This window comes from Simiduia curdlanivorans, from assembly GCF_030409605.1.
GTDB classification, from domain to species: Bacteria; Pseudomonadota; Gammaproteobacteria; order Pseudomonadales; family Cellvibrionaceae; genus Simiduia; species Simiduia curdlanivorans.
Map to the genome: position 1 here is coordinate 1,093,102 of NZ_JAUFQG010000004.1, position 57,671 is coordinate 1,150,772.

Below are 57,671 nucleotides of genomic sequence, written 5' to 3' on the forward strand. Positions count from 1 at the left end.
TTGGCACTTCCGCCAAGGCGCGGCATCAGTGGCGCTCGCTCACGCCGGCCCACGAGCTGAGCGCCTTACTGGCCGGCAAGCAGGGCTGTGTGCGCAAGGTGGGTTTGGTGTTTGGCTGCGAGGCATCGGGTTTGTCTAACGCCCAGTTGGCGCTGTGCGACCTGGTATCGAATATCGAGCTACCGGCGCCTTATCCTTCGCTAAATTTGGCGCAGGCGGTCATGCTCTACGCCTATGAGCTGCGAGGTTTGCACGGGCAGCGCAATTCGTTAGTATGCCCCGATGCCCAGCAATACGCGGCGTTACGGGCTAAGGTGAGGGCTGTCTTAGCCCAGCAGGATTACGACGAGAGTTCCAAGCTGGCGCGCTGGGCCCTGGAAGTGTTGCCCAATGCCGACGCTAAGGCGATTGGCTTTTTACATAGCTTATGCGACAAATTACTTAAACCCTGAATGCCTTTATTCATTTAATAAGGAGCCCTTGGTGCAAAATACCAATATCGAGCCACAAGACACAAAACTACAAAAAATACTTGATTGGATTGAGCGCACGGGCAATAAGTTACCTGACCCGGCGATGATATTTTTCTTTTCGCTGCTGATTATTTGGGCGCTGAGCTGGCTGCTGTCGAGTTTTGACTTTAGCGAAATCGACCCGCGCACTAATGCGCCCATTGTGGTGAATAACCAGCTTACCGGCGATGCATTGGCGACATTTTTAGCCAATATGGTGAAAACTTTTACCGGCTTTGCGCCTTTGGGTGTGGTGCTAGTGGCCATGTTGGGGGTTGGCGTGGCCGAGCACTCGGGCTTTATTAACACCGGTATTAAGCGCGTGTTAGATCGCACGCCGCAATTTTTGTTAACACCCATTGTGATTCTCGTGGCCATTGTTAGCCACACGGCTACCGATGCCGGCTATGTGTTGGTGATTCCATTGGCCGGTGTTATTTACTACGCTATGGGGCGCCATCCGCTTGCCGGTATTACCGCGGCTTTCGCCGGTGTGTCTGGCGGTTTTTCCGCTAATTTTGTGCCCTCAGCTATCGACCCATTGCTGCAGAGCTTTACCCAAAGCGCCGCCCACATTGTCGACCCAGCTATTCAAATTAACCCGCTCAATAATTATTTCTTTACCAGCGCTTCAAGTGTTTTAGTCATTTTAATCGGCTGGTATTTGAACGACAAAATTATCGAGCCGCGCTTGAAAAAAGTGCCCGTTGATGGCGACCCGGAAGACATTCCACAATTTGCCGAGGTTACCCATAAAGAGCGTAGCGCCTTGCGTTGGGCGCTTGCCGCCATGGCGCTGGGCGTGGGCTTGTTGGTGGCGTCTGTGTGGTCTGAGTCTTCCGCTTTGCGCGCGCCCAACGGCGAGCTGGCCTCTTTCTCTGCACCCTTAATGCATTCCATTGTGCCGCTTATTTTTCTGTTGTTCGTCATACCCGGTGTGGTCTATGGCTACTTAGCTGGCACCTTTAAAAACTCGCGCGATGTGATTAATGCCATGAGCAAGGCGATGGATGGCATGAGCTATTACATTGTTATGGCATTCTTTTGCTCATTGTTTATTAGTGCGTTTAACACGTCAAATATTGGTGCTTTACTCGCGGTAAAGGGCGCCGACACCTTGCGCGAACTGGCATTACCGGCCTCGGTGACTATTGTTGGCATAGTGCTACTCACCGCCTTTGTGAATTTATTTGTCGGCTCGGCTTCTGCAAAATGGGCTTTGATTGGACCTATCTTGGTGCCGATGTTAATGCAGTTGGGTATTTCGCCAGACCTTACACAGGCGGCATATCGCATTGGTGATTCTAGCTCTAATATCATTACCCCTTTAATGCCCTATTTCCCGTTGGTGGTTGTGTATGCGCAGCGCTATGTGAAGGGCACCGGTATTGGTACGTTAATTTCTTTGATGCTGCCTTACGCTATCACGCTGCTTATTTGCTGGACGGCGTTTTTGTTGCTCTATTGGTCCTTTGGGCTGCCATTGGGTATTCAATCGAGCTATATGTATGCGCCCTAATTAAAAAGGAATGACTGTGTCTTTTATTTGGAAAATGTCAGCCCGTGTGCTGGTTTTAACAACTTTGTTCTTGGTGGCCTGTACCGGTTTACCGAATGCGTTAACCAAGCCAGAGATTAAGGTTGTTAGCCTAACGCCCATTGCGGCGGAGGGCTTTCAGCAGCGATTTTCCGTGGGGCTAAGGGTGACCAACCCCAATAGCACAGACATTGTGTTGCGCGGCATGAGTTACGCCATCGATATTGGCGGCCATGATATTTTTTCCGGGGTTTCCGGCGCGGTGCCGGTGCTCAAAGCCTATACTGAAACGCCGGTAACGGTGGAAGTATCGGCCAATATCATGAGTGTCATCGCATTGATTTCCGACCTAACCAAAAAAGGCCCGGAAAATTTACAATATACACTCAATGCTAAGCTCGACGTGAATGCGCTATTGCCATCAATATCTGTCACCGAAACCGGCCCCGTGCCGTTTTTAAATGCGCGTAGTTTAGCGACAGGCAATCGTTGAAAGCCGTAAAAATTATCGCGCCATTGTTAATGGGTTAAATAAGGAAGGTGCTATGCCGACCAAAGAATCTCGATCAGCGGATTTTAATAAACTCTTTAACGACAGCTTTGAACGCATTATGGCGCGTGGCTCTGAGGCTTTTTATCAGCGTTTTTATGAGCACTTTATTGCTGCCTCGCCGGAGGTGGCTAAAGCCTTTGCCAATACGGATATGGAGCGGCAGTACGATATGCTGAGCTTATCGCTCATGCAGATTATGTCTTTCGCCTCCGATCGCCGTTCCAACCCCTATATCGAAAAAATTGCCAACATCCATGCGCGGCTCAGCATATCGAGTGATTTATTTGGTATGTGGGGGCGCTGTTTAATTGCCACCGTGCGGGAAATGGATGATCACTATGATGCCCATGTGGAATTGGCGTGGCGCGTGACCATTGCACCAGGCTTGGAGTTTATGCGCGCTTATTGCGAGCTTGCGGAATAGTGATAGCAAAAGCACTCGCTATGAAGCGAGTGCTTTTGCTGTTGCTAAACGGCGTTAACCGCTTGTTTCGCGGCATCGAACGTGTCGGTTAATTCTTTGCTGGGGGGCTGGGTTGCAAGGCTTACCAGTACCACGGCGATAGTCGCAAGAACAAAACCAGGGACTATTTCATACAGGTAGCTGCCCAAGCTTGCACCGTCGATGGTGATAGGTGCGTAGAGCCACAGCAGCACCGTCACCGCACCGGTTACCATGCCCGCAATGGCCCCAGCCCGCGTCATTCTGCGCCAGAATAAGCTCAAAATAATCAGCGGCCCGAAGGCGGCGCCAAAGCCGGCCCAGGCATTGCTAACCAAGCTTAAGATGGTGCTCGACCGGTCATAGGCCAGGGCGATGGCGACACCGGCAACCACTACTACGGAAATTCGGCCCACTAACAGTAATTCTGTTTGGCTGGCTTCTTTGCGTAAAAAGATTTTATAAAAATCTTCGGTCAGCGAGCTTGACGATACCAATAGCTGAGAAGAAATGGTGCTCATAATGGCCGCTAAAATAGCTGCCAATAAGAAACCGCTAATTAATGGATGAAATAATAGTTTGGCGAAAAAGATAAAGATGGTTTCTGGGTCGCCAAAATCAGATTGGGTTTTGGCCACGAAGCCGACGCCTATGTAACCGATGATCAACGCGCCGGTAATGGTGACCAGCATCCAGCTCATGCCAATGCGGCGGGCGGCGGGAATGTCTTTGAGTGAGCGAATGGCCATGAAGCGCACGATGATGTGGGGTTGACCGAAGTAGCCCAAGCCCCAGGCCATACTGGAAATAATGCCGAGTGCGGTTACACCGCTAAATAGCCCCAATAAATTTGCATCCACGCTGGCGACGGTGGCATTGAGCTCGGCGAGATTATCGAACTCACTAAAGGCGACAATAGGGACAAGAATAAGCGCCACAAACATGATACAGCCCTGCACGAAGTCGGTCATGCTGACCGCGAGAAAGCCGCCAAACAAGGTGTAGGTAACAACCACGCCGGCAGTGATGTAAAGACCGGCGTAGTAACTTAAACCAAAGGAACTCTCGAATAGTTTGCCGCCAGCTACAACGCCCGATGATGTGTAGAGGGTGAAGAAAATAATAATCACAATGGCAGATAGCACACGCAGTGTGTGCGAATTATCGCGGAAGCGTTTTTCAAAGTAGTCGGGAATGGTTATCGCATCTTGCGCAAGTTCGGTATAGGCGCGCAGGCGAGGAGCAACCACCAAATAATTTAGCCAAGCGCCAAGCACTAAACCAAAGGCGATCCAGCTGCTGGAAATGCCGGACACGTACATGGCGCCGGGTAAGCCCATGAGTATCCAGCCGCTCATGTCGGAAGCACCGGCCGAAAGCGCGGTAACACCAGGCCCTAGCTGGCGGCCGCCGAGCATGTAGCCGGCCACATCTTTATTGGTTTTGCGGTATGCGTAGAGGCCGATGCCAATCATGACAATAAAATAGAGACCGAGAGAAATTAATTCGCCAATTTGCATGGATTCACCTGAATTCAATTATTGAATTATCGTTGTTATCGAGAAATTGCTACTTGCTACATCGACATAATGTGATTGTGTAAACGTTACTGCGTTTAAAATAATGATGATCAATCGCGATGTTGGTAAATAAGACGGTTGAGTAGCGCGAAGGCACATTTAAACAAAAATGGCGACTGAGGTCGCCATTAGTGGCCAAAAAAAGCCAAATTCACCGGTATTTACCCGGTTTTGCCTAGATAGAGCAGGTTAATTCGCCCAAGCGTTGGGTGAGTAAGGCGTTTTCCCGGTAGTCGATGGGAATGACCAGTAGGCTGGGCCCAGGTTCGTTGAAGCATTGTTGTAGGGTGTTTTCTAACGCCTCGGCCTTATCCACTAAGTGACCGCGCCAGTCGAAGGCGCTCGCCAGTTGCATCCAGTCGGGGTTGCCGAAGGCGAGATCTGTATGCCGGCCGAATTCATTGTCTTGTTTCCACGCGATCAAGCCATAGGCGTTGTCGGCCCAAACCATGACGGTTAAATTTAAATTTAACCGCCGTGCGGTTTCCATTTCTTGCACGTTCATCATGAATCCGGCATCGCCGCAAATGGCCAGAATATTTCTATCCGGGTGCACGAGTGCCGCCGCCAGTGCGCCGGGTAGAGCAAAGCCCATAGAACAAAAGCCATTGGGAATTAAGCAGGTGTTGGGTTCATGGCATTGATAGTGGCGCGCGATCCACATTTTATGGGCGCCCACATCGCTCAATAAAATATCGTGCGGACCCATCACTTTACGCACATCCCACAACACTTTTTGCGGCCTGATGCTGCCTTCGGTTTTGTCGTCTTTGTGTTTAGCTAACTCAGTGCACATGTTTTCGCGCGTGGTTTTTTGTTGGCTTAAATCGAAGCTGAGCGGTGTTGATTCTTTTTTCAAACGCTCATTGAGCATCCACAGGGCGTGCGCCAAATCGCCCACCGCCTCGAGCTGCGGGTGATAGTTTTCGTCTATCTCGGCCGGTAGGAAATCGATGTGAATCACCGCTTTGGTGCGATCGTTGTTCCACAGCTTTGGGTGGTATTCCACCATGTCGTAGCCGAGGCAAATAACCATGTCGGCGGCGTCTACGGCGCAGGCGGGTATGTCTTTCGCACCCAAGCCAATGGTGTGCAGGCAATAGGGCGCATTCATATCCACACAGCCTTTGGCCATAAAGGTAGACACCACGCCAATGCCGGTTTGTTCGCAGAAAATGCGCAGCTGTTTGCTGGCGCGGCGGCGAATGCAGCCATTGCCTGCGATGATGATGGGGCGCTTGGCTTGTTTTAAGCGATCGTAAATGCGATCGATGGCTTTATCGTCGGGCACGGGGCGGCGAAATTTACGCACCGGTAAGGGGATTTTATCGATGCTTAATTTGGCGATGTCTTCTGGTAATTCAATGTGCACAGCGCCGGGTTTCTCGGTGCGGCAAACGCGCACCGCCTTGCGCACAATTTCTGGAATATTTTCCGGGTGCCAAATGGTTGTTGCCCATTTAGTTACCGGCTTAAACATTTGCACCACGTCCATCACCTGATGGGATTCTTTGTGCAGCCGAGTGGATGCACCCTGGCCGGTGAGCACCAGCATGGGCGCTCTGTCCATATTGGAGTCGGCAACGCCGGTAATTAAATTGGTGGCGCCTGGCCCCAAAGTGCCTAAACATCCAGCTGGGTTGCCAGTTAAGCGGCCGTATATTTCGGCCATGAAGGCGGCTCCCTGTTCGTGCCGGGTTAAGATGAACCTGATTTGCTCAGATTTTTCGAGCGACATCATAAAGTCGGCATTTTCTTCGCCGGGGACACCAAAAATATATTCGATACCTTCTTCTTCGAGACATTTGACCATCAGATCGGAAGCTTTCATGGGGTGTTATCAGCCTATAAAAATGGGGTTAGCCATGAGAATAGACCATCGAGGCGCGATCTTCTTGGCGTACAATGTGGCGCAACAAAGTTCAGAAAGGAATTTGACAGATGCAAACGGGATTATGGTTACTGGGTTTACTGGGCGACCTTTTAATATTGGGCTTGGGCTTAGGTCTCGCGTGGATCGTCTACGCCTATGTGGTGGATAGCCGCCAAACTCAACACACCATTCGGCGCAACTACCCAGTAATAGGGCGCTTTCGCTATTTGTTCGAGCACATGGGGGTGTTTTTCCGTCAGTATTTCTTTGCCCAGGATCGCGAGGAAATGCCGTTTAATCGCGCCGACCGCACCTGGGTTTACAAGGCCGCCAAGCGCAATAGTTTGAATATCGCCTTCGGTTCTACCCGCGATATTGATAAGCCGGGTACGCCTATTTTTCTCAACGCGTTTCTGCCGGTGAGTGCCGATAACCACGAAGAGCCGGCCCTGATCACTTTTGGCCCCGATTGCCCTAACCCCTACAGCACCCGCTCCATCTTCAACATTTCCGCCATGAGTTTTGGCGCCTTGTCGGCGCCGGCGGTTGAGGCGCTATCGCGCGGCGCCGCCATTGCCGGCTGCTGGTTGAATACGGGCGAAGGTGGTTTGTCACCTTACCATTTGGCGGGCGGCTGCGATTTGATTTACCAAATCGGCACGGCGAAATATGGTGTGCGCGATGCTCACGGTTGCTTGGACGAGGAAAAGCTCAAGCAAATGGCGGACAAGGCGCAGGTGAAAATGTTTGAGATCAAGCTCAGCCAAGGTGCTAAACCCGGCAAGGGCGGCATTTTACCGGCGGATAAGGTCACGCCGGAAATTGCGACCATTCGCCATATTCCCGTGGGCGAAGCCTCCATTAGCCCCAACAGCCATGCCGAGGTGCGCAGCGTGCCAGACCTACTCGATATGATTGGTCGCGTGCGCGCCGCGACCGGTAAGCCGACCGGGATTAAATTTGTCTTGGGCGAACATCAATGGTTAACGGAATTGTGTTTGCTGGTGGGCGAGCGGGGCCACGACGCTGCGCCAGACTTTATTACCTTAGATAGCGGCGACGGCGGCTCTGGCGCGGCGCCGCAACCGCTGATGGACAATACCGGTTTACCGATTAAAGAAAGCTTGCCCTATTTGATTGCGCTGCTTAAAAAACACGGTTTGCGCGAGCGCATTAAAGTGATCGTAGCGGGCAAGTTGATCACCCCCGCCGCCGTTGCCATGGCCTTTTGCGCCGGCGCGGATGCGGTCAACAGCGCCCGTGGCTTTATGTTTGCCCTGGGTTGTATTCAGGCTTTGCAGTGCAATAAAAACACCTGCCCAACGGGCATTACCACGCACAATAGGCGTTTACAGCGGGGCTTAGTGCCGGCCGATAAAGCCGTGCGGGTGGCGCAATATCAGGCACAAATGACCGAGAGCGTGGCGATGATTGCGCATTCCTGCGGCGTTACCGAGCCAAGGCAATTGCAACCCGCGCACGTGCGCTTGGTGACGTCACCGGGGCACTCGGCGCCGATGATCGAGTACGTGATGCTTCAGGAGTCGTTGTCTAAGTAGATTTCGATGCTGGCCTCGATCCCGGGGTCAGCTTGAAAGTCGAAGTCGCGCTTCCATTGCACGAAGGGTTCGAGCTCCCAGAACAGCCACTCGCGATAAAAGCGCTTGCGGTAGCGCACCCACACTTTGTGGGCTTCGCCGATGGCGGCTTCGTTGATGTTACCGGAGTTGCCGTAGCCCACGCCCCAGGCGCGATCGCGGTTCACTTGGCGCAAATACTCGACGCTGGTTTTCCAATCGACACCGGAAAACTCTTCGCTCAGATCGTACAGTTGGCGCCAGCGCACAACTTCCTGCTCGTTGTCGCGCGGCGAGTAATCCAAGTCGATTTGGGTGCGGGCGCCAAGACCTTCGTCGCTGCGGTAGAACACACTCTGACCGGCCGATAACAATAATCTTTCACTCAGTTCGGTGCGGCCGGTGGAGCTCGCTTGCACGAAGGCTCTAAGGGGCGAGCGCACCTGCAAACCAGAGGAGATACTGATGTTGTAGCTGTCGGTGGTTTTCAGCGCCCAGCTCAACGCCGCGGTGATTGGATTGTCGTCGGTTCTGGAACCGCTGGCGGTGGCGCGTCTATCTAAGGTGTCGTAGAGCGAATTTGGGTCTTCGTTGGTAAGCAGTAAGCGCATGCGCTTTTCGGTGTTGGGCAGGGTGACGCGGCTGCGCACTTTGAATTTGAATTGGCAGCCCTCTAGGTCACTACATTCTAATATCGGCGTTAGGCGCAAGTCGTGCGTCGCGGCATTGGGGCTGCGGTTGACGGCGAAGAAGTTATCGAACCAAACCACCGGCCCGGTGGCAGAGCTGTGTAAGTACTCCCGCGTGCTGTCCATCCAATTTTTCTGCTCCTCCGGAACCACGTAGGTGGGCCACATATCTTTGTCGGCCAAGAGTTCGCGCGTGCTGTCGAGGTTGTGCTCGAAAAAATTGGTCGGGCTACGGTAGGGCGTGAACTCTGCGGGAGCCGGGTGCGGCTGTATTAAGCCGGAATCTAGCTCGAGCGATGCCAGCGGCGTCTCGTCTGCAGCGGGCGCTTGGTAGGCGTAAATATCTGGCCAGACGTCGATGCTAAAAGCCGTGGGTGGTGCGGGTAATTGCGCTTGCTGTTCGAGTTCCTCTAACACATAGACGAGTTGTGCAGGAGTCTGCCAATCAGCTTCTGGAAGCTGTTCAGTGGCATGTGTTTGTGTGAGGCCGAGTTGCGTATAAAACATCCCTGCGACTAACCAGCCTGTCGATACTGCTTGGTGCATTCCCGCCCCTAATACGACTTTTGTTCGACCATTTTAGCTGGCTTGCCCAGCTTTGGGCAGTGGCAGTTATAGGCTGATTTTGGTATAAGCCTTGCACTTGCTCGGGTTTCCCGAGCTCAGCAACTCGAATTTCAGGAAGTAGCATGTCTGATCTGATCACCGCAATGCCCGCGGATGAACGTATATCCATTAAAGATTTCAGCGAAAAGGCGTATTTGGATTACTCCATGTACGTGATTCTGGATCGCGCGCTGCCCCATGTGGGCGATGGTTTAAAGCCGGTGCAGCGGCGCATCATCTATGCCATGAGCGAGCTAGGCCTAAAAGCCAGCGCTAAATTTAAGAAGTCGGCGCGCACCGTGGGCGACGTGATTGGTAAGTTTCACCCGCACGGCGACTCGGCCGCCTATGAAGCCATGGTGTTGATGGCGCAACCTTTTTCCTACCGCTACCCCTTGGTGGACGGCCAGGGCAACTGGGGCTCGCCGGACGATCCAAAATCCTTCGCGGCCATGCGTTATACGGAATCTCGGCTGACTAAATTCAGCGAAGTATTGCTCAGCGAGTTGGGCCAGGGCACGGTGGAGTGGCTGCCCAACTTCGATGGCACCCTGTATGAGCCGGCAGTGCTGCCGGCCCAGGTGCCCCATGTGCTCTTGAACGGCACCACGGGTATCGCCGTGGGTATGGCCACCGACATTCCGCCGCACAATGTGCGCGAAGTGGTGAATGCCTGTATTCATTTGATCGATAATCCCAAAGCGACGGTGGCCGAGCTGTGCGAGTTTGTGCTCGGCCCGGACATGCCCACCGAGGCCGAAATTATTACCCCGCGCGCGGATTTAATCAGCCTGTACGAAACCGGGCGCGGCAGCTTGCGCATGCGCGCCATTTGGAATGAAGAAGATGGCGACGTGGTGGTGACAGATCTGCCGCACCAAGTCAGCGGGGCAAAAATCCTCGAGCAAATTGCAGCGCAAATGCTGGCGAAGAAATTGCCCATGGTGGCCGATTTACGCGATGAATCCGACCACGAAAACCCCACCCGTCTGGTTATTATTCCGCGTTCAAACCGGGTCGATATCGAGCAGATGATGCAGCACTTGTTTGCTACCACCGACCTCGAGCGCAGCTACCGGGTCAACATGAACATGATTGGCATCGATGGCCGGCCGGCGGTTAAACCGCTGAACACGTTGTTGAGCGAGTGGCTCAGTTTTAGGATGGTGACCACGCGCAAGCGCCTGCAATACCGTTTAGAAAAGGTGAACGAGCGCTTAGATAGGCTGGCGGCGTTAATGATCGTGTTTCTCAATGTGGATGAAGTGATTCGTATCATCCGCACTGAAGACGAGCCGAAAGCGGTGCTGATGGCGCGCTTCAACCTGAACGAGACGCAAGCGGAATACATTTTAGAAACGAAGTTGCGCCAATTGGCGCGCTTAGAAGAAATGAAAATTCTGGAGGAGCAGGAAGCGCTGGAGAAAGAGCGCAAAGATCTAGAAAAAACCCTGGACTCGGCGGTGCGACTCAAAAATTTGGTTAAGAAGGAATTGTTGGCGGTGCTGGAAACCCATGGCGACGAGCGCCGCTCGCCCATTGTCGAGCGCGCCGAGGCCAAGGCCTTCAGCGAAACCGAACTGATGTCGGCCGAACCTATTACCGTGGTTATTTCCGAGAAGGGCTGGATTCGCTCGGCCAAGGGCCACGATATCGACCCAGCGGCGCTCAGTTATAAAGCCGGCGATAGTTTTAAAATCGCAGTGCGCGGCAAGAGCAATCAGCCGGTGTTGTTATTGGATTCCACCGGCCGCTCCTATGCCATGGTCAGCCATTCGCTGCCGTCCGCGCGCGGCCAGGGCGAGCCCATCACGGGCAGCTTGAATCCACCCAGCGGCGCGACTATTGAAGGCGCTCTGATGGGCGGCGACGACGAGAAGGTATTGCTCGCCAGCGATGCCGGCTACGGTTTCGTGGCGAAATTATCGGATTTGGCGACCAAGAATAAAGCCGGTAAGGCGCTGATCAGTTTGCCTAAGGCGGCAAAGGTCATGGCGCCCTTAAGCGTGACCGATCCAGCCAAAGAAATTCTCGCCGCGATTAGCAATGAAGGTCGCCTGCTAGTGTTTCCGCTCTCGGAGCTGCCTGAGTTGGCTCGCGGCAAGGGCAATAAAATCATGAATATTCCCTCGGCGCGGTTGCAGAGCCGGGAGGAGTTTCTGTTAGGTTTAGCGGTGCTGTCGGCGGGCGACGAATTAACGGTGTACTCTGGTAAGCGCCACCTGACTCTGAAAGTATCAGACTTGGAGCACTACCAAGGTGAGCGCGGTCGACGCGGTAACAAGCTGCCCCGTGGCTTCCAAAAGGTAGACAGCGTCTCAGTTGTGCGCAAGGGATGAGTGAGCTAGAACCAAAATGGTCTAGTATTGAGCCCCGTTGAAAATGGCCTTGTGCCGCAGTGATTGATGACAGCTGTCTGGACAGGATGACTAGAGGTGGGTATGGGTAAGAAACTTTTTAAATTGATTCTGCTGTTGGCGTTGGTCGCCGTTGCTGGCCGCTGGCTATTGCAGTGGGAAATTCGCAACAGCGTCGACGCTTCTATCGCCGACATGCGCGATACAGTTTCGATTCGCTATGATCGCCTAGACGTCGGCTTCGATGGCAAGGTGACGGTTAAGCGCGTGCAGCTTAGCTTGCCCGACAGCGATGCGTTTAGTGCGTCAATTCAGCGGATCGACGTGGATATGCAATCCCTGCCCGAGTTAGTGCAGCGCCGCTTTGGTGGCAGTGCACCGGAAGCGCTGAGCGTAAAGGTCACGGGCATAAATGCCAACCTGGAAAATTTTGCCGAATCCATCGAGTCGAGTGTGGATTGCCTAGACCCGCTAAAACAGCCGTCACCTTGGATGCTGGGTTTTCAAGCGGATAGCGATCTCAATTTTAGCTACCTTTACAACGCCGCAACCCGCGACCTCACCCTCGATGTGGACATGATCGCCCGCGGTGCCTACGAGTTAAAAACCCAAGTGCGCTTTGGTGGCGTAGCGCCTAATCTTAAGGCGGCCAGCTCCTTGGATCTGGTGCGGGTAAACTTCGATGATATCCGCATGATGCAGGCTTGGACTAGCTACTGTAGCGCGCGCCATGAAAAATCAGCCGAGCAGTTGGTTACCGGCTACATGGCAAATTTAGAGGCGCTGCTGAATAAACAAAGCTTGGGTTTAAGTGAGGCCAGTCAAGCGGCGCTGAAGAGTTACATGCAAGAGCCCGGTCGGATTGTGCTGCGCTGGGTGTTAAATATCGACCTGCAGGAGCCGCCGAGCGCAGACGCAATAAGTGACATGCTATTTAATCGTCTGGAAGTTGAAGTAGCGGGCGCGCCAGTTTCGCCTATATTTACTAGTGTGGAGTACAAGCCAGTTGCACCTAGGCCGCAACTGCAGCCAAAAATTGTCGCCAAGGCGCCAGCGCTGGTGGAGATCGACTTTGAACAGCTGCAAGATTATGTCGATAAAGAAGTGCAGCTAGTGACCGGTGATAAAATCACTACCGGTGTGGTGCGTAAAGTAGGCGGTGCCGAAATTGAATTAGAGGTCATCAAAGACGGCGCTAATCATTTTTCTATTACTTTCTACCGCAGTAGAATTGATCAAATTTTGGTAAAACCCTAGGTTGGTGCGCGCCGCGCTAGCCTTTTAGCGAGGACGCCCATGAGCAATGACAGCCGAAGATACCCAAGAATACCGGTGCGATGTCGCGTGTTGATCAGCCATGAATCCATCGGAGAAATGATGGTTCACACGCGCGACATTTCCGATGGCGGTATCTTTGTGGTCACCAATCCCGAGCAGATGCCGCCTATCGGCACTGAAGTTCGCGGCCAAGTTCAGGGCATGTTAGCCGATGCTCCAGTTGTTGATATGCGCATTGTGCGTATTGAAGAAGGCGGCATAGGCCTGCAATTTTGTAGTTGATCGACCATCCGTATGCCTATCGGTTGGGCGAAAAGCGCAAGTGGCGGCGATAGGGGAAAGTATCGTTAATTTGGCCTGCCAATAGCTCGGTTTGAATACTCTGCCAATAGCTGGCTTCGTATAGATCTTTGTGCTTCTCTTCAAAGGCAACTCTCGCCGCGGGATTACCACTAAAAAACAACCGAAATTCCTCTGGAAAAATATCAAATTCACCCACCGTGTACCAAGGCGTGCTGGCCATCTCTTCAATTTCATTGCGCGGCTCGGGAATTTTTCTAAATACGCACTCGGTAATTAAGCAAATTTCATCGTAGTCGTAAAACACGACGCGGCCATGGCGTGTGACCCCAAAGTTTTTTAACAGCATATCGCCTGTAAAGATGTTAGCTGCGGCCAGTTGTTTGATGGCGTTGCCGTATTCGTCCATGACTTCTTCAACTTGCTGTTGGCTGGCGTGATCTAAATACATATTGAGCGGTGTCATGCGCCGCTCGGTATAGACATGTTTAATGATGACCAATTTGTCGGTGATAATGAGTTTTGACGGGGCAACGTTTTGCAACTCGTCTAACAGCTCATCGCTAAAGCGATTTCGATAGAAAATAAAATTGCTGTACTCCTGCGTGTCGGCCATGCGCCCGGCGCGATCGGCGCGCGACACAAGTTTATATTTTTCCTTAACGATGGCCTCGGTGACTTTTTTTGGCGGGTCAAAGCGATCTTTAATAATTTTAAACACAATGTCGTAGGAGGGCAGGGTAAACACGCTCATCACCATGCCTTTGATGCCGGGTGCGATGACGAACTTATCGCTGCTGTTTTTCATGTGCGATATCACGTGGCGATAGAACTCGGTTTTGCCATGTTTGTTGAAGCCGATAGCATTGTATATCTCGGAGATGTCTTTCCTTGGCATGATGGAGCTTAAAAATTTCACAAATCGAGACGGTATGGGCGCATCTACCATGAAGTAGGAGCGGGTAAAACTAAATACGCGGCTGGCGCTATCTCGATCGAAAAGCAGCGTATCGGCGTAAATGCCACCCTGTTCATTGTTGTGAAATGGAATCAATATCGGCGTGATAAAATCGCCATGGACGGCACGGCCAACTAAGTAGGCGCCTTTGTTTCGGTAGAAAATAGACTCCAAAAAATCAACCCGAAGCTCGCTTAAGGGGTAGTCTATCAAGGGCATTAAGTGGGTGTTGATAGACGCCACAATAAAATCTATATCGCGCTTTTTGTTTTCCCAAGGCACGGAAAATTCATAGTCATCGAAAACCCGATGAATCAAGTTTTCAAAACCAAACTCGGCGCTGTAACTGAAATAGATAGTGTAATCGCTGAGTTGTTTGTAGCTTTGATCTTTGGATGGCTTGACGAATAAGTTGCGGTCGTGAATTTGTTGATGCTCGAACAAACTGCAGAAAATAGAATTGAAAAATGTCTCGGCAATTTCATAGTTACTATGGTTCGACACCAGCAGGGCGTAAGCTTGCCGCGCCTGCTGCCAGATATTGAGGTCGAGTACATTTTTACTGGTAACGCCGCGCACTAATTTACAGACTTGATCCACTTTGTGTTTGTACAGCTCGATGCGCTCGCGGTGCGCCTCTTGCACGCCGAGCCAATTGTGGGTTTCAAAGCGCGCCTTTGCCCCCAAGGTCATGTTTTGAAAGTCGGCGAAATAGGCATCAAAGCCGTTCAGCACGGTTTTTGCGATGCGTTTTGCACTGGGGGTTAGATGCAAACCGGCGGTTGGCGTCGCCGGTGTAGCGTCTGACGATTGATTAGACATGCTGGGCCGCCCATTGCAGAATACTGAATTGAGTATAAGCATAAAAGCCGGTGGCTTGTGGAGACCAAATTGTATAGTGGCTATCAGTGCGGTAAATGGGCTTTGGGGCGCCGTATTCTTTGTTTGGCAGCGCTGTTTATCTTGGCGCCGAGTGCGCACAGTTTAGTGATTTTGCAATATCACCATGTCAGCACTGAGACGCCGGCGGCGACGAGTATTTCACCGGCCGGCTTTAAGGCGCACCTAGAGCAAATTGAGCGCTCTGGCTATCGAGTGGTGGCTTTGCCGGAGGTATTACAAGCGCTGCGCCAGCGCGCGCCGCTGCCCGATAAGGCCGTGTTGATTAGCTTTGATGACGGCTCAAAAAGCGTGTTAACTGCGGCGCTGCCGCTGCTCAAGGCTAAGCGCTGGCCTTTCGTGGTGTTTGTCAGCACCGAACCGGTGACGCAGCAGCAAACCAACACCTTGTCTTGGGATGACTTGCGCGCGCTAGCGGATCAAGGCGCCGCTATTGCCAACCACGGCGTCAGCCATAGCCATATGATCCGCCGCCTGGACGGTGAAACCCAGGCCCAGTGGCGCGCCCGCATGGAGGTAGAAATTCTTGCGGCAGAGGCAAAAATTGAAGCCGAGACGGGGCAAAGTCACCGCGCCTTCGCCTACCCCTATGGCGAGTTTTCCGCCGCTTTGGTGGCGTTGGTCGAAGAGCTTGGCTTTGTTGGCTTCGGCCAGCACTCAGGAGCGCCGGCGCCGCGCGATATTGCCGCACTGCCGCGCTTTCCCTTCGGTGGCAACTATGTGGAGGTAGAGGATCTAGCGCTCAAATTGAGGTCGCTAGCGCTGCCCTTTGATCGGGTTGTCTACCTAGGCGAGGAGGGTGCCGGCTTAGCCGACGGCGTTTTGGCGCCCACGGAAGGCCGGCCCATTGTGCAGTATGTGGCTGAAAATCTGGCCCAGTTCCCCGACCTCGCCTGTTACGTTAGCCGCCAAGGGGCGGCGGATAAGCTTGCCACGTCTGCTACAAAGGTTAGCTTTCAGGCGCAAAAAGTCTTAAAGCCGGGCCGTACGCGCTACAACTGCACAGCGAAAAGCGGCGAGCCAGGGCGTTACTATTGGCACTCGAGTCCGTTTATTAAGCCAAATGCCGACGGCAGTTGGGCGCCAGAACCCAACTAAAGCGAAGTAAGGCCAAGAAAGTCGGGCTTTTGTCTATAAAACAACCAATTCTTTCATTAACCTACTTGTGCTCTGCGCAAGACCACCCTAGAATGATCGCGCTTTACCGTTTTGCTGCCAGCCGTTAGACATTTTGCCTTTCTCTGCTGCTAGATGGATAAGTTTTAATCGCCAACAGAGGCGGCACAGTTAATCGTAAGACGAGGTCTTCAAATGTCTAATTTACACACCGGTGTTGTTAAGTGGTTTAACGACGAAAAAGGTTATGGTTTCCTTCAGCAAGAGTCTGGCCCAGATGTATTCGTACATTTCCGCGCCATCAACGGCAACGGCCGTAAGACCCTAGTAGAAGGTCAATCTGTGACTTTCGAAATCACTGCTGGCCAGAAAGGTCCACAAGCAGAAAACGTTACTCCTGGTTAATTCCAGAGTGCGTTAAAAAGAACCCGGCACTAGCCGGGTTTTTTGTGCCTGGTAGAAAAGTAGGTGCATGGGTCGCGCATAGGGGATGCTTTCTAAGCTACAAGCTACAAGCTACAAGCTACAAGCTACAAGCTACAAGACGGATGGCCGCCCCCTGCAAGTCGAAACGGAGTACAAGCCCCTTGTTAGCTGGGGGCGACGTGTCGGATCAGGCATCCGCTTAGCTATCATTCTAAGTCGTTGTAGCGAATCATCTTTCTTAATTCTTCGATATAGTCTTGGCCGCGGCTTGAATAGGCTTCTAGGCCCGCCACCATGTCGTAACCTAAGAGCGGTTTTTGATTGCGCCGCGCGGTTTCTCGAATATCGCGAATGCTGGAATAGCGATGAAAGGCGTTGATGTTTTGAAAGTAGGCGGCAATGGCCTGATCGACGCTTTCGAAGGTGGCGACCTCGTAGGTTTCACCCGCTGGCCGGTTGTTGGGCACTAAGCCGCAGCCCTCGCTAAAACACCATTGGCCGAACAGGTTGTTGGCCTCGCGCGCAAAACGCGACTGGCCCCAAGCGGATTCGAGCGCTGCCTGGGCGAGCACCATAGACACCGGGATGGTATCCATCCGGCGCATGAGCAAATCGACGGCATCGAGCTCGGACAGCTCTTCCGGCACCTTGTATCGGCTGCGCACTAAATCCATATATTTTTGCTGCGACTGACTGAGTGCTTGGTTGGACTTTAAGGTTATCTCAATGCCTTTGAGGATCACGCGGCGTTCGCGCACCAGTTGATTTTGGAACTGCACCGCGGGGCGCAAATAGTCGAAGAAAGCTTTCTTGCGCTCGCTGATGACGGTGATGGCGGAGAAGTCGGGTAAGTTTTTGTAATCAAAACTATTGTCGAGTTCGTTCTTAACGGTGCCGTCCCGTGCGACTAAGGCGAGCCTCGTTAGATACTTATCGTCGTAGTCGTCAAAATTTGTGTCTGCCGGCAAGTTGGCCGCGGCTTCTAGCGCGGCGAGCCGCTCTTCCTCGGTCTCGCCGTGCAGCGCTAGGCCGGGTTCGCGCAAAAATATGCGCGGTTCGCCGAGCGGGTTGTTGCTCAGCCAAAAGGTAAACAGCATGACCCCGAGTGTGTAGCCCGCAAACACGACAGCTAAAACATTGCCTTTTGTACGCATCGACATGCACAGTTTCCTCAGCGAAAAGTGATTCGCATTAGTAGAATTCGGTGAAGTTAACTAGAGACCTAGTTGTTTTTTTAGCGACGCTAAACGCTCGAGGTTTTGGTCTTTGCTAAGTGGTGTTTCGAGATTTTCCGGTAGCGCCAATCGCTCGGGTAGTTTTAGCTTAACGCCATTGCGCACTTGTTCGCACAGCGCCTTATAGTGCTCGGTGAAAACCGGCAGCGCTGTGCGCTCGTTGTTGTTGGCGAGAAAATACCAATCCGCTGCCTTGCCGGCCAGGTACACGGCTGGATGGCTCCAGTTGTGCTCGGCCTTGGGCGAGGGCGCATTGCACGCCTCGACGTAGGCGGCGTGAATTTCCGGCAAGCCGTGCGCGCTATTATCGCCTTCGCAGGCGACAATCATTTTGTGCACGGTGGGTAAGTAATCGGATTGTTGAATCACTTTTTTCGCGCCGCGCAGCAAGGTTTCGGGGGAAAAACGCGACAGCGCCTCGAGCCATAAACGCTTGGCCAAGTTGAGCGATTGCACGTCGGGAAAGGCGGCAAAGTATTGGTTGTGATAATTCAGTCGAAACAATTCAAAAGACTGATTTATCGCGTCGATCAAGGCTTCGCTCGGCGGCGCCTGGCGCGAACTAGAGTGCCCAGCTTCTGTCGTTGAGTTGCTCGCTGACTGAGCGATCGCGTGTTCGGCCTGATTGAGCAGGGCTTTGCTGTCTTGCATGGGCATTACCTTGAGTTGCCAGTGAGCCGCTGAGACGCTTAGCCCATTGGTATTTAACGTGTTGTAGGAACTTGGTGTTCCACGACGTGTGCAATTGGTTGGTGTCGCGCCAATAAATTAAAAACTCGATGAGTTGTTGCTTGGCGAAGTGTAAATCGATATTAGCCAGTGCCAACACCTCGTAGACGTCGGGTGAGGGCTCCCAGTTTTCCGGTAGCCGGCGCGGTTCGGTATCGTATTGTAAGGTAGCCGTGTAGCGCGCCCACTGGCGTCGCACATGCTGGATAAATTTGCTGTTCCAAGTCTTTGACGGCTCGCCGCGCTCGCTCCAGTAAAGCACAAATTCGGCGATGGAATCCTCTACGAAGCACTGATTGATCGCGGCGTGACGGGTCAACACGTCCATGGCATCGGGGCTTGGGCGCCAGCCACTGGTCATGGCAATTTCTTGGTCTTTACGGCCGAAGTCTGTCTCTCGCTCGCGCCACTTGCGAATCACTTGCTGGATAAATTTGGCGCCCCAGGCGTGAGCCGATTGGCCTTGCTCGCGCCAATAGGTGACAAACTCGGGAATTTGTTCGCGCGCGAAGCTATTGGGAATATTGTGCTGTGCCAGCTGGGCGTAGACATCGTCGCTCGGTTGCCAATTCGGCGCCATGGGTCTGGCGCCGTTGGTGACTTGATTGTGGCTCTGGGGTCGATTGAGCGGGCTCTGGGTTTGCCGTTCGTTCAGGGCAAAACGCAGCTCTTTGCTGTCGTAAAAGGGCGCGCTGGTGATGAGTAACACGCCTTTGTCGCGTAAGCTCTTGGCGATGCGCGCGATATCGTGATCGGTCCAGAAGGGCATCAGCTTGTGCACCGCGTCTTGTGCCAATAGGCACCACTGGAAGCCATTGCTGGCTTGCGTAGGGCGATGCGCTAGCGCTTCATTGAGTTGGCTCAACATGATGGCCTCTTCAAGGCCAAGGGTGGCGGCCAAGGAGGGGCTAACGCAAATTGGGCGCTCGGGAATAAGGGATGAATTCATGACGCTAGCTTACCACTGATGCGCGCTAGAAGTTGACTGTGACTTGGCCAGTATTGGAATCAAATTGGATACTCTTGGCCGTGTTGGCGCTGTAAGTATAGCGACAGCTATTGCCGCCCAGATAGAGCGCGGTGAAATCTGCCGCGGCCGTGGCGGCAACGCTAGGCGCGCCTATTTCCAGCACCGCGCGCCAAACGTCTAGGCAATCGTTGGTTGAGTTCAGGGTGAGGCTGACGCCGCGAGTGTCGGCGGGCCAGCCGAAGACATTGACGCTCAAGTCGCCGCCGGCTTGGGCAAGGGGTAATTTGATCAGGTTAAGGCTTGGCCCGGGCGAACCCTTGGCGAGCCAGTAGGCGCGCACTTGATCTACACCGGCCTTATAGCTGCCGGCAATAGCGTTAATGCTGGCGCTCTGTGCCTCGTCGGCAAAATCGATAAAGCGCGGGATGGCGATGGCCGCTAGGACGCCCAGTATGACGATGACGGCGACGAGTTCGACTAAGGTGAAACCCTTTTCGGGCGTGGCGTGGAGGTTAGATGTCATAGATAGGTATGAGTATAGTGGGTGAACCTAGGGCTGCATTACGGGTTACACTAGCGCCATTTTACCGAAATTCGAACCGAAAGCACGGAGGCTCTGTGGCTAAGGCAAAAACCGCGTTTGTGTGCAATGACTGCGGTGCGGACTATCGCAAATGGCAGGGGCAGTGCTCTGAGTGCAGTGCCTGGAACAGCATCGTAGAAATTCGCCTGGCGCCGGCGACGTCGGCGCGCACCGAGACCTTTGCCGGCTATGCCGGCGCCGCCACTGGCAAGGTGCAAAAACTGTCTGATATCAGTCTCGACGATCTGCCCAGATTCGGCAGCACCATGGCCGAGTTTGATCGGGTGCTGGGCGGTGGTTTCGTGCCAGGCTCGGTGGTGCTCATTGGTGGCAACCCGGGTGCGGGCAAGTCGACCTTGCTGTTGCAAACCCTGTGTAAATTAGCTGAAACCATGCCAGCGCTCTATGTCACTGGCGAGGAGTCGCTGCAGCAGGTGGCGATGCGGGCCAAGCGGTTAAATTTACCCACGCAAAAATTATCCATGCTGTCGGAAACCAGCATTGAAGCTATCGCCCAGCAGGCTGAATTAATGCGCCCGCGGGTGATGGTGGTGGACTCCATTCAAGTGATGCACATGGCCGATGTGCAATCAGCGCCTGGCTCGGTGACCCAGGTTAGAGAGAGCGCAGCCTTCTTAACGCGCTTTGCCAAACAGACCGGCACGGTGTTATTGCTCGTTGGTCACGTCACTAAAGATGGATCACTAGCGGGGCCAAAAGTGTTGGAGCATATGATTGACTGCTCCATTCTCTTGGAGGGCAGCCACGATTCGCGCTACCGAACCTTGCGCGGCAATAAAAATCGTTTCGGCGCAGTGAATGAGTTAGGTGTCTTCGCCATGACCGAACACGGCATGCGCGAGGTTAATAACCCCTCGGCAATTTTCCTGCAGCGCGCCGAAGATATTGCCTCTGGCTCTATCGTCATGGTGATGTGGGAGGGCACGCGGCCGTTGCTGGTGGAAATTCAGGCGTTGGTGGATGGTTCGAGCTTGGGTAACCCGCGTCGCGTTGCTGTGGGTTTAGATCAAAATCGTTTGTCCATGTTGCTCGCAGTTTTGCACCGTCACGGCGGCATTATGGTGGGTGACCAAGATGTTTTCGTCAACGTTGTGGGCGGTGTTAAGGTGGCGGAAACCAGTGCTGATCTGGCGCTGGTATTGGCCATTGTGTCGAGCTTTAGAGATAAACCGCTGCCGCAAGATTTAATTGCCTTTGGTGAAATTGGCTTGTCGGGCGAAATTCGCCCGGTGCCGTCGGGTCAAGAGCGCTTGCGCGAAGCGGCCAAGCACGGTTTTAAGCGCGCCATAGTGCCCAAAGCCAACGCCCCCAAAGGCGGTGTGGCCGGTATGGAATTGGTGATAGTGAAAAATTTAGCAGAGGCGCTAGAGGCTATTTAGCTACTAGGTCGAAAAGCGCTGTAACTTGAGTTGTAACCTGGGCCGTATAACAAGGCCACTACAAGGAAGATGTTCATGGATAGATACTGTTTAGCGCAAATTAATATTGCCCGCGCCCGGGATAGCATGGATAGCGAAACCATGGCCGGATTTGTAGAGCGGCTGGACGAAATCAATGGCCTAGCTGATGCCGCGCCGGGCTTTATTTGGCGCCTGCAAACGGCAGATGGCGATGCCACCTCTATTCAGGCCTTTGACGACCCAAAGTTGATCGTTAACATGAGCGTCTGGGCTGATCGCGACTCGCTGCGCAACTATGTGTACAAGTCTCTGCATGTGGAGTTAATTCGCGATAGAGAGGCGTGGTTTGAAAAAATTGCCATCGCCCATCAAGCGCTTTGGTGGTTACCACAGGACCATATTCCGACTGTTGAAGAGGGCAAGGCGCGCTTGCAGCATTTGGAGGATTATGGCCCTACGGCTCATGCCTTTACCTTTGCAAAATATTTTGAACCCGAATGATGATGGGGTTGTTTACCAACGCTGGTGGTTTATTTCGTTTCCTGAAGATCTATAGAAAAAGGCGGTGTTACATGTTGAATATATTCGATGCTATTAAGCGCGCAGCCGTTTTTATAGCAAGGCTTAGTGCCAGCGATGATGAGTTCGCCACTACAGTGTCGATAGTGGAGTGGCGGCATTATTAATGCCCCTGTAAGGCGCTTACGCGAGAAGTGAAACGCTATGGCACTCGAGCCACTAAAGAATGGCTATTGAATCTCGGCTAAGCTTGTGCGGGTGAATTAAAACTTAGTCTGTATTTTGCTTTGCTTAGAGGCAGCCAAAACGGCTGTGTTAAGTTTGCGCCCATACATCCGCTGCTTCATCTACACTGAATAGCTTAGCTACTGGTCTTTAGCTGAATCGGCAAACATCGAGATGGGGCGTTTATTGGTCATGGCAGCAGAGGCAATTGTTCACCAGCCAGAGGGCTCGGACGCTTGGTTACGCGTGTGGCGCGACATTGTTAAACGAGCCATGCCGGGCATTTTTATCTACCCGATTTTTTGGGCTGTTATTGCCGCCAGTTCAGGGTTTCACAAGCTGCATCCAGCGCTGAGTTGGAGTGTGGTAGCGGCACTTACCGGCATTTCGATTGTTCGTCTCATTAACGCAATTTACCTTACTCGGGTGCAGCCGGAGAAACGACAAGTTTGGCAGGGCCTTTTTTGGTTCGGGATATTGGCCCATAGTGGTATTTACGGCTCGATGTTTGCCCTGTCACTGCTTTCTGGTAATGCCCAGTTTAGTTTACTGATGGCATTTTCCGGCGCGGGGATAGTGGCGGGCGGCGTGAATAGTTTTTCCCCTAGCCGGAACCTGGCATACGCCTACGCCATTGTCTTCCTGTCGCCTGGGATTGTAGTAGCACTTTGGTCGCAGGACCTATGGGTAGAAGCTGGTTTCATCGTCACCTATTTGTTTTATATGTGGAATTTGGTTCGGCAGCAAAATGCGGAGTATTGGGTGTCTCTCAATAATGAGCGCACCTTAGCGTTACAAAGCCGCACCGATTCGCTAACGACATTGAATAATCGACGCTACTTTGATGAGAAACTCAAGGAGTTATGCCATCTGTCGTCCCGCGATCACATGAATTTATCTATTCTGGTTTTAGATTGCGATTTCTTCAAAGCGGTTAACGATAAATATGGCCATGATTTTGGCGACGAGTGCTTGCGACAAGTTGCGAATGTTTTAACCACCAATCTGCCGCGTGCCACTGATGTTTGTGCACGCTACGGCGGCGAGGAATTTAGTATTATTTTAGCGGGCACGGATCTTCAGGGTGCGCAATTGGTTGCCGAAAAAATTCGAAACAAAATCGAAAAAATGGAAATAAAGTATAAAAATATAACCACCAAGGTCACCATTAGTGTTGGTCTGGTGTCGGTCCGGTTAGACAACTTTGAAGTGGGTTTGCCTGAGCGGCTATTTAAATACGCCGATGAAGCGCTCTATCTCGCCAAGGAGCAAGGCCGCAACCGAGTGGTTTGCTCGGTTGCGTCTACCGCGCTGCAAGCGGGGAAAGTGAAAACTGCGTCGCTTTAGTAAAAATACTTAAGCTGCGCTTTTGGCATGTTTTTTTGCGCTCACCAGAGCCTGCTCAATATCGGCAATGATGTCGTCCACATGCTCGAGCCCCGCCGCTAGGCGCACCAGTGTTTGCGGTATGCCTGCGGCAGCGAGCTCTTCAGGTTCGTAGGTCGAGTGGGTCATAGAGGCTGGATGCTGAATCAGAGTTTCCGCATCACCTAAACTCACGGCGCGCTTACACATTTGCAGTTGGTTCATAAAAGCTACTGCTTGATCAAAACTGCCGTTCAATTCAAAGGCTAAAACGCCACCGCCACCGTGCATTTGTTTTCCCAGTAATTTGTAGCCTGAGTGGCTAGCTAGGCCAGGGTAGTCGACCTTTTTAATCATAGGGTGGTCTTGCAGATAACTGGCAACCGCGAGTGCATTTTGATTATGCCGTTCCACACGCAGGTGTAAGGTTTTTAAACCGCGGATAATCAGCCATGCGTCGTGCGGGCTAATAATAGCGCCCATGTCTTTACGCGTGGTCATTTTTATTTGATCAATGATGTCTTTTTTGCCGCACAAAATACCGGCCACTACATCGCCGTGGCCGTTTAAAAACTTGGTGGCGGAATGCAAAATAATATCAATGCCATGCTTAGCGGGTTGCTGTAGCACCGGCGACATGAAGGTGTTGTCGATGATGGTGGTGATGTTTGCCGACTTAGCAATGATGGCGATTAGGTCTAAATCAATAACCGACAGGCAAGGATTAATCGGTGTTTCACCGTAGATCACTTTCGTGTTGGGCTTAATGGCGGCGCGCACGGCGCGTTCATCACTTAAATCGACGAAGCTGACCTCAATGCCAAAAGCCGGTAGCTGATGATTAAACAAGGCGAAAGTACAGCCGTATAAGCGATGGGACGTCACTAGGTGATCGCCTTGTTTAAGTAAACCCAGTACCGCTGCGGACACGGCGCCCATGCCGGAACCAAATGCGGCGGCGGCTTCGGTGCCTTCAAGCAAGGCCATGCGGGCTTCTAATTCATCCACCGTCGGGTTACCTAGGCGCGAATAAATATGGCCCTGAGCCTCGCCGGCAAAGCGCTCTGCACCCTGCTCGACGCTATCGAACACGAAGGTGGAAGTTTGATAAATGGGGGTGGACAGGGGGCCGAATTCACCTTGGCTGGTTTTGCCGCCGTGGATAGTGTTGGTTTCTAGATGTTTGGATGTCCACATGGCGTCGCTCTCTGGTTGGCGCCGCTCTGTGGCGGCCTGTTAATGGTCGGGCAATTGCAGGTGCGTGGTTGCCTTTAATTCTTTCAGCACAATGCTGGTGTGTATGCGCGCTATGCCCGGCAGCGGTATTAGGCGCTTTGAAATAAACCCGTCCAGCGCTTTGGTGTTGGCCACCGACACCTTCAACATGTAGTCGTACTCGCCGGTGACGTGGTAGCACTCCATCACCTCCGGCATGCCCACCAATTGCGACAAGATTTCCGCAATGCGTTCGTGCTGATGCAATTCCAGGGCAATTTCGATCAGCGCTAAGTTGTCGTGGCCTAACTTCTCTCGGCTCAACAGCGCGGTATAGCCTTCGATATAGCCGTCTTGCTCTAAGCGCCGCACCCGCGCCAAGGTTGCGGGTGGCGACAGATGAATCTGTTCCGCTAGCTCGACGTTGCTGATGCGACCCTGCTGCTGCAGAGCCTTGAGAATCGCTAAGTCGGTTCTGTCTAAAGCACTGCTCGTTGGAACATAGTTTATCATTTCAGTTAAGCCGTAGATTTAAAGTAAGTAGATAGGTAATTAATACGAATTATATTCGGTAATGTGAGTCTGTGCAGGCACTAACAGAATATAATTTTGTTTATCTCGCTGGCGGCAATCCAGATATTCGCCGGCCCGAACCGCGCCCAATGGCTGAAATCAGCTTTTTGCCTTAGCCGAGTTATGCCAGAATCGGCCGCGTCTAAACCTCAGGCTTGCCCATGTCTCAGCTTACTGTCACCGAACTTTTCTTAATTGCCATGTTACTCATCTTTGGCCTGCCCTACGCGCTGTGGCGATTGGGTCGCACGGATTATTGGGCGCCCTTGGTGGTGGTTCAGATTATTTGCGGCATCTTGTTAGGCCCGGGCTTGCTGGGTAATTGGCTGCCTGCTTTCTACCAAAGCGTTTTTAGTGGTGCTGTGATTCAAACCCTAAACGGCTTGGCCTGGTGGGCGGTGATGTTGTTTGTTTGGATTGCCGGGGTTGAGCTGGATCTTAAGCAGGCCTGGCAATATCGCCGCGAAAGTTTTATTACCGGAGGCTTGGCGCTGTCAGTGCCGTTTTTGTTTGGCGCCATAGCCGCGTTATTGATCTTGCAGATGGGCCCCTACTGGCTTGGCACTAGCGGCTATCTCTGGCAATTTGTGTTGGGCGTTGGCATGGCTTGCGCGGTGACGGCGCTGCCGATCTTAATGTTATTCATGGAAAAATTAGGCATTCTTCGCAGCCCGTTGGGTCAGCGAATTTTGCGTTACGCCAGTTTGGATGATATTGCCATTTGGGCGGTGTTGGCGCTTATCCTGCTGGATTGGGATAGGTTGGGGCGGCAAGTGCTGTTCTTGGCGTTGTTTTTTCCGGCGAGTTATTTTATTCGGCGCTTGATGGGCCGCGTGCCTGTGATGGACCGTTGGTATCTCGCCTTTATTTGGCTGGCGGCGGTCGCCTTGATTGCCGACTGGGCTGGCCTGCACTTTATGGTGGGCGCGTTTCTCGCGGGCGTGATAGTCGACGTGGAGTGGTTGGGGGAGAAAGCGCTCGACGACATGCGCCATTGGGTTTTGCTGGCCTTTATGCCGGTATTCTTTCTCAGCACGGGCTTGAAAACCCAGTGGCAACTGGGCGGCTGGATGGTGTTCGGCGCAGCGGCCATTCTGCTTATCGCGGCGGTATGGGGCAAGCTTCTGGGCATAAAATTAGCGGGTTGGATATTGGGTTGGCAACAGGGTGATGCCGCAATTATTGCTTGGTTGTTGCAAACCAAAGCGCTGATCATGATCATTTTTGCCAACGTCTTGCTCGATAAGTCCATTATCACGGCCGATACCTTTACCGCACTTCTGCTGATGGCTATTGGCAGTACCATGTTAACCATCCCCCGGGTCACCGGGTTGCTGGCTCGTCATTCGTTGCAGCGCAATCAGCCAGAGTGAGCTATACCTAGTGTCCATTTATAAGGTTCTAGCTACGTATTAGAACTCAAGAGTCGGAATGTATTTGCCCGTGCGTTTTCTTAAATACTGCTGTCTAAGTTTCGTTTGCCTGTTGGGGCTTAATCAAAGGCTTTCTGCAGCTTCAAGCGCTTTCATAATGACCTGTCAGTTTGAGCCTGATACGCCGCTGTACATCGAGCTTGAACAACTGTTTAGCGCCTCATTCCGGCAACTAGGCATCCCTTTCCGCATGCAACCTATGCCGGTACAGCGCTCTATTACGGATGTTGATCGCGGACGCGCCGATGGCAATTGCCTCCGCATCAAAGAGCTTGTAGAGCGTGGCCCTTATCCAAATATCGCACTGGTGAACACGCCGTTAATTGCTATTACATTTGATGTTTGGGTGCTGAGCGATGGCAAAGGTTACCCAAGTTTTTCCGACATTGTTAGCGGCGGCGGTTTGATTGGGTTTGAACGCGGCGTTTGGATTGTAGAGCGAAAGCTTTCCGCGTTGGTACCTGAGCAACAACTAGTTGTTGTCGCTGATGTCAAAAGCGGTGTGGAGATGTTGGCGGCGCGACGTATTGATGCTTTCATTCACGCCGACATGAAGATTGCCGACGCAATTGAGGCGGCAGAACGGCGCCGATCGGTTACCGTACGGCGCGCTGGTACTCTAATGGGGGCAGAAATGTTTGCGGTCGTAAATCAAAAACACCATTTACTAGCGCCAAAATTAGCAGCTGCCATAAGCGCTTCTTTGGATCAAGTTTGCGGTCAAGACTCTACTGGCCAGTTTCCGCTACTGTGTGAATTCTACCGAACCAAACACCCGCTATCACTTTTACCTTAGCGCAGTAGCCGCGCCATTTTGCGCGCTAAAATCATATCAGTGCTTACGTTAACGAAGCAGGCCGAGACATTTCATCTGCAATGAATACCACATCAGGAACAGGGCGATGATAATGACTGCGATAGGCATAATCATGGCCTCGCTGCCGAGCACAGCAAATGTATCGCTCATGAAAAAGCTATAGCTGTTTTGCGCCAGAACGCCGAGCAGCGATAGGCTGTAGAGAATAACCGCGAAGATATTTTTCAACAGCAACATGATAGATCCCAAGGTGCCGCCAATAACGGCAATACCAAAGGCGGCGTTCAACCAATCGGGTGCTTCTGTGTAGAGTGCTTGATGCGCCTCTGGCAGCTGCGCCAGTAGCTCAGGCGTCATCGACAGGTGCATGAAGAAAGCAGCTAACCCAGCTAGATTCCACACTAGTGCAACAGCGCCAATGCACCAAAACCAAAGCGGTGTTTTATCGTTATTGATAGCGTTCATTGCGGCACCTTTATTGTTGTGATCTTGGCGAACATAATTCTGACAACATTAGCGCCCATACCCCATGCTTGCAAGACGAAAAGGGTTTATCCTCAGAGATTGACGATTCAAGACTCTGGAGCTAAGTGCCTATGGAGGGTTTCAAACGATTTGGGGGCCGAGTGCATACAGGTGGTGCCGGCTTCCTGATTTTTCTCGATGTGCGGGCCCTAGCGGTGATTCTCGCCTTTGCCTTTAGCTCACCCCTGTTGTGGGGGCTAATCTATAGCGAGGATACGACAGCACAAGCGGTTATGCAGGCATCCATTAGCACCATATTTTTACAGGCCGTGCTCATCTTTATCGTCGCATTCTTGGGTGAGGCGCTGCAGAAAACGGCCGAGCTGCTTTTTATCGCTATTTTATTGTTTGGCTTAACGCGAGTGCTAACCATCAATGGGCCGTTTTTTTTCGGTCGCGATTTACTGTTGCTTTATACCTTGGCGATGAGTTTTATTATTTACCGCTCGGCCAAGCACCAAATTGATTTAGACGATGAGGAAAACCAGGATAGTGATGATCGCTGACCTAGGAGCTTGATGCAGCCCGACCAGTGGCGCAGGTCGGGCTGATCAGTTCGGTTAGCGCGCGGCGCGCGAGTTCATTGACGAGTTGCGGCTAGTGTCGCCGGTTTGCGCTGGATCGCGCATGCCAGAGGTGTGACACCAACCGGTTTTATGGCCCTTATTAACTGCACCGGAAAGTTGGCCGGACCATTTTTCTGTGGTGCCATCTTCTGGATCATCGAGTAATAAGTCTGTTGCGAGGTGGCAATAATCATAGGCCCACCAACGGGTTTTAAACGAGGTGGTGTAGTAGTCCACTTGGCTTCGTGCCCAAGTTGGAATGGTAGCTAGCCAATTAGACGCTCCGCTGTAGGTGAGGTCGGTGTTTTTGCCACAGCCGGCGCCAAAAATTTGCCCCAGTACGGCGAGGTTGCCGGCTAGTGCGGTGCCTTGGTAGGGCGTGCCCACCGATTGAATAATGCGACCGCCGCTGGCGTTGTCTAAACCGCTGGCATATTTTGCATAGAGGTGTAAGGCCGCTGCGCCGCCCTGACTGTGTGCAACCACGCCAAAGGATGAATAGGCCGCACCGGCATCGCGAATCTTTCTCGCGAAGGCATCGTGTGAACGGTTGGCGTTATAGTCTTTAAACTCTACGGCGTTGGTAAAATGGTTTGTGTTCCAGCCACCATTGGAGCAATAGCCGTGCACTAGCATGAGCTTGCTACCCGCCGCCGCCGTTTGGACCAGATTGCTCGATGTTTTCAGGCTCAAGGGAGCAGCACCAACAATGCGTACCCGCTTGTCGCCATGGCTATCGGTGCGAACACTTGTGCTGGCCACGCGACTGTTTGCCAGCATTGGCGCCTGCTCAGTTTGCAGCGCTGCTGACATTTGCGCGCGTTGATCCATCGGCGTGTGGTTGTCGACATTTTGCAGGCGCACAGCGCGCAGTTGGTAGGGCGCGCGTAGATCGTTCTGGGTTAACCATTGGCTATCGAAATAAAGCGAGAGGTAAGCTTGATCGGCAGTTTCTGTCACCGTCGCGATACCACCAACCCAAGTGGCTATCTCTCGTTTACCTTGCGCATTGGTGCCCCAAACTTCCGTGCCGACAAAAACCTGTTGGTCCTTGCCATTGACGCTCACCGGCACGCGAATTTCCGCCGTGTCTGTGCCTTGTACCAAGCTCGCTTTGCGGCTGGCGATGGCAAAACTTTGCTCAATGACCGGGTAGAGATCGCTAACGCTGCGTGTGAAGGCCAAGCCGTCGGGCCTTGTACCACTAACCTGCAACTCTTGGGTATAAACGCCTACCAACTGCGTGGGCAAGGTGGCGCTGTATTGACCGTCGCCTGCGATTGCATCGCCGTTGCGACCATCATCGTGCAACGCGAGTGTCATGGTTTGACCATCGGGTTGGGTGATAAGCACAGAGGCTTGCTCGATTGTGCCGTTGAAGGGTTGTGTGTCCAGCAGCTGAGTGCGCTGGCCACGCTTGCCCTGTGCCGCCACCATGTAGGCGACCAGATTGACCTGGCTGCCCTGGGTGGTTTGAACATTATCGCGGTAGCTGTAGAGCTTAAAGTTTGGATCGCCTTTAACCATCAAGTAGCGTTTGAGCTTGGCATCTCTCGTTTCGGCGGCTGCGGTGTCTACCCAGTTAAGTTTCCAGCGCCCGGGTTTATTGGCCCGCAACTCAAACTGTTTGGCAGGAAAACTCTCGCTGCCTAATTGTAGGTCGCGGGTGGGGATGGACGAGGGCTGAGCGATGGCTTCGTGTAACTGTTGTTGACCATCTGGGTCGGTCAAACTTAGGCGCAGTTGATCCGTATCGGGGCCAATTAAGGCGACCGGGCTAGCATCTAGGTTGTCGACAAGAAAACTTTGTTCTCGCTGCTCGGCACCGAGTGGAATGAGCGCGGTATGGCTAAATACTCCTTGCGCCTTTGGCTCGGCGAGGCGCTGGGCTTTGGCTTGGCTAGGTTCAGCAGCCAGGTGTTTATAAGCGTCCGCATAGCTGAGTGCACTCAGACTAACGAGCGGCAGCAGTGAAAAAACAAGATAAGGTGTTAAACGTTTCATTTTCATCATTCCTCTGGTGTTGCTATTTTTATGTCAGAAAAAAGCTGAAACAGTAAATGTACCTCTTGATGTACAACAGATAGCCTAAACCGCGCTCTCGCTTTTGAGAGGGCGGCAAAGGGGTTTCATAATCAAATCAAAACTGAGTTCAAGCGCAATATTGGTTGGCGTTAATGCGCCTGTCCAATGCGCGATAAAAAAAGCCGTTAAAAGACCATTGGGGGTGTTTTTAAAAGCCACAAAAAATCCCGCAAACGCCGATGAATGCAGGATTTTTAAGCTGAAAATGAAGTTAGTACGGACTGCCTAGTCAGATTTTTCTGGCAGCCATTTAGATCAGGTCATTACCCACACTAATTAAATTTCTAATAAGGCGCCTCGCGCTTATAGCGAGATAACGTGACTTTAAAGCGCCGCTGGCACTGGCTCGCCTGTTTGCGCGTTTACCGTCGGCGGTGTGAATAACCAAAGAGCGGCGGGCGCAAATTGACTGCGCCAAAATAATTCGTTGTGCTGCGCGTGGGCCACAGAAATGGCTAGGGATGTTATTTCTGGTTGGCTGGAGCGCACTGCCTCAAGTGTGACTTTCATTGCCTCGAAATCCGCCATCATTGAACCGCCCTCCGCCTCACCCATTAATAGGAACAACCGCTGTGATTGTTTGACCGGATGTGCAATAAGAAAATCAGTAAAGGCCGGTGCGGTCCAATAGGCGGGCGAAAAAATACCGGCCTTGCTAAACACATCGGCGTGCCGAATGGCGGCGTAGTGGGATATTAAACCGCCCATGGAGCTACCCATAATTGCGGTGTGCTCGCGCCCGCTAAGACTGCGATAGTTTTGGTCGACCCAAGGCTTTACTTGCTCAACGATAAAATCCAAATAGGCGTCGGCTTCGCTAGCGCCAAAGCGTTCGTGATCGAAGGGGTTGAGCTCAGTCATGCGCTTATCGCCGCCGTTGTCGATGCCCACAACAATGAGCTTTAGGCCGTGCGTGAGCGCGAGGCTGTTGAGCGTTTCGTCTATGCCCCATTCACCGGCATAGGCACTGGCGGCGTCAAATAAATTCTGACCGTCGTGCATATAAAGCACGGGATAGTGTTGGTTGGAATTTTCGTAGCCGGGCGGAAAATAAATGCGCAGGCGTCGCTCACGCAGGAGTTTTGCCATGGTCATGGATGTATCGATATGGACGTTGCTTGCCGCCGTGGTGGCTTGGAGGCTAGAGGGCTGGTGGGTCCAGGCGAAATAGGCAATGGCGCTAGACAGCGCAAAGCCGAGAATAAAACTGAGTAATAAAAACTTAGGTTTCATGATTTTCGCCTGTTTTTTCTACGATAAAAACACAACCGATATTTCGGCTGAAGTTCTATAACACTTTATAAATCTATGGGTTTTGAATATTTAAAATTACCGAGCCGAATGCTTTTAGGTCCAACTTGATGCTCGCCGCCCCTTGGTCGATTTGCAGTGGCCAGCTTTGACCAGAGAGTAGATCCGTTGCCGTGTATTGGCCATCTTTAAAGCGCCACTGCTTGATCATGTGAGGCGCAATTTTAATGTCTATGTCACTGGCCGAAGCCGCATCAAAATTACTCACCACCAGCAGCTTTTGTTGATCATTCCAGCGCGCGAAACTGAATAGCTTTTGCGGGTAGTTTTCGCTGTGCTGGCGGTTGTAGCTATGGGTTTGGGCATAATGGCCAGTGAAGGCCGATTGGCTCAATGTGAGGTTGAGTAGCTGGCTGTACCAAGCGCGTAACGCTTTTTCGTCGGCGCTTGATTGACCGCCATCAAAGGCGCCGTTGTTCATCCAGCGCTGATGATGGGGTACACCTATGTAGTCAAAAATACTGGTGCGCGTAGGCTTGCCGAAGCCGGCATCTTCAGCGCCTGGCTCGCCCACCTCTTGGCCAAAGTACAGCATGGTTGGGCTGGTGCTAAGGGTGGCGGAAATAACCATAGCCGGTTTTGCCGCTTGCGGGTTACCGGCGAAGTCTGGGCTGGCGATACGCTGTTCGTCGTGGTTTTCCAAAAAATGTAGCATGTGATGTTCGATGTCGGCCATGCCATCTTGAATAGCCACTAGGTCATCGGTGCTGGCCTTGTTTTGAATAATCCATTTTAAGGTGTCGTAGAGCTCTACCTTGTCGTAAAGGTAATCCATCAAGCCAAGCTGAATGTAATTCCGATACTCTTTCGGGTTGTAAACCTCGGCTAAAATAAACGCGTTTGGATTGGTTTGTTTAATGGCAGAATTTAAATAACTCCAGAAAGCCACCGGCACCATCTCTGCCATGTCGTAGCGAAAACCATCGACGCCACGGGCGAGCCAATACTGCGTGATGTCGCGAAACTTAACCCAACTAGCCGGCACATCTTTGCCTCGCCAGAAGTTGGCGTGTTCAGGCCAAGGCGCCTTGCGAAGGTTTTCCGGCAGTGCTGGAAAATCTTCACGCCCGTCCGGCGAGACGCCGTAATTAACTTTTACGGTTTCATACCAATCGTTGATGTCGGGCTGAGCCAGGCGCGAGCCGTTGCCGGTCCACTTGGCCGGCATCTCGTCGAACCTGCCATCGCTCAGAGGATGGGTTTCGCCATTGAGCGGCTGGTAGCCGTCGGCCGCTAAAGGCACTTTAAAGGCTTCGCCCACCACATAATAAAAATCATTGTCGCGCGCGTAGGCTACCGAGCTATCGTCCTCTGCACCGAAGTCGCGCACATGTTTGGGTTTGGAAATACTCTGGTAATTTCTAGCCACATGGTTAGGCACGATATCGATAATTATTTTCAAACCGTGCTTATGTGCGCGCGCAATCAGTTGATCAAACTCTGCCAGTCTGTTGCTGGGATCATCTGCAAGATCGGGATTGACACTGTAATAATCTTTAACGGCATAAGGCGAACCGGCGCGCCCTTTCACCACATCCGGGTCGTCATTGCTAATGCCGTAGGCGGTGTAATCGCGCACCAGTGCATGATGCGGTACACCCGTTAACCAGAGGTGGGTGGTGCCTAAAGACTTTATGTCGGCCAATGCGACATCGGTAAAATCGGAAAACTTGCCTACGCCATTTTCTTCTAAACTGCCCCACGCTTTGTTAGTGGTGTTCTTATTACCGTATAGGCGGGTAAATACTTGATAGACTACTTTCTTTTCTACAACTTTTTCGGTTAAGTCGCTTTGCTTAGGCGCGTTAACCGGCTCTTGCTGCCTATGGTCGCAGCCTACTAGATGTGCCGCAAAGAGTGATGCAATGAGTGCTGCTTTCCATGATTTTCTAATAAGTGTTTTCAAAGTGGTTTCTCATTTATTGATGCAATGAAATCGCGGTGTTGCTGTGAGACCAATCTACTTCCACAGTAAGCTGTTGACTTTGGCCGTCATAGCTGAATTCAACTTCGTGGTCGTCGACGGTAACTCCTCTAGGCTTTTTTGATAGGTTGTGGACGATAAGTGAAACTTGCCGGATTGCCACTGCTTGCGAGTAGCTGTGGGTTCGGCTCAGCAGAATCTGCGTGCGACGGCGCTGATGTTGAGCTTCGAAATTCAGCAGCTCGTAATCGCCATTGGCCAGAGCGCTTGGATTTTTCCCGTCGTCTTCATACATCTTTCCGAAGCTGTCTTTCAGTGTTTTGTCGAAGTAATAGTGCAGCTCAAGATCTTTGCTACTGTAACCACTGGTGGACTTGGTTGCTTGCGTCATGGGTATAAAGCTACCCGCGCGCACGAGAACGGGAAATGTCTCAAGTGTTGTTTTCTGTTGGATGGTTTTGCCACCCACATAACGCTGCCCTGTGAAGTAGTCAAACCACACGCCCTCGGGTAGGTTAACCGATACCGATTCAACCCCTGCCTCCGTTATGGGCGTCACTAAAAATGCATCGCCCCAAAGGTAACTATCGGCGTTATTAATCAGTGAGCTATCGGCTTCGTTTTCAAAGAATAACGGGCGCATCAGCGGCATACCGGTGCTGCTATTTTCAAAAGCCAAGGTATAATTGTAGGGCAACATTTTGTAGCGCAGCTTCACGAAGGGTCGCAAAATATCCTGGGTGTTTTCATCGTGAAACACCGGCTCAGGTGCAATATTTTCTTGCGCGTGTGGGCGAAATACCGGCTGAAAGACGCCGTATTGCAACCAGCGAATATAAAGTTCCTTATCGAACTTTTCGCCGCCGGCGAAGCCGCCTAAATCGGAATGGGTGTAGCCAAGGCCGAGCAACGACATTTGCAAGCTGAGTTCAACTTGTGGCTTTAAACCACCCCAAGAGCGCGATACGTCGCCCGTCCAAGGGATAAAACCGTAGCGTTGGCTGCCAGCGAAACCGGAGCGCATCATTACCATGGGGCGTGTGTTAGGAAAGCGCCGACGTTGATTTTCATACACCATTTTCGCCCATTCATGGCCGTAGGCGTTGTGGATTTCATTTCCCGTCGCGATTTGATTGTCGAGTCTATGAATGCTGTCATCTGGATGAACTTCCGGTTCGCCCAAGTCTCCCCACCAACCGGCAACGCCTTGTAACATGAGCTCTTGATAGATAGACCAAAACCAGGCTTGTGCAGGCTTGTGGAATACATCGATGAGTGCCGTGTTGCCAAAGTAAAAGTTAAACGTCTTTGGCTCACCATGCGCGTTGGTGGCAAGTACATCGGCCTTTTTGGCTTCTTGCCAGCGTTTCGAGCTGGTTAAGATAAAGGGCTCGGTAATGAGAATGGTATTAACGCCATCAGTTTTCAAATCTTGGATCATTTTTGTCGGTTCAGGAAAGGCTTCTTTGTCCCAAGCTAAATTGCCCATGTGGCCTTTAATGTCTTTGCCAAACCAATATAGATCGAGTACCAAGGCATCCAGTGGAAAGTCCTGATCGCGAAATTTCTTAACGGTATCGCGCACTTCCTGCTCGCTGTGATAGCCAAAACGTGAGGCGAAGTTGCCAAAAGCCCAGCGCGGCGGTAGCGGCTGGCGCCCAGTTAATTGGGTGTAGCCGTCGATCAGATGGGGATAGCTATCGCCGCTGACAATTAAATAGCTGGTTCGTCCACCCACGGCTTCGAACTGCAGAACAGATTCCTCTGTTGCGCCAATATCCAAATTCCCGGTGGCGCTGTTATCAAAAACAATGATGTATTTATTGCTGGATAGCACCGCAGGCAAACCAAAATACATCTGCTGGGATTCAGTTTCGTAACCGTAATGTGCCTTGTTGTAGAGTGGCATGCGCTGGCCGCGTCTGTCCATGCCCATCACACGCTGGCCGCCACCGAGTATTTTTTCGTCGGCGTTGAGGCTGAAGCGAAAGCCGCGAATGGCATCATGCACGAATAAACCGCTTTCCTCTTTGACCAGCGGCTTGCCATGGCGAAGATAGCTGAGTGTGATTGGGTTCTTGTTAACCACCACGGTGAGTTGATCGCTACCAAAATGCAGCTGCTCTTTGGTGCTAGATAAATGCGGTTTGGTGGCTTGTATAGGCGTTTTAGCTAAGGCAAAGCTCGGTAACTGCTTAACCTTATTTGGCTGATAAAAAACTTCCATAGCTTGCGGGTTGTGCAAGGTAATGGCGAGTTCGCCTTGATCCGTTTGCAGCGCAAGAGTTTGCTCAACAACACTATGATTTTGGTAGCTGCCAAAGTCAGCACTCACGGTTAACGAAAAGGCTAGCCCAGCGAGAGCTAGAAACACCCTTTGTGTTGAAACCTTGGCTTTTATTAAGTACATATTATTATCTCGTTATTGAATGCGAAAGACGTCGGCGGCACGGGCTTTTAGCCTTAGGCCTTGTGTCAAGTTTTGCGCTTCCTGCGATAGGAAATGCGTAGCTGTTTTGCCGCTATCTAGCAACGGTGTCAATTGCGCGAAAGGTAGCGTGACGTCGTTGGTATTTTTATTTAAACAAATCAACCAGCGTTCTTGTGCATTAAAGCGTGTAAAGCAATAGACTCCGTCTTTCGGCGCCAAGTGATGCATTTGGCCAGTGTGGATTGCATTGGCTGACTTACGCCAGTTAAAGAGCTGGCGAACATAGGCTAGTGTTTCAGACTGTTCTTGCGTTAAGTTCTTGCCCGCAAAGGCGTTAACGGAGTCATCAACCCAGCCGCCAGGAAAATCGGCGCGAATGGCGCCATGTGATTCCGTGCCCGGGTGTTGCATTGCGATTTCTGATCCGTAGAAAATTTGCGGCGTGCCGCGCAAGGTGGCAATAAGTGTTAGCGCCATCTTATTCAGCGTCGCATCGCCATTGACCTGTGTCATCACCCGGCTCATGTCGTGGTTGTCGGCGAAAATCGTCAAGGCACTTGGGTTTGGGTAAATGGCATCAGACGCCAGGGTTTTATACAGTTTGATCAACCCAGTATTCCAATTCTCGTCCTCTATCAGTGCAGGAGAGATGCTAGCCTGCAAGGGGAAATCAAATAAGCTCGGTAAATTAGAAGCGTAGCCGTCAGCATTGATTGCGCCCTTTTGCCAATAGGCGATGATATTCGGCGTAGTCGACCATTCTTCGCCCACCATATTTAACTGTGGGTACTCCGCTAAAATGCGATCGCTCCATTGGCTAAGAAATAGTTTGTTTGAATAGGACCAGGTATCAATTCTTATGCCAGTCAGGTTCGCGGTTTCTACCCACCAGATAGCGTTCTGAATTAAGTAGTTTGCCAGCAATGGGTTGCGCTGATTGAGATCGGGCATGGAGGCCACAAACCAGCCGTCGGCAAATTGCTTTCTATCGGCTTCAACGGCGTAGGGGTCTTGCACCGATTCGCGCATATGATTGGTGGGCGAGAAGGTATTGTTGAAATTTATCCAATCGTTGCTGGGTAAATCGGTCATCCACCAATGCTTGTGGCCAATGTGGTTGGGGATCAAGTCAATGATCAGGCCGATGCCGTTTTGTTTTGCTTTTTTTGCGAGTTTTTTATACAGCGCGTTGTCGCCATAGCGCGGATCGACCTTGTAGTGGTCGGTAATGGCATAGCCGTGATAGGAGCTTTTGGGTTGTTTATTTTCCAGCACTGGGTTTAGCCACAGTTGGGTAACACCGAGGCCTTCTAAATAGTCGAGATGATTTATTATGCCTTGCAAATCACCGCCGTGACGGGAGAACTCTTTACTGCGATTTAATTCATCGCCCATTTCTGCAAATGCATCGTTACTTGTATCGCCGTTAGCGAAGCGGTCTGGCGTGATTAAGTAAATGAGATCGCGGTTGCCGAAGCCAGCTCGCTGCGCCGAATTTGGTTCGCGTTTAAAAATAGGATATTGATACGCAATGGCCTCTTGGCCCGGCTTCTCAAATTTTAATGTGACGAACTCTTTATTAAATGATGGAGAGATTTTCAAGGTGGCGAATAAATAATTGGCATTGTCAGTGCTATCCACGGCTTGCAAGCTAACATCGGTTGAGTCTAGCTTCACTTCGTAGCCGCCAATGCCTTCGCCATGAATCAGCAACTGAACGTCTTGGTTGTGCATGCCCGCCCACCAGTTGGGTGGGTCTATGCGTTCAATTGAGGCTGCCACCAACGCACCCGGCCAAATGAAAAAAAGTGCTAGGCTGAAAGCTAATTTATTCATCGGCTAGCTCCACGATGCGGGCGGCAAAGCCACCGCTACTGGCCAATGCAAGTGTTAACGTGTCGCGTGCTTTAACCTTGCGCCGTTCAATTACAATGTCGTAGGGGTTTGTACGCCAATTGGCTTTTTCTCCATCTTGATACAGTGTTATCTCATAGTTTTTGTTCATATCAAGAAAGGTGAGGTCGAGTGTTAACTCGCGCGCAGTAGCATTGGTGATACCGCCTAAAAACCAGTCGCTTGAATGGCGATCCTTGCGGGCGAAAGCAACGTACTCGCCAAATTCTGCCGCAAGCGCAATACTTTGATCCCAATCCGTTACCACGTCCTTAATAAATTGAAATGCCTCGGGTTTGGCAAGATAGTTTTCCGGAAGATCAGCCGCCATTTGGATGGGGCTGTAAAGCACCACATAGAGCGCCAATTGTTTTGCCAAGGTGGTTTGCACACGGTTTTCGGCGTCTAGGCCTTGCCAGGCGAGATTGAAAATGCCGGGGGTGTAATCCATCGGCCCCGCGAGCATGCGTGTGAAGGCTAGGTTAACTTCGTGCTCCGGTGGGTTTGGCGGGCTGCCCCAAGCGTTAAATTCTTGACCGCGCGCGCCTTCGCGTGAAATCCAATTGGGGTAGGTGCGCCTTAACCCTGTATCCTTAATGGGTTCATGGGTGTTGATACTGATTTTTCGTTTCGCGGCTTCGGTGATGTTAAATAGGTATTCGTTCACCATGAACTGACCGTCGTGCCATTCTTTTCGCACTAAACCCTTCTCATCCACGCGCTTAATATTACCGCCATCGGCTACATAACCGGTTTTAATTTGGCTGACGCCATGTACTGCATAGAGATCTAATGCGGCAGGCATTTGCTTGCGGTAGTTTGTGACGTTGCCCGATGTTTCGTGGTGGCCAATTAGTTTTACGTTTTTGGCGGCGCCGTATTGGGTGATTTCTTTGATGTCGAAATCTGGGTAGCTTTTGGTGAAGCTAAACACGTCGCCATTGTGAAACCAATCGCCATCCCAGCCCTGGTTCCAGCCTTCTACCAATACACCGTCGAAGCCGTTGCTGGCGGCAAAATCTATTAGAGCCTTGGTATTTTCGGTTGTTGCACCGTGTTTAGTGCCACTGCCCCAGGTGTTAACGCCTAGGTGCATGCCCCACCAAATGCCGACATATTTGCCCGGCTTAACCCAGCTCACATCGCCCAACTTATTCGGTTCGTTGAGGTTGAGAATTAAATCCGAATTCAACAATCCGGTAGCATTTTTACTGATCTGAATCGTGCGCCAGGGCGAGAAAAAGCCCGCTTGGGTTTTGACTTTGGTGCCGTCTGACCAAGGTGTTAAGTCAGCCTTGAGGGTGCCCGGCCGGCGCTGATCCAAGGTCATTGCAGCGTAGTCGGTGAGCGCCGCTTCGTGAATGCTCACGTGGGTACCGCTGGCTAGCTTGAAGGTAAATGGCGTGTGCACCCGGTCAATGGCATCAAACGTGGTGCGTTGGTAGAGGTATTCGTAACGGTTCCAGCCGCGCGCGGGTATCCACAGCGCTTCGGCGTGGGCGGGCTCGGCAATGACGAACTCTGTTAGCTCGTCGGTAACGATTAACTGCTGCAGTCCTTTTTGTGTAGGGATTTCATAGCGAAAGCCGATACCGTCGTTGAAGACCTTTAACCATAGGTTGAAATGGCCTTTTTTAGGATGGTTAAAAGTCGCAACAACCTGAACGTGTTGATCTTCTATTAAGCGTCGTTCACCCCAGGGCTGTTGCCACTGACTGCCGCTTTCGCTGCGCGACACATGGGTTATTATAAAATCTTTACCGAATTCGCCTTGATTCTTAAATACTAGACCGAGATTGGATGGGCTAATTACGACCTTCTGGGATAGCGAAATTGAATAGCTCGGTTGGCCTTGCTCATCGTTAAGCTCGACCTGTATGGCCCCGTTGGGACTCTGTGCGTGTATTGTTTCGGCTTGTAGGCTTGGAGCAAGAGCTATCAAGCCTGCTAACGCGAGCATGTATCGCATGATGGGTGCCTTATTATGAAATTATGGCGCAAACTTCCATGCTAGGGTTTAGATGAAGGATGGAAAACTGCTTGCATACGTATTCATAAAAATTATCTGATTCACCCGCTGGTTTGCCCAAATTCCATATAGATCGCAGTAGCCCTTAATGTCGCGTTGATGGCTGGTAACCTATTGATCTAGCAGACGTAAATTCTCTTCATGACTTGAGAAGTTCAAGCTACATCGTTGTAAAAATTGCTGTATTTTCTGATCGATATATAGATCGCCCTGTCGTGGTTGATTTGGAGCCAAATCAGGAAAGGAACCATAACCAGCTAGAAGTGCGTGCCAGGATAGGCTGGTAAAATGAGTGGAAATATCCTGGCGCGCAATTTCGGCACAAAGGTCATCTTTGTTGAACCAAGTTGAAAGCAGCTGTGCAAGTGAGTCGGAGATATTTCGATTTTCTCTATTTTCTATCCAATAATTGCTGTCGCTTCTCGTATTTAATTTGTAATGCGCAACGATATAGTCCCGCGTACGCTCGAATCGCGTACTGATACTGTTATTGTAATTTTCTCTTTGTTGCCTGTTGCAGCGATCTTTATCAAACATGGATAAAAAAAGCTCTATCGATATTTGTACCAAGTGCAGGGCGGTTGCTTCCAGTGGTTCGATAAAGCCCTGTGACAAGCCAATGGCTAAGCAATTTTTATCCCAATGCTTTTCTAGTTGTCCTACCCGCATTTTTAGGTGCCGAGCTTCAATATTATCGCTCGTGCAGTTGAGGTGCTTTCGTAATTCGCACTCCGCGCTATCCGCGTCTATGTGACTTGAGCTGTAGACATAGCCGTGTCCGATGCGATGTGCGAGCGGGATCTTCCATGCCCAGCCAGCTGAGAGCGCTGTTGATGTGGTTTCTGAAGGAATTGTTTCTGCCGTTGGTGTGGGTAGTACCACCGCGCTGTCATTGAACAGATTGTTGGCAAAAGACCTAAATCCTACGCCTAGCGATTTTTCCATCAAAAGCGATGAAAATCCTGTGCAATCGACAAAAAAGTCGCCATGGATGTGAGATTCATTATCCAAGGCGATGCTTTGTATGTCGCCAACGTCATTTTTTGTTATCGACTTAACGTGGGCAGAAATATGCTTTACGCCGTTATCTACGGCTAGGGTTGATAGAAAGTTGCCGAGTTTATGAGAGTCAAAGTGATAGCCGTACTCCATTTTGAAAGGAAAGTTTTCTGGCGTTTTAGGGCCCTTGTTGTAAGCGGCGAGTGCTCCATTGAGAAAGAAGTCATCGGGCTGGGTGTGCGTGTCTAGGCCTAATCGACGGGTGCGTGCATTTACGATAAATGCGCGTTGCGTGAATGCATCCGTTTGAGAAACGAAAGGGTGGCTGTAGCTATCGATGCCGGATTGAGGGCTCCATTGATTAAAGCGAATGTTGACTTTATAGGTTGCATTACAATATGGCATCCACGCTTTCTCATCTATTTCTAGTGCGTCGAAAAAGCGCTTCAGCGTTGGCGTCGAACCTTCGCCTACACCAATGGTAGATACATTTGGAGACTCAACTAAGGTAATGGCGACATTTTGGTTTTTTTTCCAATGGCGCGCAAATAGATTCGCTGCCATCCAGCCTGATGTTCCGCCGCCAACAATGACGATGTGGTAGGGCCTAGTCACTGGTGGCTCCACAGTAGTTGCTGAGAAAATCATCGTGACTTGGTAGCTCAGCTATCGGTGTTGATTTTATTTTTCGAATATTTTCTAGCATTTCGAATAATGCTTCGTCGGAGGGTTGATTTGCTATTGGATGGTGATCTTTAGGTGTAATGCCTTGTCCTAACATTACCTGCAACCATGAACTCTCTGCAAATAAGTCATTTTGTTCTCTAAATAATGCCCCAGTATTTTTAAAAAGTTCCATCTTGTGTCGTAGGCTATCTGGGATGTCAAGATTGCGCATGTCACGCCAAAAGCTGCTGTCTGTTCGTCGGTTTTGATAGTAATGCAAAACTATAAAATCTCGCACCTGTAAATATTCGACTTCAGATTGTCGGTTGTATTCTTTGATTGCGGTTTGGCTAACACCGGCATGGGGAAAGGTTTTAATAAACCGAACTATGGCAGATTGTATGAGATGGATACTTGTAGACTCTAAAGGTTCAAGGAAGCCACTGGAAAGGCCAACCGCAAGTACGTTGCGCGACCACTGCTTTCTGCGTCGCCCAGTGGTGAACTTAATCAATCTAGGTTCGTCGAGTGGCTTAGAGTCTAAGCGCGATAACAGTAACTCTCTGGCCTTGTCGTCATCTAAATAGCTGCTGCTATACACTAGTCCGTTGCCGTTGCGGTGTTGTAGTGGAATGCGCCACTGCCAACCAGAGCTATGGGCAATTGAGCGTGTATAGGGTAGTGTTTTTTCGCAGCGCTCCGAGGGGACGGCGAATGCGCGGTCACAAGGAAGTAAATGAGTCCAGTCGTCAAAACCGCTGCTGAGTTTTTCTTGTATGAGCAAGGCCTTGAAACCAGAGCAGTCAATGAAGAAATCGCCCTGTACGCATTTTCCATTTTCAAGTTGTAATTGTTCAACATAGCCTGTTTCGACATTTAACTGGGCATCAACCACTTTTCCTTCGGTGCGAATTACACCCATTGTCTCACTTTTTTTACGAAGAAAGAGGGCGTAAAGTGAGGCATCAAAATGGTAGGCGTAAGGAATTTCAAACAGTGGTTCAGCGCTTTTTATTTGGGCGAATTTACCTTCTTTCGCACACAGATAATTCAGGTCGTATTCCCATAGGTGAGTTTTTAATCCGAGTTTTTTTGCACGAATCCAGAAGTGATGGAAATGACAGAAGGCTAAACTTTTTCCTGGTGCTCCAAACGTGTGAAAGTAGCTACTGTCTTGATCTTTCCAACCTTCAAATTTTATCGCGAGTTTAATGGTCGCTTTGGTATCGCGTAGAAATTCGGCCTCGTTAATGCCAAGTACACTATTGACAAGTTGTATCGGAGGTATGGTGGCTTCGCCAACGCCAACAGCACCAATTTGCTCGCTTTCAACGAGTTCGACGTGTACGGCGTTGCCAAGAGTTTTTTTAATCAGTGCGGCAGACATCCAGCCTGCGGTGCCGCCACCAAGCACAACTATTTTTTTTATGGGTTTATTCACGTCCTAACCTTTGTATACGAGTCGATAGTGCCTTTTAAAGTAGCATAAAAAAGCCCCTAAGCAGCGAGCTACTAGGGGCTTTTGACTAGCTCAAACTAACAAGACGTTACTTAGATCTTGTAGTTTAGGCCGAGAAGGTAGTTCGCTCCAAAGCTTTGGTAGCGAGTAACTTGACGTGAATCGGAATCATCGGCTTGGATGGTATCCTCGTTGGTAAGGTTTTGACCTTGGAGAGTTACGCGTAAACCTTGTAACCAGCTCACACCCGACTCAGAAAAATCATAACCGATTTGGGCATCAACCAATGTGCCGCCTTGGTCTACAGTTTCAACCAATGCCAAGCTTAAGCCTCGCGTTTCGGTGGTGAATTCGCTGCGCTTGCTTGCAGCAATGCGGAATTCCCAGCCGGAGCGTTCAAAGTAAGCCGTCATCTGGTAAACACGATCGGACAAGCCAGGAACACTTGTGCCGTCATCTAATTCGCCGTCTAAGAAGGTGGCGCTACCGACTATACCGAAGCCATCCAAGCTTTCGCTGAACACATGGAAGGGTAAGCTGGCTTGCAATTCCCAACCGGTTACATCACCTGTTAAACCGTCTTCTTTCGAACTAACCATACCCAAGAATGTTGCCGGTGGTTGGCCGGTTGTGGTCTCGTGGTAACCCGGAATATAAATTGAAGAAAAATCTTCAATTGTCGAGGTATCGCGGTGCCAATTGGTGAGATCTTTGTAAAAGAAGGCAGCTGCGAAGTAGCCATCATCAACGAAATAGTTTTCGTAGCTTAAATCAAACTGATTGGCTTCAAGCGGTTTGAGTTCGGCATTGCCTTTGCTTCCGCTCCATGGGCCAGCTTGAGGGTCTGGCGTTAGGATGGCGCCATCATTGAATTGGAATGAGGCTTGAATGTTCGGACGCAGATCGTCTAGGCGTGCGCGTGACAGAGTTTTTGAAACGGCGGTGCGAATAAACTGACCGTCTGCAATTTCTAGGCTCAAGTTCAAGCTTGGCAATACGTTGGTATAGTCGGTGCCGCCATCGATAGGTGTAATCTCTACCATGCCAGGTACGCCGTCATTCGGGTCGTCGTCTCTTACTACAGTGCTAAAGCCAGTTGAATCTTGCTCAGTATGAACGACTTGCACACCAACGTTACCCGTGAGCGCCATACCGGCAACTTCAGACTCCATGTCAGCTTTAAAGAAAACTGAGGTGAGTGTTTCGTTAACTGTGTATGAGTCACCAACGCGATTTGGTTCGAAACCTGCTGCATCGGTTAGGTCGTAATAGCCACTTTTGTATAGAGCTAAGCCGTCGTACGCAAGAATGCTACCTAGACCCATAAAGGAAAGATCAGCTGTGCCCACAGTATTTGGGATAGGGCCGTCTCCAGGGTAAGTACTGGCGGTTAGGAAATAGGCATTGTTTTCTTTGGATTTGGAGCGATCAGAAACCGCAGCACCTACCTGTATGGCATTGATAATGCCCCATGAAACATCACCGTTGGCCTGTAGGCGCAAAGTGTCTAATGTTTCATCAAAGGTGGGTTCGTTTACGAAACCGTCCTGCGCATCGTCGCGACCCATACCGCCACCCCAAGCTTGTGGGCCAGCCAGCTTTATGAGGCTTGCGTCGGTATAGTCTGGGCTGGTAATGGTTGGATGGTCGCCATACATCACACCTTCGGGTGTCATGGTCCAAGAACGTGCTACACCGGCGCCTTGACCCGCTGATCCAGCACGACCAACACCTGAATAGCTTTCGATATTGGAAATGGTTTTGTCCGCTTCGCTGTGAGCGTAATCAACAACGCCAGTCCAAGCATCTGTTAGCTGGTAACTTACATTAAGGCCAACGGTGCTGAGTGTGGCTTTCTTGTTTTCGCCATCGTTGCGAATAACTGAGTGAAAGCCGTCCATGTAACCGGCCGTTGCCAAACCATCGACTACTTCGGTAATAGTGTAGTTAGCGCCGCTCCAAACTGGGCCGCCCTCTTCCAAGCCACGGAATACTTTGTCTTCTTCGAAGTCGATATAAAGGGCGTCAACCTTCACATTTAATCGATCATTGGGTTCCCACTCGAACACACCGGCTACGGATTCGCGCTTCATGAGAGCCGAACGAACAAAGGAGTCGTGGCCGCCAAGTACTTTGACTGGCTCGCCGTTGAAGGTTGCGTCTGCGTAACCCCAACCGCGGAATTGCTCTTCTTGGCTAGGAGATTCCATTGATGCGAGTGTTAGCGCTAGGCCAATGGTGTCATCCGCAAAACGGTCAACGAAGTTGAGGGATGCGCGGTGACCCTGATTATCGAAGTCAGGGTTTGCAGATTCGTTGCTATTTTGCTCCAAGCTTAGGTTAACCGCCAGGATTGGGTCGCTATCGAGAGGGCTAGCAGTGCGCAAGTCAACGATACCGCCGATACCTTGTGTTAACAGGGTAGCATCGGGTGATTTGTATACCATAACGTTAGAAATGATTTCGGTAGGGTATAGGTCGTATTCAACGCCACGGTTGTCGCCCATGCCTAGGAGCTCGCGACCATTTAAGGTGGTACCTACGTAATCTTCTTTAAAGCCGCGAACAGAAAGACCACTGGTGCGCCCGTCGCGGCGCTCGCCGGCTAAACCTGGCAAGCGAGCTAATGACTCAGCAATACTGGTGTCGGGTAGTTTACCAATATCCTCTGCAGATAAGGCTTCAACAATAGAGCTGCTGTCCATCTTCATGGCTTGTGCGCGTTGCAGCGCAGCGCGATAGCTCGCAGTGACAACAACTTCTTCTAATAACTCACCATCGTCCGCGGTTTGATCTTGCGCGTAGGCAGATGACGCGGCAAGGATGGCGGCGGACAAAAGTGTCGGCGCAAAACGCAGACTTTTACTTGGGTTATAACGGCTGCTCATAGGGTTTCCCTCAGATTACTTATTATGATCACGAATTAGCAGTGATGAGAAAACCATGCTAATGACGCAAGGCCTTGTGTCACAAGGGACTACATACGTATTCATAGCCATGCAGGCTTATGCATACGAATGCGTAACGGCATTTTTCGGCACAAGTGTACAAACCTAATGCTGAAAAGTTCTCTGAAAACAGTTTAGGCGAGAAAACTTAAGCTTGGTGGGATGAAAAGAAATGAAGGGGTAAGTTGATAGGTCAGAAACAATGAAGCCTGCTGATGCAGGCTTCATTGTTTAACACAAAGACAATGGAGATTAGATGTCGCCGTAAACGGGGAAGCGTTTACAAATATCCAGCACTTTGGTTTTCACTTCTTCAATCTTCGCCTCGGCATTGCCGCTTTCTAAGGCTTCAAGTACGTCGCACATCCAGTGGGTCAGCTGCACGGTTTCTTCTTCTTTAAAGCCGCGCGTGGTGATGGCGGGGGTGCCAACGCGCAGGCCAGAGGTGACGAAGGGCGAGCGTGGGTCGTTCGGCACGGCGTTTTTGTTCACGGTGATGTTGGCGGCGCCTAAGGCGGCGTCGGCATCTTTACCGGTGTATTCTTTGCCAATCAAATCAACCAGCATCAAATGGTTTTCGGTGCCGCCGGAAACAATCTTAATGCCGCGCTCGATGAAGGTGGCCGCCATGGCTTTGGCGTTCTTTACCACTTGTTGTTGGTAAGCCTTGTACTCGGGGCTCATGGCTTCTTTGAAGCTCACCGCTTTGGCGGCGATCACGTGCATCAAGGGGCCGCCTTGGCCGCCGGGGAATACGGCTGAGTTCAGCTTCTTCTCGATGGCTTCGTTGGCCTTGGCCAAAATCAAGCCGCCGCGTGGGCCGCGCAAGGTTTTGTGCGTGGTGGTGGTGGTGACGTCGGCAATTTGCACGGGGTTAGGGTAAACACCGGCGGCCACTAGGCCAGCTACGTGGGCCATATCGACAAATAGGTAAGCACCTACTTTGTCGGCGATCTCGCGGAAACGCTGCCAATCCATGATTTGTGAATAGGCAGAGAAGCCGGCCACAATCATCTTGGGCTTGTGTTCAACCGCCAAACGCTCAACCTCGTCGTAATCGATCACGCCGGTTTCGGTGTTGATGCCATATTGAACCGCTTTGTAGACCTTACCAGAGAAGCTAACAGAGGCGCCGTGGGTCAAGTGGCCGCCGTGTGCCAAGCTCATGCCCAGAACGGTATCGCCTGGCTCACACAGAGCGGCGTACACGGCACCGTTAGCTTGCGAACCTGAGTGCGGCTGCACGTTGGCGTAGTCGGCACCGAACAATTCTTTGGCGCGTTCGATAGCCAAAGATTCAGCCACATCCACGTATTCGCAGCCACCGTAGTAGCGCTTGCCTGGGTAGCCTTCGGCGTATTTATTGGTCAGCTTGGTGCCTTGCGCCACCATCACCATGGGGCTGGTGTAGTTTTCCGAGGCGATGAGCTCGATGTGCTCTTCCTGACGACGCTCTTCATTTTGGATAGAGGCCCATAACTCGGGGTCGTAGGAAGCAATGGTCTGTGCTTTATCAAACATGGGTAAGCCCTGTGGTAGCCTGACAATGATGAAATTTTTGAGGCGCGGATTGTACATCATTTGAACGGTTTAGGGCCGTTGAATGAGTGATTTGTACAACATTTACGGTCGTTTGTTTCCTTTAGGAAACCGAAATTTACTATAGGAAACTTTCGCCTGCAAGTGGCCGTTTTTCTTGTCAGGGGATCTCTGTGGACGAGATACAAAAAAAGGCCACCTGGGTGGCCCGTAAAGAGGAGTGCGGTAAAAATTTAGTTGTAGGGCGAGTTGATGTAGAAGTTGTTGTTGCGGCCATCAATGCCAATAGACTTAGCGCTAACGCTAGAGGCGCCGGTGTTAAGGTTGAAGGTGTCGCCCGCGCTCAGCTTGTAGCGCAGTAGGTTTTGGTACACAACCGGTAAGCCACAGCTTACTTGGGTGCGGCTGGTGTTGCCATTTTCGCGCAAGATATACACGTCACCGCTGCCATCCACGACGCCTTGGCCGCTGGCATTGAAGAAGATAGAAGTGGCTTCGTCGGCACCGATACCGGTGGTGTTAGTCGGCAGGTTTGCCATGAAGACCATGAGCCGGCCCATGCGATCGCGTTCGGCAAAGTGGGTGTCGGTAATGACTTTTTGCATGATCGGCGTGGACAGAAAGTCGCTGCTGATATTGATGTAGGGGTGGCATAAATCGGTCACCGCTTCGTCGGAGTAAACCCCCAAAATCCCATCTGGATCATAGATGTGTTGCGATTGCACAGCGTCGCCTGCTGAGGTGCCGCCGATAACGCCACCTTTCTGATACACGTGGTTAATCGCCGCCGCTAATTTGGTGCCGGCCCACTGGTTTAAGTAATCTGACTGGTCGCCACCGGCAATCCAGACAAACTCCGCGCTTTTTACTACCCACTCCACATAGGCATCGTTAGCCAAGCTTTGGCGATCGACGATTAAGGTCTCCACCGAGTCGGCATTGGTAAGGCCCTTCAGGTAACTGTTGTAGGCATCGGTGCCGCTGGTGCGCAACACGACGATGTCGCCGCCTTGGATTTGCGGCGCTACGCGATTGCTAAAGGCTGCGTCAACATCGGTGCCGCCGCCCATCAGTAATAGGCCGCCGTTACCCGAGCTTAGGCTTGGGCACTTGTCTGCCGAGGTACCGAGTATGCTGCTCGATAGCTGGCCAGGCTTGCTTGGCCGCGCGCCGTAGTTGCAGTTGTTCCCGCCGGTATCGCCACCGTCGTCGCCATTATCGAAACCAGAGACATTTAAGGTATAGCTACCTGTTCCGCGATAGCGCGTCACTTTTACATAATACCGACCGGCGCCGGTAGCGCTGGCTGAGCCTGTTTCGGTGGTGTTGCTGGTTTGAGCCGAGGCGGTATAGGAGCCGCTGCTGGGGTAAAAATACCAGTCGAAGTCATCGCCGCTGCTGTGGCTAAGAGTGATGGTTAGGTTGGCTGACTGGTTAACGTCTAGGTAATACCAGTCCACATCGCGACGGCTGGAAATGCTGCCGGCCAGTGGCGTGTCAGCGCATAAGCTACCATTGGCATTGGATTCATTATCGTTGGATTCTTGCTCGCTGGTCGTGCAAGCGAGCACGCTAAATGAGAGCCCGGCAAGCGCAAATGCGAGTGCCGTTAGTAGAGTCTTTGTCATTTTCATGTTGATGCCCTTCGTTATTGTTGTTGGGCAGAGCTACCTCTTCTGCGCCATCAAGCTTGGGAGCGATGAAATGCTATGTCCAAGACTTGGGCGCATTTTGAAAACAAATTGGTCTTTTGTTACACAAAGTTGAAAAGCGCTTAATTGATTAAGTGCTTTTCAGTAAGCCCTGCATTTGGACCCTTGATAACAGTTTTCGCTGTTGCACCAACTCAACAAAAGGAACATTGAGCTGATTAGATTCGTTAATGAGTTCACTGGTTATCTTGTAGCCCAACAGGGGGTTAAATAGCGTGGCGAGAGCGTGTGAGTGGCGTAAGTTTTTTTCACACTGGTCGGTATTTGCCTCAATCTGCTCGATGCATTTTTCACGCAGCAACTGACAGCCAATGGTGAGCCGATCCATCGCTGTAAAAAGACACTCCGCCATCAACGGCTCGAATGCATTTAGCTGTAATTGCGCCTGTTCCGCCGCCATGCATACGGCATGGTCTTTACCGATAACATCGAAAGCAATTTGATTGATGGTTTCTGGAATCACGGGATTTACCTTGCCTGGCATGATGGACGAGCCCGGTTGCATTTTTGGCAAGTGAATTTCGTTAAAACCGCAGTGTGGGCCCGAACTGAGTAAGCGTAAATCGTTGGCAATTTTCGATAGATTAATGGCTAGACGCTTTAGTGTAGAGGAGATATCCACGAGGTCGCCGGTGTCCCAGCTTGCTTGCAGTAAATCATGGCTGTGTTTAAGGCTTAGACCGGTGATCTGGCTTAAGTTGTTGAGTGCATGGGCACGAAAGTCAGCGCTGGCATTGATGCCGGTGCCGATTGCGGTACCGCCCAAATTTACATTCAATAAATGCGCGCTCGCGGCTTGAATACGGTGTTTGCACTGCGCCAAACTTTGGCCAAAGGCTGCAAATTCTTGGCCCAGCGTCATTGGTACTGCATCTTGCATTTGGGTGCGGCCAACTTTATTAATGTGGCAAAAAGCTTGGCTTTTGTTGTTGAAGCTTTGTACTAATTCGCTTAGCGCTGAAGTGAGCGTTTGGCTTTGGTAGTACAAGGCTAGGCGCAGTGCCGTAGGGTAAACGTCATTGGTTGATTGGCTGCAGTTGACATGATCGTTTGGGTGTAAATATTGGTATTCACCTTTGTTATGGCCGAGCAGCTCTAAGCCTCTGTTGGCCACCACTTCATTCACATTCATATTGGTGGACGTGCCCGCACCGCCTTGCAGCAGGCTAACGGGAAATTGATCGTGCCATTGGCCCTGAATGATTTCCTCACAGGCTTGACTTATTGCTCGTGCTAAATGTGGCGCTAGTTCAGCTGTGCGCGCGTTCGCCTGGGCGCAGGCGATTTTAATTTGTGCCATGGCCGTTAAGAGCCGCGGAAATGCAGACAGTGGCTTGCCCAATTGGGAAAAGTTTTCCAGTGCTCGTTGGGTTTGCACACCGTAGTAAACGTGGCTGTCGATAGGTCGTGAACCAATGGAATCCATTTCTAGGCGGGTACTGTTCATGTGAGGTGCTCGCAGTAGGCAGATGAGCGCCATTGTGCGCTGGTGCTGCGCCGTGTCATCTAGGCTGGCGCATATTTGAAGCAGAGTGGGAGTTGGGTGTAAAAGTGCTTTCTGGCAGCTCGCGCAGCGACTTACAGATTTGCGACACACTTGTACAAGCAGGTGCGACATGAAGCGCCTGGTTTGCATTGTCATGATCGTATAAGTGGCTGATTTTATAAGCTATTTTTACATCCCCATAGGGCTTCTGGCGGCTGCGCGCTGGATTGATCCTAGGTCAACATTGCCGTAAAACTAATAGCCATTAACAACTCGTGAGCCCACCCATGTGCTTTCAAACTTTATTAACACCGTTTTCGACGGCCTTAACGAGGGTGGCAGCGCGCTATTGCCTCAGTGAGTGGTTTGACGAGTAACGCTTCCCTGTGTGTCCTTTGTGAGCCCGTTCGCGGGCAATTTTTCCCCTGATTTTCCGACAAAACTAATAATGAATAGAGTGTGCATCATGCCAAATAAAACCTTGTTATCTCGTTCCATTCGGGCCGCTTTGGGTCTTACTGCTGTGCTAGCGGCTAACGCCGGTGCCCAAACACAGGAGACGCTTGACTCACTGGAAGAAATCTTCGTAACCGGCACTAACATTAAAGGCCTTGATTTAGAAGGCGCGGTTCAGGCGGTACAAATAAACCGCGACGATATCGTCGCCAGCGGCGCCAACTCGCTGAGCGATCTGTTTGACGAAATCTCTATCACAGGCGGCGGCACAGGTACTTTTACCACTGAAGGTTCTGGTCCTCTATCTGGCCAATCCCCGGTCGGTGCTTCCGGTATCTCTCTGCGTGGTTTGGGCACCAGTTCAACCTTGACTTTGGTAAATGGTCGCCGCGTTAGTGTTAGCTCGTTTGCTAAAGGCAGTGAGTCTTTTGTTGATACTAATAGTATTCCCTTGGCCGCTATTGAGCGGGTGGAAATTTTGCCGAGTGGGGCGTCCGCTCTGTACGGTGCCGATGCCGTTGCCGGTGTGGTGAATTTGATTTTACGGGAAGATTTTGACGGCTTTGAAGTGGATGTTAATTACGGCGATTCATGGGCGGATAGCGACGATGGCCGTTTTAATATCAACGCGGTGTGGGGCCATAGCACGGACAACACCAACACCTTGGTGGTGGTAGATTATTACAAGCGCAATGCCACCTATGAGCGCGATCGCGAAGAGACGGCTGTAACAAAGCGATTAAGCCCAGACGGTATATACCCTTCATTTAATGACGGCTACTGGATGGGTCCGCACCCTGTGTTTGGTGGCTTGGGCGATGCGATCGAGTCTGCTTGCGCAACGCCTGCGAGCGGCGAATACGGCAGTTATTGCGGGGTAAATCAGAACGACTTTTACAGTGCAGAAGGCGAGTTGGAAGCTCTAGGTGCAACGGCGCAATTCAGCGTCGATTTGTCTAACGGCGTCACCTGGTTTAACGAGTTGATGGTGCAAGATAACCACTCTAATGGCGTGTCTTCGCCAAAACCATTTAACCTGCCCGTGAGTGCATTTCACCCTGGTTGGGGCCAAGATGCGGATCTTACCGCAGGCATTTTAGCCTCTGCCGATGATGGCGGATTCGGCTCCTCCCCTAGCGATACGGTGACAGATCTTATTTTGTCTGCAGGCGATGATGTCATGACTGCCTATGGCGCGTTTCCTGATCCGCGTGCGATAGAGGTGGACACCCAATCTTATCGATTCGTGTCGGGCTTGCGCGGCGAGATTAAGGATTGGAGCTGGGAAACCGCGTTGTCTTATGGTAATAGCCAATCAACCCAAAATGCCACTGAGGGCTTTTATGTACGCGAGCTAGTGACCAATGCGTTGTTAGGGAACTTGTGTACGGACGGCAGTTTGGTAGATCAATACGACGTAAATATTATCAACCGAGAATACACCTATACGGGCAATGGCAGCTGTGAAGATGGCGGTAAATCCACGCTCTGGTACAACCCCTTCGGCGGCCAGGCCGATCAGCAAGTGGATGCGGATTTTTTCCGCACTAGGGCGACGCGCAAGGGCGAGTCTGAATTGACCACGTTCGATGCAAAAATATCGGGCACATTATTTTCATTGCCGGCCGGTGCGGTGAGTGCAGCCTTTGGTGCTGAATACCGCGAGGAGTCGGCGCAGGACACGCCTTCGGCTAACGCCTTGGCGACCGATACAAACGATGATCCGGTGTTGGGCTTCTCGGCTACGGAGGTGCAATACGACAGAGAGTTGTTTGCTGCATTTGCAGAGTTCTATGTGCCGATAACTGAAAACTTTGAAGTGCAGTTGGCGGCGCGCTTCGATGATTACAGTGACTTTGGTTCGAGCACTAACCCGAAGGTTGGCTTGCGCTACCAGCCCATAGACGAGCTAACGTTCCGCGCTAACTGGTCTACCTCTTTCCGGGCGCCAAGCTTGGCACAGGCAGGGCAAGGTACAACATTAATCGCTTACACCGCTTACTGTGATGAAAACCCGGAGTTTTCTAACACCGATTATGGCGACGGTGACTTCTGCGGCGGACAGACAAAAACTGGGACGTTAAATGCCGAGGTGGTGGCAAACGCTGAATTGCAGCCAGAAACCGCAGAAACCTGGTCGGCTGGTGTATTGTTGCGCCCTAATGACAATATTGAAATCAATATCGATTACTGGAGTATTGATTACCAAGACCTCGTGAAACTCGATGAAGATGATTACATTTTACAAACCCTAAATGGCACTAGTGCGGGTCAAGTAGTTGTGTCTGATGATTTTAGTGCTTTAGCGACGGGCACCCCCGGTCTTTTGATTGACCCTTCAGGTGAATTGTTGGACGCACATTTTCAGTTGATTAACGCCGGCTATCAAAAAACCGACGGTGTTGACCTAGCTTACACCCAATACTTTGATACCGACGCGGGCAGTTTTACGTTGACTTGGGATGCATCTTACTTAAGTAACTTCGAAGAACAGATTTCCGATAGCTCTGTAATCGAAAACTGGGCCGGCGAATTCCGTTTCCCACGCTTAAAGTCTACTGCGGCCCTCGCTTGGCGCAACGACGGTTGGCGCGCGCGTTTGTCAGCTAACTATGTGCATGGCTACCGCGACGAACTGGCTGACGTGCGCTCAGAAGTTTTGGATAACTATGGCTTAACGAAAGACGATGAAGTCAATATTCCTTCGGTGATGCTGTGGAATGGGAATCTAGGTTACGTATTTAGCAACGACTCTTACTTACAGCTAAGTGTGAAGAACTTGCTAGATAAGCGTGCGCCGGATGTGTTTGGTTCTTCGTCAAATGTTGATTACAGCAATCACTCCATCATGGGTCGCTTTGCCACACTGCGTTATAACTACGTGTTTTAATGGTCGTCTACTATTAATGGCACTTAGAAATAGCTGAGTGCTAAGTTAAACAGCTCGATTAATTAGCTTGTTATACAACGAAAGAGGTTGGCTCGCCCTTAGTAGGGTTTTAACCTACTAAGGGCGTTCATGTTTATGCAAAATTCAAAAATGCAGGAAGAGTTGACCCCAAACACCGCCCCGGTAGCCATCAGCATGCCTGATACTTGGCTAATTTTGATGGTTATTGCCTTGGTGGCTTGGTGTTTAGGTTGGTTGATCCCCGGTGGTTATTTCACCGACGCACTCATGATCGATGGTCGCAGTGTCATTGTGCCCGAATCCTTCGTCCAGTTGCCTGAAGCGCAAGGCTTGCCCTTGTTTGCAGAGGGTGGCGCTATGGGGCTTTTAAATACCTTATTTGAAGGTTTGGTTGCCGGTGATAAGTGGGGCTCCGCCATTGGCGTTTTCGCCTTCATCTTAATCACCGGTGGTGCCTTTGGTGTGGTATTTGCCACCGGTGCCGTTGACGCCGGTATTGGTAAATTGGTTGGCACAGAAACCAAATCCACGGCTTGGCTTTTGCCGACCTTGTTCTTGTTTTTCTCTCTCGGCGGTGCTGTATTTGGCATGGGTGAAGAGGCAATCCCGTTCACCTTGATGCTAGCGCCGGTGCTAGTGCGATTGGGTTATGACGGCTTGTCGGCGGTTGTGGTGACTTACCTTGCCACCCAAGTGGGTTTTGCGACCTCGTGGATGAACCCCTTTGGGGTGGCAATTGCGCAGGGTATTGCCGGCGTGCCCTTGCTATCTGGTGCACAAGTACGCTTGGCAATATGGCTGTTTTTCACAGCGCTGGGCATGCTGTGGATCTGGCGTTATGGCCGGCAATTAACAAGTGGTGTGCCCTCGCTGAGCGCGCAAACTGACACGCGTTTGGTGGCCTGCGATAACGACAACACTATCGCCACATTTAAGCGCGGCCACGGCCTCATTTTAGCGGTTTTATGTGCCGGTATTTTTTGGATGATTTGGGGCGTAACTGTGCGCCAATACTATTTGCCAGAAATTGCCAGCCAATTTTTTTGTATGGGTTTAGCCGCTGCCGCTGTTGGCGTTTGGTTTAAGTTAAATGCGATGACCGCCAACAGCGCTATCGCAGCTTTTCGGCAGGGTGCGGCGCAACTGTTGCCCGCCGCTATGGTGGTGGCCTTTGCCAAGGGTATTGTGTTATTGCTCGGTGGCGATGATCCGAATCAACCTAGTTTACTCAACACTTTATTGTTTTACGCCGCTGGTGCCTTAGGCGAGCTGCCGTCGGCGCTGACAGCTTGGGGTATGTATGTTTTTCAGAGTGTATTTAACTTCTTTGTGACATCGGGGTCAGGCCAAGCCGCGTTGACAATGCCGATCATGTCGCCATTATCAGACCTATTAGGCGTTACTCGGCAAACTGCTGTGTTGGCGTTTCAGTTGGGCGATGGCCTGACTAATATCTTAATACCTACCAGTGCGGCGTTAATGGGGTGTTTAGGCGCGGCGCAAATAGAGTGGTTAGTTTGGATTAAATTTATTTGGCGTTTTTTTCTAGTCATCTTTTGCGTCGCAAGCCTTTGCGTGATTGGCGCCAGTTTGACGGGATTCTAAGGGTTTTGGTTATGTTGTTAATAAAAAATGCGCAGGTATTCGCGCCCCAGGCCTTGGGTAATGTCGATCTGCTAATTGCTGGCGGAAAAATAGTGGCCATGGAAAAGCAGCTCAATGTCAGTGGGTTCAAGCTTGACGAGTATGACGCTGCAGGTCAGTGGCTGGTGCCCGGCTTTGTTGATTCCTTGGTGCATATCACTGGCGGTGGCGGCGAGGGTGGCTTTGCCACGCGTACGCCCGAGCTAAACGCCGTTGACGCAATCAAAGCCGGTGTTACCACAATGGTTGGGGTGTTAGGTACGGACGCTACCTGTCGCAGCCTCGGTGAGCTGTTTGGTAAAACGCAAGCGCTGAATGCGATTGGACTGCATTGTTACATGCATAGCGGCAGCTACCAATTGCCGGTACAAACCTTAACGGGTGATTTGCGCAAAGATATTATGTTGATTGAGCCTGTTATCGGCGTAGGCGAAATTGCTATTGCCGACCATCGCGGTTCGCAACCTTCGTGGCGCGAACTGGCGAGGGTTGCTAGCGACGCTAGAGTCGCAGGCATGCTTTCAGGAAAGTCCGGCGTGGTAAGTGTCCATGTTGGTGAAGATGAATCGGCGCTTGATGTATTACATGAAGTGGTGGCTAATACGGCGTTACCGATTAGTCAGTTTTATCCCACGCACATGGGTCGTAGTGACAGTTTAATCGCAAAAGGTGCGGCCTTTGCGCGCCTAGGTGGCTACCTTGATTTCACCACCAGCACCACCGACGACATTCTTGCCATGGGTGAGCGCCGCGCCAGTGAGTCAGTGCAGATTGCATTAGAAAAAGGTGTGCCGCTATCGCAAATGACGTTTTCATCAGACGCGCAAGGCTCGCTGCCGCATTTCAACGCAGCGGGTCAGCTAGATGGACTTGAGGTGGGCGGTATTGGTAGTCTTTGGGAGGAAGTGGCGCGTCTCATTGAGGCTAAGGTGTTAAGCGTTTCCGACGCTTTAAAACTGATTACCGAAAACCCGGCGCGCATTCTTGGCCTTGCACAGGGCAAAATTTCGCTCAATGGTGGCGCCGACTTCGCCATTATAGATTCCGAGCGGTTGGCAGTGTCTGGCCTTGTCAGTCGAGGTAAATGGTTAATGCGCGATAGTAAAATTTTGGCCAAGTCTATGTTTGATCGCTAACCGATGACCAGCCAGCACTTGCCCATCAGTGTTCTGTTTTACGAGCTGGCTGACAGCTCGGGGATGGCGCGCGAGGTCATGTTACAGGCTTTAGAAACAGCGAATCGCGTGTTGGGTAAACAAATATTTTCTATTGCGCAGAGCCGCGACCACAATGCGCTG

At 51.3% G+C, this 57,671-nt stretch carries 43 protein-coding genes (2 of these 43 only partly in view); 20 read left to right on the top strand and 23 right to left on the bottom strand.

The features are described from left to right. The 4 genes in view from QWY82_RS05125 to QWY82_RS05140 are tightly spaced (at most 52 nt apart) and all read left to right on the top strand, a layout consistent with a single transcriptional unit that may run on beyond the window. A protein-coding gene (locus QWY82_RS05125) for a tRNA/rRNA methyltransferase (RefSeq protein WP_290260467.1) crosses the window boundary here: on the top strand, positions 1-452 show its 3' portion. It extends 223 nt beyond the left edge of the window; only the last 452 of its 675 coding nucleotides appear in the window; its start codon lies beyond the left edge, outside the window; it ends in the stop codon at positions 450-452. Between the two features lie 31 nt (positions 453-483). Further along, positions 484-2,031 carry an AbgT family transporter gene (locus QWY82_RS05130; protein ID WP_290260468.1) on the top strand — a complete coding sequence of 516 codons (1,548 nt, stop codon included), beginning with the start codon at positions 484-486 and terminating at the stop codon, positions 2,029-2,031. 16 nt (positions 2,032-2,047) lie between these two features. Continuing rightward, positions 2,048-2,542 carry an LEA/WHy family protein gene (locus QWY82_RS05135; protein WP_290260469.1) on the top strand — a complete coding sequence of 165 codons (495 nt, stop codon included), beginning with the start codon at positions 2,048-2,050 and terminating at the stop codon, positions 2,540-2,542. Positions 2,543-2,594: 52 nt separating this feature from the next. After that, entirely contained in the window at positions 2,595-3,026 is a 432-nt protein-coding gene (locus tag QWY82_RS05140) for a globin (protein WP_290260470.1), read from the top strand. Positions 3,027-3,070: 44 nt separating this feature from the next. Here QWY82_RS05140 and putP read toward each other — a convergent pair whose 3' ends face one another. Next, on the bottom strand, positions 3,071-4,564 hold the full coding sequence (gene putP, locus QWY82_RS05145; RefSeq protein WP_290260471.1) for a sodium/proline symporter PutP: 1,494 nt from the start codon (positions 4,562-4,564) through the stop codon (positions 3,071-3,073). Between the two features lie 235 nt (positions 4,565-4,799). After that, positions 4,800-6,455 (bottom strand): acetolactate synthase large subunit, encoded by a 1,656-nt coding sequence (locus QWY82_RS05150; RefSeq protein WP_290260472.1) that lies wholly within the window; start codon positions 6,453-6,455, stop codon positions 4,800-4,802. Between the two features lie 110 nt (positions 6,456-6,565). Between QWY82_RS05150 and QWY82_RS05155 the strand changes: the two genes are divergently transcribed. Further along, positions 6,566-8,056, top strand: coding sequence for an FMN-binding glutamate synthase family protein (locus QWY82_RS05155; protein ID WP_290260473.1), 1,491 nt, complete (start codon positions 6,566-6,568; stop codon positions 8,054-8,056). On the opposite strand, the gene QWY82_RS05160 is transcribed toward QWY82_RS05155, so the two are convergent. Continuing rightward, on the bottom strand, positions 8,035-9,309 hold the full coding sequence (locus QWY82_RS05160) for a hypothetical protein (RefSeq protein WP_290260474.1): 1,275 nt from the start codon (positions 9,307-9,309) through the stop codon (positions 8,035-8,037). The genes QWY82_RS05155 and QWY82_RS05160 overlap by 22 nt on opposite strands. 143 nt (positions 9,310-9,452) lie before the next feature. On the opposite strand from QWY82_RS05160, the gene parC reads away from it, so the two are divergent. The 3 genes from parC to QWY82_RS05175 all read left to right on the top strand — a co-directional run bounded on the left by parC (position 9,453) and on the right by QWY82_RS05175 (position 13,286). Beyond that, on the top strand, positions 9,453-11,708 hold the full coding sequence (gene parC / locus QWY82_RS05165; RefSeq protein ID WP_290260475.1) for a DNA topoisomerase IV subunit A: 2,256 nt from the start codon (positions 9,453-9,455) through the stop codon (positions 11,706-11,708). A 102-nt stretch (positions 11,709-11,810) separates the two neighbouring features. Next, a complete protein-coding gene (locus tag QWY82_RS05170) occupies positions 11,811-12,983 on the top strand; it encodes a hypothetical protein (RefSeq protein ID WP_290260476.1) in 1,173 nt (390 codons plus the stop codon). 39 nt (positions 12,984-13,022) lie between these two features. Continuing rightward, positions 13,023-13,286 (top strand): PilZ domain-containing protein, encoded by a 264-nt coding sequence (locus tag QWY82_RS05175; RefSeq protein WP_290260477.1) that lies wholly within the window; start codon positions 13,023-13,025, stop codon positions 13,284-13,286. 16 nt (positions 13,287-13,302) lie between these two features. Here the strand turns inward: QWY82_RS05175 and aceK are convergent, their stop codons facing one another. Beyond that, positions 13,303-15,084 (bottom strand): bifunctional isocitrate dehydrogenase kinase/phosphatase, encoded by a 1,782-nt coding sequence (aceK, locus tag QWY82_RS05180; RefSeq protein WP_290260478.1) that lies wholly within the window; start codon positions 15,082-15,084, stop codon positions 13,303-13,305. Positions 15,085-15,153: 69 nt separating this feature from the next. Between aceK and QWY82_RS05185 the strand changes: the two genes are divergently transcribed. Both QWY82_RS05185 and QWY82_RS05190 read left to right on the top strand, forming a co-directional pair. Beyond that, positions 15,154-16,260, top strand: a complete 1,107-nt coding sequence (locus QWY82_RS05185; protein ID WP_290260479.1) for a polysaccharide deacetylase family protein — start codon at positions 15,154-15,156, stop codon at positions 16,258-16,260. 213 nt (positions 16,261-16,473) lie between these two features. Next, the gene (locus QWY82_RS05190) at positions 16,474-16,683 is read left to right on the top strand and encodes a cold-shock protein (RefSeq protein WP_290260480.1); all 210 of its coding nucleotides are present in this window, start codon (positions 16,474-16,476) and stop codon (positions 16,681-16,683) included. Between the two features lie 227 nt (positions 16,684-16,910). Here the strand turns inward: QWY82_RS05190 and QWY82_RS05195 are convergent, their stop codons facing one another. Genes QWY82_RS05195 through QWY82_RS05210 form a run of 4 tightly spaced genes read right to left on the bottom strand, consistent with a single transcriptional unit; the run spans position 16,911 to position 20,161 of the window. Next, on the bottom strand, positions 16,911-17,864 hold the full coding sequence (locus tag QWY82_RS05195) for a glucosaminidase domain-containing protein (RefSeq protein WP_290260481.1): 954 nt from the start codon (positions 17,862-17,864) through the stop codon (positions 16,911-16,913). Positions 17,865-17,918: 54 nt separating this feature from the next. Next, on the bottom strand, positions 17,919-18,590 hold the full coding sequence (locus tag QWY82_RS05200; RefSeq protein ID WP_290260482.1) for a replication protein P: 672 nt from the start codon (positions 18,588-18,590) through the stop codon (positions 17,919-17,921). After that, positions 18,502-19,617, bottom strand: coding sequence for a DnaT-like ssDNA-binding domain-containing protein (locus tag QWY82_RS05205; protein ID WP_290260483.1), 1,116 nt, complete (start codon positions 19,615-19,617; stop codon positions 18,502-18,504). The genes QWY82_RS05200 and QWY82_RS05205 overlap by 89 nt, the downstream gene beginning before the upstream one ends. Before the next feature lie 25 nt (positions 19,618-19,642). Continuing rightward, a complete protein-coding gene (locus QWY82_RS05210) occupies positions 19,643-20,161 on the bottom strand; it encodes a pilin (protein ID WP_290260484.1) in 519 nt (172 codons plus the stop codon). A 95-nt stretch (positions 20,162-20,256) separates the two neighbouring features. Between QWY82_RS05210 and radA the strand changes: the two genes are divergently transcribed. The 3 genes from radA (at position 20,257) to QWY82_RS05225 (ending at position 23,733) form a co-directional block, all read left to right on the top strand. After that, entirely contained in the window at positions 20,257-21,621 is a 1,365-nt protein-coding gene (gene radA, locus QWY82_RS05215; RefSeq protein WP_290260485.1) for a DNA repair protein RadA, read from the top strand. Between the two features lie 75 nt (positions 21,622-21,696). After that, complete coding sequence (locus tag QWY82_RS05220; protein ID WP_290260486.1) at positions 21,697-22,143, top strand: DUF3291 domain-containing protein; 447 nt, start codon at positions 21,697-21,699, stop codon at positions 22,141-22,143. A 435-nt stretch (positions 22,144-22,578) separates the two neighbouring features. Then, positions 22,579-23,733, top strand: a complete 1,155-nt coding sequence (locus QWY82_RS05225; RefSeq protein WP_290260487.1) for a GGDEF domain-containing protein — start codon at positions 22,579-22,581, stop codon at positions 23,731-23,733. Positions 23,734-23,742: 9 nt separating this feature from the next. On the opposite strand, the gene megL is transcribed toward QWY82_RS05225, so the two are convergent. Together megL and QWY82_RS05235 are read right to left on the bottom strand one after the other, a co-directional pair. Continuing rightward, positions 23,743-24,948 carry a methionine gamma-lyase gene (megL, locus tag QWY82_RS05230; protein ID WP_290260488.1) on the bottom strand — a complete coding sequence of 402 codons (1,206 nt, stop codon included), beginning with the start codon at positions 24,946-24,948 and terminating at the stop codon, positions 23,743-23,745. A 39-nt stretch (positions 24,949-24,987) separates the two neighbouring features. Further along, the gene (locus tag QWY82_RS05235) at positions 24,988-25,479 is read right to left on the bottom strand and encodes an Lrp/AsnC family transcriptional regulator (protein WP_290260489.1); all 492 of its coding nucleotides are present in this window, start codon (positions 25,477-25,479) and stop codon (positions 24,988-24,990) included. Between the two features lie 221 nt (positions 25,480-25,700). On the opposite strand from QWY82_RS05235, the gene QWY82_RS05240 reads away from it, so the two are divergent. Then, positions 25,701-26,912 carry a cation:proton antiporter gene (locus QWY82_RS05240; protein WP_290260490.1) on the top strand — a complete coding sequence of 404 codons (1,212 nt, stop codon included), beginning with the start codon at positions 25,701-25,703 and terminating at the stop codon, positions 26,910-26,912. A gap of 157 nt (positions 26,913-27,069) precedes the next feature. Beyond that, complete coding sequence (locus tag QWY82_RS05245; protein WP_290260492.1) at positions 27,070-27,768, top strand: type 2 periplasmic-binding domain-containing protein; 699 nt, start codon at positions 27,070-27,072, stop codon at positions 27,766-27,768. A 48-nt stretch (positions 27,769-27,816) separates the two neighbouring features. Here QWY82_RS05245 and QWY82_RS05250 read toward each other — a convergent pair whose 3' ends face one another. Further along, positions 27,817-28,254 (bottom strand): hypothetical protein, encoded by a 438-nt coding sequence (locus tag QWY82_RS05250; protein WP_290260493.1) that lies wholly within the window; start codon positions 28,252-28,254, stop codon positions 27,817-27,819. Between the two features lie 161 nt (positions 28,255-28,415). On the opposite strand from QWY82_RS05250, the gene QWY82_RS05255 reads away from it, so the two are divergent. Next, positions 28,416-28,820, top strand: a complete 405-nt coding sequence (locus tag QWY82_RS05255) for a hypothetical protein (protein ID WP_290260494.1) — start codon at positions 28,416-28,418, stop codon at positions 28,818-28,820. Positions 28,821-28,874: 54 nt separating this feature from the next. On the opposite strand, the gene QWY82_RS05260 is transcribed toward QWY82_RS05255, so the two are convergent. The 12 genes from QWY82_RS05260 to QWY82_RS05315 all read right to left on the bottom strand — a co-directional run bounded on the left by QWY82_RS05260 (position 28,875) and on the right by QWY82_RS05315 (position 51,323). Next, the gene (locus tag QWY82_RS05260; protein ID WP_290260495.1) at positions 28,875-30,884 is read right to left on the bottom strand and encodes a choice-of-anchor X domain-containing protein; all 2,010 of its coding nucleotides are present in this window, start codon (positions 30,882-30,884) and stop codon (positions 28,875-28,877) included. A gap of 405 nt (positions 30,885-31,289) precedes the next feature. Continuing rightward, complete coding sequence (locus QWY82_RS05265) at positions 31,290-32,198, bottom strand: alpha/beta hydrolase (RefSeq protein ID WP_290260496.1); 909 nt, start codon at positions 32,196-32,198, stop codon at positions 31,290-31,292. 73 nt (positions 32,199-32,271) lie between these two features. Continuing rightward, positions 32,272-34,182 carry an alpha-amylase family protein gene (locus QWY82_RS05270; RefSeq protein WP_290260497.1) on the bottom strand — a complete coding sequence of 637 codons (1,911 nt, stop codon included), beginning with the start codon at positions 34,180-34,182 and terminating at the stop codon, positions 32,272-32,274. A gap of 13 nt (positions 34,183-34,195) precedes the next feature. Continuing rightward, positions 34,196-36,610: a glycoside hydrolase family 31 protein gene (locus QWY82_RS05275; protein ID WP_290260498.1), complete on the bottom strand. Its 2,415-nt coding sequence runs from the start codon at positions 36,608-36,610 to the stop codon at positions 34,196-34,198. A gap of 12 nt (positions 36,611-36,622) precedes the next feature. Next, the gene (locus QWY82_RS05280) at positions 36,623-38,467 is read right to left on the bottom strand and encodes a glycoside hydrolase family 13 protein (protein WP_290260499.1); all 1,845 of its coding nucleotides are present in this window, start codon (positions 38,465-38,467) and stop codon (positions 36,623-36,625) included. Continuing rightward, a complete protein-coding gene (locus QWY82_RS05285) occupies positions 38,460-40,493 on the bottom strand; it encodes a glycoside hydrolase family 97 protein (RefSeq protein ID WP_290260500.1) in 2,034 nt (677 codons plus the stop codon). Before QWY82_RS05285 ends, QWY82_RS05280 begins: the two co-directional genes overlap by 8 nt. Before the next feature lie 171 nt (positions 40,494-40,664). After that, complete coding sequence (locus QWY82_RS05290; RefSeq protein WP_290260501.1) at positions 40,665-42,167, bottom strand: tryptophan halogenase family protein; 1,503 nt, start codon at positions 42,165-42,167, stop codon at positions 40,665-40,667. Continuing rightward, positions 42,160-43,659 carry a tryptophan halogenase family protein gene (locus QWY82_RS05295; protein ID WP_290260502.1) on the bottom strand — a complete coding sequence of 500 codons (1,500 nt, stop codon included), beginning with the start codon at positions 43,657-43,659 and terminating at the stop codon, positions 42,160-42,162. The genes QWY82_RS05290 and QWY82_RS05295 overlap by 8 nt, the downstream gene beginning before the upstream one ends. 110 nt (positions 43,660-43,769) lie before the next feature. Further along, the gene (locus QWY82_RS05300) at positions 43,770-46,565 is read right to left on the bottom strand and encodes a TonB-dependent receptor (RefSeq protein WP_290260503.1); all 2,796 of its coding nucleotides are present in this window, start codon (positions 46,563-46,565) and stop codon (positions 43,770-43,772) included. Between the two features lie 312 nt (positions 46,566-46,877). Next, on the bottom strand, positions 46,878-48,146 hold the full coding sequence (gene glyA / locus QWY82_RS05305; RefSeq protein ID WP_290260504.1) for a serine hydroxymethyltransferase: 1,269 nt from the start codon (positions 48,144-48,146) through the stop codon (positions 46,878-46,880). A 251-nt stretch (positions 48,147-48,397) separates the two neighbouring features. Then, positions 48,398-49,798 carry a Type 1 glutamine amidotransferase-like domain-containing protein gene (locus QWY82_RS05310; RefSeq protein WP_290260505.1) on the bottom strand — a complete coding sequence of 467 codons (1,401 nt, stop codon included), beginning with the start codon at positions 49,796-49,798 and terminating at the stop codon, positions 48,398-48,400. A 148-nt stretch (positions 49,799-49,946) separates the two neighbouring features. Then, the gene (locus QWY82_RS05315; protein ID WP_290260506.1) at positions 49,947-51,323 is read right to left on the bottom strand and encodes an aspartate ammonia-lyase; all 1,377 of its coding nucleotides are present in this window, start codon (positions 51,321-51,323) and stop codon (positions 49,947-49,949) included. Between the two features lie 505 nt (positions 51,324-51,828). Here QWY82_RS05315 and QWY82_RS05320 point away from each other — a divergent pair. The 4 genes from QWY82_RS05320 to QWY82_RS05335 form a co-directional block, all read left to right on the top strand. After that, positions 51,829-54,708 carry a TonB-dependent receptor plug domain-containing protein gene (locus tag QWY82_RS05320; RefSeq protein WP_290260507.1) on the top strand — a complete coding sequence of 960 codons (2,880 nt, stop codon included), beginning with the start codon at positions 51,829-51,831 and terminating at the stop codon, positions 54,706-54,708. A 135-nt stretch (positions 54,709-54,843) separates the two neighbouring features. Then, the gene (yfcC, locus tag QWY82_RS05325) at positions 54,844-56,334 is read left to right on the top strand and encodes a putative basic amino acid antiporter YfcC (RefSeq protein ID WP_290260508.1); all 1,491 of its coding nucleotides are present in this window, start codon (positions 54,844-54,846) and stop codon (positions 56,332-56,334) included. 11 nt (positions 56,335-56,345) lie between these two features. Beyond that, positions 56,346-57,509: a beta-aspartyl-peptidase gene (iadA, locus tag QWY82_RS05330; protein ID WP_290260509.1), complete on the top strand. Its 1,164-nt coding sequence runs from the start codon at positions 56,346-56,348 to the stop codon at positions 57,507-57,509. 3 nt (positions 57,510-57,512) lie between these two features. Beyond that, positions 57,513-57,671, top strand: the 5' portion of a protein-coding gene (locus tag QWY82_RS05335; protein ID WP_290260510.1) for a GlxA family transcriptional regulator. The gene runs 771 nt beyond the window's last position; 159 of the gene's 930 nt are visible here — the first part of the coding sequence; the start codon lies at positions 57,513-57,515; its stop codon lies off the right edge, out of view.

Coding starts and splice junctions, on each gene's coding strand:
- QWY82_RS05205 (WP_290260483.1), bottom strand. CDS start 19,617: ATGAATTCATCCCTTATTCCCGAGCGCCCAATTTGCGTTAGCCCCTCC.
- QWY82_RS05265 (WP_290260496.1), bottom strand. CDS start 32,198: ATGAAACCTAAGTTTTTATTACTCAGTTTTATTCTCGGCTTTGCGCTG.
- QWY82_RS05280 (WP_290260499.1), bottom strand. CDS start 38,467: ATGAATAAATTAGCTTTCAGCCTAGCACTTTTTTTCATTTGGCCGGGT.
- megL (WP_290260488.1), bottom strand. CDS start 24,948: ATGTGGACATCCAAACATCTAGAAACCAACACTATCCACGGCGGCAAA.
- QWY82_RS05170 (WP_290260476.1), top strand. CDS start 11,811: ATGGGTAAGAAACTTTTTAAATTGATTCTGCTGTTGGCGTTGGTCGCC.
- QWY82_RS05245 (WP_290260492.1), top strand. CDS start 27,070: ATGACCTGTCAGTTTGAGCCTGATACGCCGCTGTACATCGAGCTTGAA.
- parC (WP_290260475.1), top strand. CDS start 9,453: ATGTCTGATCTGATCACCGCAATGCCCGCGGATGAACGTATATCCATT.
- QWY82_RS05210 (WP_290260484.1), bottom strand. CDS start 20,161: ATGACATCTAACCTCCACGCCACGCCCGAAAAGGGTTTCACCTTAGTC.
- QWY82_RS05310 (WP_290260505.1), bottom strand. CDS start 49,798: ATGAAAATGACAAAGACTCTACTAACGGCACTCGCATTTGCGCTTGCC.
- QWY82_RS05160 (WP_290260474.1), bottom strand. CDS start 9,309: ATGCACCAAGCAGTATCGACAGGCTGGTTAGTCGCAGGGATGTTTTAT.
- QWY82_RS05315 (WP_290260506.1), bottom strand. CDS start 51,323: ATGAACAGTACCCGCCTAGAAATGGATTCCATTGGTTCACGACCTATC.
- QWY82_RS05190 (WP_290260480.1), top strand. CDS start 16,474: ATGTCTAATTTACACACCGGTGTTGTTAAGTGGTTTAACGACGAAAAA.
- QWY82_RS05195 (WP_290260481.1), bottom strand. CDS start 17,864: ATGTCGATGCGTACAAAAGGCAATGTTTTAGCTGTCGTGTTTGCGGGC.
- iadA (WP_290260509.1), top strand. CDS start 56,346: ATGTTGTTAATAAAAAATGCGCAGGTATTCGCGCCCCAGGCCTTGGGT.
- QWY82_RS05240 (WP_290260490.1), top strand. CDS start 25,701: ATGTCTCAGCTTACTGTCACCGAACTTTTCTTAATTGCCATGTTACTC.
- QWY82_RS05320 (WP_290260507.1), top strand. CDS start 51,829: ATGCCAAATAAAACCTTGTTATCTCGTTCCATTCGGGCCGCTTTGGGT.
- QWY82_RS05250 (WP_290260493.1), bottom strand. CDS start 28,254: ATGAACGCTATCAATAACGATAAAACACCGCTTTGGTTTTGGTGCATT.
- aceK (WP_290260478.1), bottom strand. CDS start 15,084: ATGTCTAATCAATCGTCAGACGCTACACCGGCGACGCCAACCGCCGGT.
- QWY82_RS05225 (WP_290260487.1), top strand. CDS start 22,579: ATGGCAGCAGAGGCAATTGTTCACCAGCCAGAGGGCTCGGACGCTTGG.
- QWY82_RS05155 (WP_290260473.1), top strand. CDS start 6,566: ATGCAAACGGGATTATGGTTACTGGGTTTACTGGGCGACCTTTTAATA.
- QWY82_RS05260 (WP_290260495.1), bottom strand. CDS start 30,884: ATGAAACGTTTAACACCTTATCTTGTTTTTTCACTGCTGCCGCTCGTT.
- QWY82_RS05140 (WP_290260470.1), top strand. CDS start 2,595: ATGCCGACCAAAGAATCTCGATCAGCGGATTTTAATAAACTCTTTAAC.
- yfcC (WP_290260508.1), top strand. CDS start 54,844: ATGCAAAATTCAAAAATGCAGGAAGAGTTGACCCCAAACACCGCCCCG.
- QWY82_RS05220 (WP_290260486.1), top strand. CDS start 21,697: ATGGATAGATACTGTTTAGCGCAAATTAATATTGCCCGCGCCCGGGAT.
- QWY82_RS05175 (WP_290260477.1), top strand. CDS start 13,023: ATGAGCAATGACAGCCGAAGATACCCAAGAATACCGGTGCGATGTCGC.
- QWY82_RS05300 (WP_290260503.1), bottom strand. CDS start 46,565: ATGAGCAGCCGTTATAACCCAAGTAAAAGTCTGCGTTTTGCGCCGACA.
- QWY82_RS05235 (WP_290260489.1), bottom strand. CDS start 25,479: ATGATAAACTATGTTCCAACGAGCAGTGCTTTAGACAGAACCGACTTA.
- QWY82_RS05285 (WP_290260500.1), bottom strand. CDS start 40,493: ATGCGATACATGCTCGCGTTAGCAGGCTTGATAGCTCTTGCTCCAAGC.
- QWY82_RS05150 (WP_290260472.1), bottom strand. CDS start 6,455: ATGAAAGCTTCCGATCTGATGGTCAAATGTCTCGAAGAAGAAGGTATC.
- QWY82_RS05200 (WP_290260482.1), bottom strand. CDS start 18,590: ATGCAAGACAGCAAAGCCCTGCTCAATCAGGCCGAACACGCGATCGCT.
- glyA (WP_290260504.1), bottom strand. CDS start 48,146: ATGTTTGATAAAGCACAGACCATTGCTTCCTACGACCCCGAGTTATGG.
- QWY82_RS05275 (WP_290260498.1), bottom strand. CDS start 36,610: ATGTACTTAATAAAAGCCAAGGTTTCAACACAAAGGGTGTTTCTAGCT.
- putP (WP_290260471.1), bottom strand. CDS start 4,564: ATGCAAATTGGCGAATTAATTTCTCTCGGTCTCTATTTTATTGTCATG.